A 41,686-nucleotide genomic window follows, 5' to 3' on the forward strand; every position below is an offset into this window, starting at 1 on the left:
ATCATGGTAACCCTCCCTTTTAACGACGGAAGCTTTCGCTTATCCCCGACGGATTATTTCGTGGTCTCAACACTTTTTGTTTTAGGCTTCTCTTCAAAGACAGGTAACTTTGGTAAAATCGCCTCAAGTTCTGGATGTGGACGAGGAATCACATGACAACTAACGAGTTCTCCAACCCGTTCAGCCGCCGATGCTCCGGCATCTACTGCTGCCTTTACTGCTCCAACATCTCCACGTACCATGACAGTCACTAACGCGCCTCCAACCTTTACCTTACCAATTAAGGTCACATTAGCGGCTTTAACCATGGCATCTGCCGCCTCTATCGCCCCGACGATTCCCCGGGTTTCAACCATTCCTAAGGCAACGAGATCTTCTCTTGTAGCCATTATGTTATCTCCTTTCACTCACTCTATTTAGCCCTTCTACTCTAGCTTCACACCCGACGCCTTCACATCAAGAATCTTTTTGATCAAACTCGCGAGATGAGCTCCAGCTTCCGCAGCGGGAGTCCCACCTTTATGAATATTGCTGATCACAGTCCGCTCGCTTTCAACCATACCTTGCCTCGGATTATATCCCATATAGGCACTCATGCTTTCAGCGGTTCCGAGACCCGGTCGCTCTCCGATGAGAATCACAGCAACTTCCGGTTTCAGTTCCTCACCGATCGTATCCATCACGGCAACCCGACCACCCCGAACGAAAATAGTCGTTCCTAGTTTCACACCCATGCCCTCGAGGCCCTGGGTTAAAGCTGGGAGGAGATTGGGGATGTTGGCTTCAACTGCTTTACTGGAGAGCCCATCAGAAACAATAATTTGAACCATGGCACCTTTTTGACACCCTTGACGAAGAATCTCTAAATTTTCGGCATCAAGTTTTCTTCCTAAGTCCGGTCGCGTGAGATATTCATCCTTCGACTGACATAGACTTTGGACAGAGACCATGCCATACTTAGCCGGAAAATCTTCCGGAACTTCACCAAGCACGGAGTCTTGTGCTATCGCATGATCTGCGCGAAAACGAAGTAACGTATCCGTCAGAGGACGGGGGCCGCAGCGCCAAACACCTATCCGAGCAGGTGTTGAGAGCTTCATCTCAGCATATAGCGCACTATTAGCGGGACTTGGAACTTGTAAATAGCGCTGCAAGTCGATTTCCGCTAAATCTGTAATCTGACATTCGTCCAAGATCGGTGCGGTTGCCTGAGAGCTGGCAGAAGGTTGACTCTTTCCCTTCCCCATATCTTTAAGCATCTGTTCCACGATCAGGCGAACATTGTCTTCTAAGCTCATTTTCTTATTCCCCCTTACCTCGTGAAAATGGTAGCATCACCGGCACGTGCTGTAAGCTTACCTTGAGCTAGTATCCCCATCGCTTCCGCCCAGGCTTCAAACTCAGGTAGCGGTCGAAGGTTAAACAGTTCTCTTAAGGTAGCAATGTCATGGAAGCTCGTCGTCTGATAGTTCAGCATGACATCATCGCCCATGGGAATCCCCATGAAATACGTGCAGCCTGCCGCTGCTAAGAGAGTCGCTAGATTCTCAATATCGTTTTGATCAGCCTTCATGTGGTTGGTGTAACAAGCATCGACCCCCATAGGCAACCCGGAAAGTTTCCCCATAAAATGGTCTTCGAGCCCTGCCCGCGTCACTTGACGTGTGTCATAGAGATATTCCGGTCCAATAAAACCAACAACAGTATTTACTAAAAAAGGATTATAGTGACGGGCTAAACCGTAACAACGCGCTTCCAGGGTCACTTGATCTGCACCATGGTGGGCCTCAGACGAAAGTTCCGAGCCTTGCCCAGTTTCAAAATACATGATATTAGGGCCTGTTGCCCGACCCTCTTTTAACCCGAGAGCATAAGCCTCGTCAAGAATGTCTTTACTAACTCCAAACGCCTCATTACCTGTTTGTGATCCAGCAATCGATTGGAATAACAGGTGAACGGGAGCCCCTTTTCTCAGGGCCTTAATTTGGGTGGAAATATGCGCTAGAACACAAATTTGGGTGGGTATCTTCCACTCCTCAACAAACTGATAAAGAGTCTCCAAGCTACGTATGGTTGCGGGCATCGAATCATCGACAGGATTGAGTCCAATCACTGCGTCTCCAACTCCATAGGACAACCCCTCGCGCAAACTAGCCAAAATCCCCTCAACTCCATCGGTCGGATGATTGGGTTGAAGACGGGAAGCTAGGCAGCCTGTTTTACCAATGGTTGTGTTACAGTGGGCAAGATTTTGTATTTTAGCAGCTCCTAAAATCAAGTCAAGATTGCTCATGAGCTTGGCAACAGCAGCGACCATTTCTGAAGTGAGCCCACGACTAATCCGCTGAAGGTTTGAGCCTGTGGTATCTGTTTTGAGAACATACTCTCGGAACTCTGCAACAGACCAGTTTTTGATCGAGTGATAGATCGGTTCATTGACATCGGCATCAATAATGCGCGATACTTCGTCATTCTCAAGCGGTACGACTGGGTTCAGACGTAAATCTTCCAAAGTCAGTTCCGACAAGACTCGTTTTGCTGCGATCCGCTCTGCGGCGTCTTCGGCCGCAATTCCGGCGAGAATATCTCCGGACTTGATCTCATTTGCTTTCGACAGAACCTCTTTTACATTTTTAAAGACAAAGGTTTGACCAAAAAGGCGTGTCTTTAGATTCACGATTTCACATCCCTTCTGTGGACAATTCTTAACGGGCGAATACCAAGGTTTTGACAATCACAGGCACAGCATCTTCATGCGGTAACGGTTTAGCAATGTCCAGAAAATCACCCAAAGCGAGCTCTATTCCATCCAAACAAATCAGTGGAACCGAAGGAAGAAGTCTCTGCAGTGTTTGTCCCAAGACTTTGGCAATATCTTGTTGCACGATGATCACTTTAGGCTCTCCTTTTATTATGGGAAGCTCACTAGCCAAAGCTTCGGCGAGAGTACAAATTGTTTTAAAATCAGTATTGGGCAACGCCGGGACAACTAAAGCAACCGTTCGGTATAGAGAATCATTATAATTCTCCGCCGGCTTAAGCCAAGAGAACATTCCCAAGGCCCCCACTTCCGGGTATACTGCCGGAACATTCCGCAAAGGGAGTGAATCCTTACTTATCGTTATGGTTGAACCCGATACATTCACCGTATGCGCTCCAGCACCAAGCACCGTTGCATGGATCGTCTCCGACCCCTCATGGACAGAAAACGATGAATGAATACGACTTTCCCTGAACGCTTCTGCCAAAAGAGGCCCGACATCCCCATGGATCCACCATTCCTTGATCCCTGGTAGATAAATATACTTGGCCACTCCTCCTGAAAAAACCACCCCGTTGAGCAAGATATCCGGTAGCGTATTGGTCATCACAAGGGGCCTGTCCTGGGCGAGTAGAGGTTCCTGAAAGATGACCCGTTCGACACATTCCACCATAGCCTTGAGGCACTTTCGGATCACGAGCACTTCGTCTTCGCTTGGCTCTAAGGAGCCGCTCGGATAACAGTGATTCATGACCGTCTGGCCCGGAGCGGAGATATAATTTAAGTGGTGTGTTAACGGATCAACTTCAAATAGTCGACCGCCAACATTGATACACGCCGTACCGATGCACTTGCCGCGATCAAAATAGGCAATATTCGTGGTTCCTCCGCCGATATCGATGTTGGCAATACATGCATGTAAGCGCTTGGAGAGCGCCTCGGCTCCCGATCCTTTACCGGCAATCACACTTTCGAGATCTGGTCCGGCCGTCGCCACAACAAAATCTCCGGCATAATCTGCCAAGGAATGGATGATTTCCGAGGCGTTCTCCTTTTTCGCAGTCTCCCCGGTAATAATTATGGCGCCGGTATCGATCTGCTCAGGCTTCACTCCCGCCTTCTCGTATTCTTTGGCAATGATCGCACGTAACGCCGCACCGTCAACGTGTTGTCGATCTTCAAACGGAGTAATATACACGTTTCCCATATACGTAATGCTTTTGTGGCTAATCTCTACTTTGGGTACTTGACTGCCAGGCATTACGTTGACCAAGGTAAGCTGCGAAATGACCAATTGCGTAGTCGTTGTTCCTACATCAATCCCCACACTGACTAATGCCATCTCTTTTGCCATGATGCTACCTTAGGTATCCAGTTCATCTAAAACGCCGAACTCTTCTTCAAATGGCCGAACATGCTTGTTTCCCCAAATAAAGTAGTACGCGATAGCGATGACATAAACAAGAGCCGCCCATTTCAAAGCTGGTACACTTGAAATAATGACACTTATAGTCAGAAAAATGCCTATCAGAAAGCTAATGACCGGGATTACTGGATACCATACTTTAAAGGGTCTTTTGAGATTGGGTTCTCTGGAGCGTAAGACAAACAGACTGATTAGGCTAAGCATATAAAGTGCAACCGAGCCGATAACTGCAATGGTAATCACGATTGCTGTCTGACCCGTGAGAACAACACCCAGTCCAACAAGTCCAGGAACTAACAAGGCCCAGACTGGAGTATGACGTTTAGGGTCGACATACGCGAGGAATTTAGGCAAATAACCAGTTCTAGCCATCGCATAGGTCTGCCGGGAATACCCTACTATAATTCCATGCAGGGAAGCTATTAAACCGAACAAACCTATGATATTAACCAACATGACAATCGTGCTATTTTCACCGAAAACTTGGGCTAAAGCAATGGGCAATGGAAAATCTACCGCTGAGACTAAGTTGTAATCGGCAATACCTGCCGTCAGGAAGAGGGTTAGGAAGCCCATGATCATCAAAGTTCCCATACCGCTCAGAAAACCTTTAGGGATATCCTTCTGCGGATTCACCATTTCCTCCGCAGCCATGGCTCCGCCTTCAATGGCGAGATAGAACCAGATGGCAAAAGGTACGGCTGCCATAACCCCTTTCATACCGAAAGGAAGAAGCGGTGCTGTCATAACACGAGCCATAGAAAAGTGAGGGGCTGCAGCAACCCAGTAAATAGCTAAACCAGCTAAGGCAATGACTGTGAACACTAGTTCTACCATTGCTGAAGTTTTCATTCCCAAGTAATTAATAAAGATAAAAAATAAGAAAGCGGCAACCGCTGCAGTTACTGTCGGGACGGACGGGATGAGAAAGTTAATATACCCACCGACAGCCAACGCAATGGCGGGAGGAGCAAACACAAATTCAATTAAACAGCTGATACCATTCATATACCCCCAAAAAGGTCCCATTGCTCTGCGTGCATAGGCAGAAGGCCCACCGGCATGGGGTATGGACGTTGCTAACTCTGAGTAGGATAAAATAAACGTGACATAAAAGATCGTAACTGGTATCAATGCCATGGCTAACCCCATAGGTCCACCTGCTCCGAACCCATAGCTCCAGCCAAAATAGTTACCCGAGATTACTAAGCCGACTGCGAGAGCCCATAAGTGAATTGGTTTTAATACTCTGGATAAATGTGGATCTTCACCGGTTCCGTGTTTAGTTTCAGTAGTCACACAAAAGCCTCCCCTTTATTTTTTTAGTGCATTCCTATCAGAGCTATAAACTACTGCCTCCTTTCCCCCCAAAAAAAGAAGGCCCTTTATCACATCCCGAAAATTTCGGGATGCAATAAAGGGCCTTCTTGCCCACTATTCCTTTGTGAAAACGGATGTCTCTTACTGGCAGAGACAAATCTGAATCTCTGTAATATTACTATTCGACATTCTCTTCATTATTCCTTTAAATTCAGATAATTATTTTCAATAAAATATATTGCTATAAACTATCAAAATGTTGCCCCATTCACTAGTCTGTTTGCCAGTTTTACGACCGTTATGCGAAGATCCATGGCCTGATGAATAAGCAATTGATGTGCTTCATAATCACTCACTCCCTCACGTTTGGCGAGAATAGCACGGGCTCGGGCAATCATTTTTTGACTTTGTAATTCATGCTGAGTGTTTTTCAATTTTGCCCGAACCTCTTGCATTTCTCTCCAACGCGCATAAGCAATTTGGATAGCTGGTAATAGATCCCGTTCTGTAATCGGTTTGACAAGATACCCGTACACACTGACTTTCTCTGCCCGGTTAATAAACTTCGGCTGGCTATAGGCCGTTAGCAATAAAACTGGTATGTTCATGGAATGTAAGATCTTTGCCGCTTCCAAACCATCTAAACCCGGCATCATCACGTCAATAATGGCTAAATCTGGAGCGAGAGATTTAGCTAGGTCAACGGCCTTCTCGCCATTGTTTGCTTCGCCGCAGACAATATGTCCAGCCCCTTGTAACATTTCTTTAATGTCCAGACGAATTAAGGCCTCATCGTCAGCAATCAAGATGGATAGTGAACTCATGACTGTTCCTCCGAATTATGTTTTGGAAAGCTAACCGTAACACATGTCATTCCTTCAATGCGTCCCATTTGGAACTCGCCGCCCAATTGTTCTCCGATTAAAGAATCTACAATTTGTAAACCCAATCGCCGTTGTTGCACTTGATCAAAGGGCACGAGTGGTTCCGGGCCGTTGTCCCTCACGGAAAGTTGTATTTTTTCCTTCGTCTCTGATATGGCCAAGGTGATTACGCCTTTTTCTAAGAAACGAACCCCATGTTTGAAACTGTTCGTCAATAGCTCATTTATAACCAGGGCCAATGGAACCGCTTGCGAACTTGGCAAGAGAAGTTGTTGTCCATCAACATGGGTCTCAATGCTTTGCTCTGGCAGCACGGAACTCTCTAACAAACCATTAAGAATACGCTGGCAGAGTTCCCACAAATCAATTGAATCGGAATTTTGACAGGAAAACACATCATGCACCATCGCGATAGATATGATTCGGTTTATGCTTGCCGTAAACTCCGCTTTTACAAGGTCTGAATTTGACCGTCGCACTTGAAGGCGAAGCAAAGCAGCTACATTTTGAAGATTATTCTTAACACGATGGTGGATCTCTCGAATAACGGTATTTTGCGCATGAAGTTCCTGCTCTTTTTTTCGAAGGTCTGTAATGTCTCGAAAGGATATAACACAGCCGCTTAATTCTCCGTAAGTGACCAAAGGATAAGCTTGAAAAAAATAATTTTTACCTAGAATACAGAATTCGACAGGGTCTTTAAGGATAATCAGAACCTCATCTAAGGTAGCACAATTGAACACTGACAGATGAAAATCATTTCCTGATGCTTCAAATCCATTAATATCTTGATATATCTGGGCAGCTTTTTTGTTGACATACGTTATTCTAGTATTTTTATTTAAAACAAACAGCCCGTTTCCAACCCAATCTTCAAACTGTGACCCAGTCGTTGACAAATACATCAAGGTGTTACTCAAACGTTCGGCCGTTTGAGTCAAAAGCTCCACTTGCTCTTCTTGACGTAATTCCTCGGATATATCCTTTTCCATGATCAGAGCACCAATCACATCATCCGAAGCGTTACGAATCGCGACAACGGTCTGCTCTATGGGAATCCCTTCTTGGCTAACGCCTCGCACGTTCCGACTAGTTTTTCCAGTTTGGAACGTGCGATAAACCGCAGGCTCGCTGGTGGCAAAGGCTAATTCTCCGACGACACTATGACCATACAATGATCGGTTTTTTGGGCAAGCCCACGCCAACACCACGGCATCCACTCCGTCTTTCGACAAAGCATCAATAAATATATCCGTTCCTGTTATTTCGGCAGTATAAGGAATCTGTAAAGCCAAGGTTTCTAATACCTCGATATCGACCTCGTTCAGATTCGTGTACTCAATGCATAACCTTTTAACGGTCTCGCAATTCATTCAAAGCCTCCACTCGAAGACGCAACGGACTAAATCCTTCCCCATTCACGATCGACGTTGAATAGAAGGGTTCTGTTATTCCCGCGTAGACCAAATAAGAAACCGCTTGTTCGAGATTGGCTTTTGGTAAATCCACTTTAGTTATAATTCCGATGATAGGTTTGTTAAACACCTTTGCAAATTTTGGCGGATAAAACGTGCGTGGTTTTGTAGCATCTTGAAGCGCCCAAATCTCTGAAACTTGATGACTCGTGTCTATTAAGACATGGTAAAATCGAGGTATTTCAAGATATTCCCCTGGACAATCAATAAAGATCTGGGAAAAATCCAACATTTGCGTTTTCCGATAGCTGACTTGCTCATTCATAAGCATCTGTTTCAAAGAAGTCTTACCCGCGCCAATCCCTCCGATAAGTAATATTTTACCCATTAGCTTCTCGTCACATCCGTTGGTGAGAATCCTAAGATGGTAACTAAAGTATTTACAGCAGCATGTAAGGCTGCTTCAACACTGGAAACATCTCCAGTAATCACTAAAGATCCTGTGAAACGATCTAAAAAACCCAGTTCAATGTCCCCCGCTTTACTGGCAGCATCAGCCGCAATAATAGCTGCCTCGCTTGGCGTTATAGTCATAATTCCTATTGCTCCCTTGGTCATTATGCCTAATCGTTCGTGAATATCCTCTTGAGGGTTCGGAATAATATGGGCCATAGTTACCTGTTTTCCCGGAACGTACTCTTGGATCATGCGCTGTTTTTCAATCAATGTAAATCGCCACCATCCTTATGTCCATCTATTTCCTAGTCATTTCGTCGAAAATTGTCAAAATCCTTCTTTATCTCAGAATATACGCTATTAGTATTTGTACTTATACTCACTTAACCCCTTGTTCTTTAAAGTGTTTTCTGAATAACGAGATCATCCAGATCTATCTCTTTGATCGTATAAATAAAACCCCTTACAGTTTTGTAAGAGGTTAAATACTATTTGCTTCCGTTATTTCAGGTTAAACTCAAGCTATCCTTCCAAACAGTTCTCAATGGTCTCAAACGCCGATTTAAAGTTTTCATTCCTAATTATTTGATCAATCATAATTTGTTTTTCATCGTTTGTGCACTCATAAAAGATTGGATTCAGATCCCATTCATTTTCTGTTGGATAGTGACGCAAATTGGCTCTAACTGTTTTCTCTGTTTCACCATCTTTGAAGACTAACGTTAATGCGTAATTGTTAAAGTTATATTCATTATCAAAACCTGATCCATTAACCGCAATATCGAAAATCTCCATTTTCTAATACCTCCTCTTTTAAGACCTCTATTTTTATTATGTTGTTTCAGTAACTTCTTTATTCCTGTTTTAGATTTTAAGTGGGATCTAAAACAGCTATATAATCCTGACAACGTAATCGTTCAACAAAACCGGAACCAATTGTTTGCCTGATTTGCCCCGAGAATCTCGTTTAACATTCTTCATCTCTATCTGGGTTACGTTTCCACTAACTTGAATGATGTTTAACACGTTTTCATATTTAACGTGGTAAATACCCATGATATAGCCAGTTCCTACTGGGTCTAGCTTAGCGATCGCAATTCCTTTTCCTGCCCGTCCTTGAGGTTTGTATTCTTCCAATGGAGTACGTTTTACGAAACCTCGCTCAGTTACCGTCACTAGATCCCCATAAGGGTCTTTTTCTGAGCTGGTCAGCAGCAGAGCATCAACAACCCGATCTTCTTTGCCTAAAGCTATCCCTTTGACCCCGCGTGATTTACGTCCCATTGGGTTAATTTCTGTTTCTTGGTAACGTATCGCTTGCCCTTGATGCGTGACGAGGAATACTTCCCTTTGGTTATTGCTCAGAAACACTTTGACAACAGCATCGTCCTCTTTAAGCCCCATGGTTTCTGAGGAGCGAGCGTTTACAAAATCGCTTGCAGGACTCCGCATGACCAAACCATTTTTCGTGACAATTAGAAAAAACGACGTATCTGTAGTGTCTTTGAGAGCAAGAATAGACACTACTTTTTCTTCCATAGACAAGGTTAATAAATTGGTTAGGGGTCCCCCTTTATCTTTAACCCCTGCCTCAGGAACATTTTTTGCCTTAATACTATAGAATTTTCCGGTATGAGTAAAAAAATAAAGCGTATCCTTATCCGTGCAAGAGATCTTCTCTGCTAAAGTATCTCCATCCTTGTAAGCACAGATTAAGGCATTCCCTTTGTTTTTCTTTGTTTGGATAGGCATCCTTTTGATAAATCCATTGCTTGTGAGCATAACTTCGATGAGACTCTCGGGTTCCTCAAAGGAACTCAGATCTAGCTGATCTCTCATTGCCTCTGGTAGAATGAGAGTCCGTCGATCGTCGCCGTACTTATCGGCAATTTCTTTGAGTTCCTTCTTGATAATATCATAAACCTTATTCACATCCGCCAAGATACTTTCTAACTCAGCAATGAGTTTTAAGGCTTCGGCATGTTCCTTCTTAATGCTATCCAGTTCAAAGTTGGTTAAGTGTTGCAACTTCATATCGAGAATGGCCTGTGCTTGAGTCTCGGAGAGCTCAAATCGGGTAATAAGTGCAGCCTTAGCTAAGGAAGGAGTCTTACTGGCCCGGATAAGGGCAATTACTTCATCTAGATTATTGATGGCGATAACTAATCCTTCAAGAATGTGGGCGTTTAAACGGGCTTTTTCTAAATCAAATTCCGTCCGTTTCGTGACCACGATTCTGCGATGGGTAATAAATGCCGCGTTGATCTCTTTTAGTCCAAGGACCTTCGGCGTACCTTCTGCCGTAATAACTAAGTTGATAATTCCAAAGGTATCTTCCAGCTGAGTATATTTATACAGAAGACGTAAGATTCTCAGCGGGTCGACATCTTTTCGACATTCAACGACAAGTCGGATTCCCTCCCGATCGGATTCATCCCTGACCTCGCTTATGCCCTCAATCTTATTTGAATCTGCCAGCGTTTCGATTTTAGCAGCCAGCGTTGATTTATTAACTTGATAAGGAATTTCGGTGATTACGATTAAACTTTTGCCATTTTTATTTTGTTCGATCATGGCTTTACCACGCATCGTCACTTTTCCGCGTCCGGTTTTATATGCATTGTCTATACCCTCTGTGCCGATAATCAAACCACCGGTGGGGAAGTCCGGCCCACTCACCTTTTCTCTCAGCTCATCCACCGAAATCCCCGGCTTATCGATTTGCAAGATCACGCCGGTTACGACTTCCCGTAAATTGTGAGGAGGCATATTAGACATCATTCCGACGGCAATTCCAGACCCTCCGTTGACTAAGAGGTTAGGGAAAGGGCTGGGGAGAACGACAGGTTCTTTCAGACGTTGATCATAGTTTGCTTTGAAAAGGACCGTCTTCTTCTCGATATCTTGAGTCATCAATTGAGATAGATGGGTCATTCTCATTTCCGTGTACCGCATAGCTGCCGCATTATCACCATCGATTGAACCGAAATTTCCCTGACCATCCACCATAGGGTATCTTGTTGACCAAGGTTGAGCCAAACGAACAGCTGCATCATAGATCGAAGAGTCACCGTGAGGATGGTATTTTCCCATGCAGTCCCCAACTAAGCGAGCTGACTTGCTGTACGGTTTATCGGTATGCATCCCTATTTCGTCCATTGAAAAAAGAATTCTGCGATGAACCGGCTTAAGCCCATCTCTAACATCGGGAACAGCCCTCTGCAAGATAACATGTTTGGAATAACCCAAGAACGATTCTGGCAAGACGTCTTCGAGTGGACGCTGATTGATGTTGTCTTCAGTTATACTCATCGGGTCTTATCTCTCCTTAATAACCTACATATCATCTTCCGTAAAGACAATGTTTTCCATCAGAAAATCTCGCCTTGGCTCTACTTGCTCACTCATGAGAATTCTAAGCTTACGCTCTGCTTCCAGAGTATCATCAATCGTCACTTGGATCATGCGCCGATTTACAGGATTCAAGGTTGTTTCCCAAAGCTGTTCCGGATTCATTTCGCCTAGTCCTTTATAACGTGAGATCTTGGCCGTCTTGCCTAAATCCTTAAGTTCTCTCTTCAATTCATGATCGTCGAAAGCGTAGCGTATTATCTTACCTCGCTCCTTCTCCACTTTGTACAAAGGAGATTGCGCGATATAAACCCTTCCACTCAGAATGAGTGGTTTCATGTATCTATAGAAAAACGTTAACAATAGACAGCGAATGTGTGCTCCGTCAATATCAGCATCCGTCATAATACAGACCCGGGAGTAGTTGCCCTTTTCCAAATCAAATTCTTTGCCGATACCCGAACCAACGGCCGTGATAATACTCCTGATCTCCTCATTTCCTAAGACCTTATCTATCTTAGCACGATAAGTGTTAATAACCTTGCCCCGCAAAGGAAGAATAGCCTGAAATCGCCGATCACGCCCCATTTTGGCCGAACCGCCTGCACTATCCCCTTCGACGAGGAAAAGTTCATTACGCGATTTATCCTTCCCACTACAGGCCGCAAGCTTACCGCTAAGTGCTTTAACCTCCGCATCACGTGCTTTCTTTTTAAGCTCCTTAGCCTTCTTCGCAGCAAGTCTTAACAGACAGGTTGTCAATGTTCGATTGATAACGTCCTTAGCTATGGAAGTGTTTTGCTCAAAAAATTGACCGATTCCTTCATTAGTTAGCGACTGAACAAGGCCCTCAACTTCCATATTAGAGAGTTTGGTCTTGGTTTGTCCTTCAAATTGGGGATCTTTAACCTTGAGTGATAGTACACACGTTAGGCCGTCTTTAAGGTCATCCCCGATAAGACTCTCATCTTTTTTGAAAAGATTGTTCTTACGTCCGTAATTATTAAAAGCTTTCGTTAAAGCCGTGCGAAAACCCGACTCATGAGTCCCCCCTTCATCCGTGGGGATATTGTTCACATAAGAGTGAAAAGATTCATCATCTCCGTCGTTATACTGAATGGCACACTCTACAATGACATCATCCTTTTCCCCTTTAAAATAGATTGGTTTCTTATGAACAGGCATAACATTAGATTCCTTAATTATGTGTTCAACAAAACCAATCACTCCATTTTTTGGAGCAAAGACTTCTGACTTTGTTTCTCCACGCAAGTCAGTAAGGACAATGGTTAGTCCCTCGTTGAGAAACGACAACTCCATTAAACGGCTTCTTAATGAATCATATTTGAAAACAGTCGTTTCTTTGAAGATTTGTGGATCGGGTTTGAAAATTACGGTTGTGCCAGTACCCGTTATTTTTTTCTTGACGACGTGCAGATCTGACTTGAGCTGACCTCCATTGACATACTCAACTCGATAAAGTTTTCCGCTTCGTTTTATGTCAACTGTTAGATAAACCGACAAGGCATTGACTACACTTGCTCCAACTCCATGCAATCCTCCAGAGGTTTTATAGGTATCCCCGCCAAATTTACCGCCTGCGTGCAACGTCTCAAAAGCTAAACGCACAGCCGCAATTTTCTTGACAGAATGTATGTCAACCGGAATCCCTCGCCCATTGTCCTCGATCGTTATCGATCCATCTATGTTAATAGCAACAGCGATTTGATTACAAAATCCGGCACCGACTTCATCAATTGCGTTATCGATGATTTCATAAACACAATGGTGAAGCCCTCTACTCCCGGTAGAACCGATATACATGCCAGGACGTTTGCGTACCGCCTCCAATCCTTCTAGGACCTGGATAGATTCTGCGTTATATTGCGTTTCTGACAAGACCAGTTCACTTCCTTAAAGATTCGCTATTTTTGATGGCTACCCACCGATAAGTACAATATCACCAGTTGAGCCACTTTGTCTAGGTTACTCGCTAATTTAAATAAAAACCGAGGCTTTTGCCCTCGGTCTTCTAACTGTTCTTAACTATTAAAAACAACCACTCTCATCATGGGAATAAGGTACATTTACAAGTAAATTTCCATAATCTAGAATAGGAAGAGAGGATTATTGGCATGGATAATATTTATTCGACTTTTTCTAATAGCATACGTCCCTTACCTGGGGCGAATTCTTGCGAACCTGTTTCTTGTGAATGTCGTTATCCTACAGAACCTTTAAATTTTGGCGTATCGATTTTTGCTCCCGTTAGTTCTGTACCGGGAAGCTCAACGTTTTTTTTCCTACAGCCCCTGCTAACAGGAAAAGTAGTTGCCTCCGTAGGCTTTCTTATCGCTTCCCAGATCTTCCTGTTTCTTGCTGACCGTCTTTTTGGTCTTGAATCAATGCCAATACAGAGAGGTCCTGTTATACCTCCAGATCAAACTGTGCGGATGTCGTTAAGGGATTTGCAGAATTTCTTAGCCTCTGTATCACGCGATATCCAGCCTTCAACCGGTACATCCGCTCCTTCGGCTGGCACATCTACTCCTTCAACCGGTACATCTACTCCTTCGAGAGAAGATGTTAGTACTGGTACTATTGAAACACCGGAGGCTCCCTTAATATTTGCTTTAGCCGTTTGGAGTGATTTTACTGATAAGCCCTATACTCCATCTGTCTTTCTTCTTATTCCTGTATTTACGTTTCCAGGCTTAAGAGGGGCTTTGCCGATGCTGATCTTAGAACTTTTAACAACTATTTTTATCAGGGCTGTGGTACCGCCGAAAACGACTGGTTCTCGACCATTGACTAATCCAGCTTCAAATAATAACTTACCGCCATTTCAATTTTCACCAGAGGATGTATTAAAATTATTGAAACGGTTCAATAAACACTTTGGAACATGACATCTGTTTCCATAGCTCTCCGCACATCTTTCAATTAAAGAGAATTTCAATCCCATGTGCTTTTGGACTAGCCTTTCCTAAAAGTTGGTATCCTATGGTTAACGGGTTACAAATTCAAGGAGCGGGGTGTTGCTTATGGAAGTCGGCGGTCTTTACAATATTCTAGCTGCTGTCATCGGAATATCCATAGTTACGACTGGTTGCCTAATTTCTTACCTATTTCAAAAAAAGCTATTTAATAAATATCGTGATACGGTTAGGAATGAAATGGACAAGGCACGCTCGGAACCTCCAGTACTCCCCAACAAAAAAGTATGACAACTCATCCACACAATCCTCGATCAAGCCGCTCCCCTCTTATTCAATACCAACGCAGTTGCAAATAGAAAGAGTTCAAGGCCAGTCTCAACGAAAGCAGCAACAATAGGAAAAGTATAGTGAAAAAAATTCGTCTGATTGAGGCTACTGGGAAAGGAGCCAATACAGAACACTAAGGATAGTAACGCCCCTGGATAAATAAGTGGCTGGTAAGTCTTCAGTCCAACTATTTGGGCGAGCCCCTGTCCAAATGCCCAAAGCAGGCTGGATGAAGCCACGATTCCCGAACCGACGAGGATCAGTAGCCAAACCATCTCAACTCTCTCCAGATAGTTACTGAAATTGATCATTTTGGCGAGCTGGAGCCCGGGTGAGTTCATGTATTGCGCGTCCTCAATCCCGAAGATGCCCACTGATAATGCAGTAACCAGACCCACTACCAATGCCCCCATACTGACAGCACTAAACTTTGCCAGAAAGCCGTTCTCTGGTCGGTTGCAAAGAGGGATATACATGGCCATTATAATACAAACACCGAAACTGGTAAGCATTAAGGGCGTACCAATCAGGAAAGGCGCTATACCTTCATCAAGCTGAGGTTTCAGCCGCTCCATGTGAACAGCAGGTAGAACCAAGCAGCAAACGGTAACAATACTGAAGAAAAACAGTGGCCCTAGAACTTCTGTCATTCTAGCAATTACTTCAAGCCCTTTACGACCGATGAAAGCGCTGACTAGGAAACTAGATACTAGGATAACATTGAAGGGAGTCATTGGCAGAAAGATGGTGTTAACTACCTGGCTTAAGCCCTGCAACATTAAGGAGCACACTAATAAGAAAAAGAGTGGGAATAGAATTCCGACCATCCTGCCCAGATACTTTCCCAGGATGGTGATGCTGTACTGTACGAAGTTTTCTCCAGGAAAGCGGATGCCCATATAAGCGTAGACTAGGGCCAGCATGACATCGAGAAACCAGGCGCTGACTACGGAGAGCCAGGCATCCCTCCCGGCCTGCATTATCAGCATACTCGGGATTTGCATAGCCGCAAGGGTGGTTATAATGATAAACAACATCCAAACGAACTGTTTGGTGTTGATAATTCCTTTCTCCGGCATCCAATCACCTTTCTTTATATTTACTTGAAAATAGCTTTACCTATTGGTTCCAGCAGTCGTTCCAGAAGCGATAGAGGAGACGGCAATCCAAGGTAGTTGCCCGCTGCCAGTAGGATGGTCATGCCGAGGAGAGTGCTCATAACGGCCAGCTCTTTCCACTGACCTTGTTTTCCGAGAGGTATCCCTTCCGCCAAACTAATGGCCAGGGCAGCAAAAACAATTAGAACGGTCATATGTTTATCCTCTTCCAAGACTCCCACTTCTATAAGTGGGTTCCACACTCTGCTTCCTTTGGGATCAGCGGCTTCGGCGATACTCATCCTACGCCGATAGGTATTCCTTTGGGATCAGCGGCTTCGGCGATACTCTCCACAGGAGACTATCGTCACAGGAGACTATCGTCACTGGAGGCTTTTTCAATCACCAAAATCTCGCTGTTCAGCTTTAGCTCAATAAGTTCACTACTCTGGCTCACTTCGCAGGGTGGGGTTGCTTATCGTTCCAGAACTCAAAATCTTGACCTTACAGAAAATCTGATAATCTACAGTAGGAAAAACATCATCCCAGTTATCCTTTATCTGCTTCCATTCGAGGGGATAATAGTTATGTAGATTTTCAGCAAAACCGACACAGTCAGACTTGAGCTCTTTCTGGGCTGTGTTAATGGTATGTTCAAGCTGAAGTTTCATCGCTTCCGCAGTCTGGAGTTCCAGTTGTGCTACCACCTTAGGATCGAGCACGTTTACTCCAGTTGCTCCGAGTTCATGGATTAAGACCTTAGTCGTACACTCAATATTCATCGTTATACCTTCTTCTGAGATATGTGGGGTAATGGTCGTTTGGCCATCCTCGATTTCAAACATGATATCTCCTTTGTCCCCGTTAGTCTGTGCCTGGGGAGCATAAGCCAATGTTATACTACTCCCTTTTGGAGAGTCCACAAGCCACTTATGGGCTCTTGTGTCATCTTCATTCAGCACACCCACCATTCTTAGATTTTTGAAAACGGCAGTCTTTCCTATGGTCAGGGTTTTAGGCTTCTCCTCGGTGTCCAGAGACCTGCCGACAACCTTTTCCAACTGGTTAGTAACCTGCTTGTCTATGTCTTCCAATTGGGCTAATGGGGTAAAGCTAACATGCGATTCTCCATTGAGTCGGGCAAAAAAATCATTAAAGTTCATGGGTACGACCCGACCCGCTTTTTTGAAATTTTGCAGAATATGATCTAATCCTCTGCCTGGCAACTGCTCTAAGGAAATGTCTTTCTCTATAATCTCCTTAGCTGTCTTGTCGGTGGTGAGTATCCAGTTGGTGCGGCGGGATTCCCTGGCGCGTTTTAAGTCGTCTAGGATTTCTCCTATACCCATTTCAGCCAAGTCCCTTCCCAAGACCGCCGTCTTACAGTGAGAAAGTACAACCCGTCTGGTAGACTGTTTGCCTATAGAGAGGATGGCCTCAGACAACGATTTACCCTCGCTATTCATTATAATGTAAGATTTCTCTCCCCCTTGTCCTCCAATCTGTTTACTACTCCCCTTCCCCTCAGGCTTCCCAATTTGCACGGTCAAGAGGACGTTTTTACTCCCCGGTATACGGTCAATCCCAAGTGCGAGAACCGTGGCAAGGCGATCTACTTCCTGATAATCCCAGCAGCCAGTTGTTAGTAAGGAGATACATACCAAAATCAAAGCCAGTTTACGCATAATTAACACCCTTATTGTTCATTTTCATCGGGCGGGGCTGGTTTAAGGAAGAATTTCTGCCTCTGTGTGTTGTTATTATTATTCTTTGCGATTAGACGAGGCCTTTCCCCCATAGCCCACCAAGGGAACCTCATCACTAAGTCTTTAGCATCTCTCAAGTTAAAAGGAGCGAGCGGAGCAAAGAAGGGTACCCCGAAAGAACGCAGGGATACAAGATGTGCCTGCATGACAAGTAAACCCAGTAGAATCCCGTAAAGACCCAAGGTAGACGCTAACAATATCATGCCGAACCGCAAAACCCGGATTGCCAAGGCAAAGCTGTAGGAAGGAATTCCAAAGGATGAAATACCAGTAAGGGCTACGATGATCACCGTAATAGGTGAAACCATGCTGGCTTGCACGGCCGCGTCCCCGATAACTAGTCCACCCACAATACTAACTGCTTGTCCCACCGGCTTTGGAAGCCTTATCCCGGCCTCCCGTAACGCCTCAAATGTCACTTCCATCATTAAGACCTCAATGACTGTAGGAAAAGGAGCCCCCTCGCGTGCGGCGGTGATACTGATCAACAGTGGAGTGGGAAGCAACTCTCGGTGAAAGGTAGTAATGGCAATGTATAGAGCGGGAAGAAGCAATGCCAAATTGAGGAAGAAAAAACGTACCAACCGAACTGATGTGGCATAAATAGAGCGGTCATAATAGTCCTCACTAGACTGCAGAAACTGAATCATCATAGTTGGTACTATTAAGACAAACGGAGTTCCATCCGTAAAGATAGCTACCTGACCCTGTAAAATTCCAGCAGCTACCTTGTCAGGCCGTTCGCTGTGATCAATCTGTGGAAAAAGCGTAAAAGCTTCATCTTCGATCATTTCTTCAATATAAGCGCTCTCCAGCACAGAGTCCACGTCGATCAAAGATATTCTTTTTTTTACCTCGTCGACCACCTTAGTGTTGGAAATTCCTTCTATGTAGGCGATATTCACCTCAGTCTTGGTGACCCGCCCCAAGACAAACTTCTCCAGTTTTAAGTTAGGAGTTTTGATTTTGCGCCGCAACAACGCGGTATTTGTACGCAAGCTTTCAGTAAACCCCTCCCGCGGGCCCCTGACCACCCCTTCAGTAACTGATTCAGAAATTGGTCGGCCCACAAAACCCTTGGTTCCTATTTGCAGGGCTCTGGCGGTTCCCTCCAGCAACAAGACAACACTTCCCGTTAGTATGGCATCAGTGACTTCCCCAATTGTAGAGATTTCTGTGATGTTGCCGATTTCCAGGAATTCGTTTTTAATCATTTCGAGATTATTAGACCTGGAAATTTCAAGATTTGAACACCGGATGTTCACTAAAGATTTCAAAATATTTTGGTTAACCGTTTGTTCATCGGTAATCCCGTTCACATACAGAAGCAGGACAGGTACTAGTTCCAGTCCTATCTTTAATTCTCGGTAAGTGAAATCAGTACAATTAGCAAACATGGTCTGTAGTGTATTCAGGTTTTCAGCCAAAGAATTGTTCAAAGGCGGGTTTTCCTGTTTAGCATCAGTCTCAGCCGCCAAGGGCTGGCTTAACTCAGGTTTCGGGGCTTTCTTTCTTTTGCGTGACCGAAAGAGCCGCATACCGCCTCACATCCTGTAAGTTTATTATGTAGACTAATTTGTATTATTTGCGCATCGTAGAGGTAATATGCACATCAGATTTGTCGCCAAAAGTTATGCTGCATTTGGAAAGCACTCAGCGTATGGGCTATGTTACTGCCACAAATTGTGAAGCTCCCCCCAGATCAAAAAACTATTTGTCGCGGATAACGGCGTGCATTACAACAGTCTGGGAGGGCAAAACCGCTCTTACAACCCTTGCTTTAGCGATAAGAACGGCCGAAAAAGGCCCAAAAATATTTTCACTAATCTGTCCACCCAATAAGGTCTACGCCACCGTGAAATAAGAGGGGTTTGAAGAAGTCAATTAATAAAGAAGCCTGCTTCCAATCACACGACTGAAAAACAGACTTCTTTATTAATTCAATGCATTACCCTTTTCGACAATTTAAATTAGATTCTAAAGGTGGGTTTACCGACCTTTTTCCATGGCTACTCGCCTTAATTTTTCCCGACCGTTCCTTGGGGGAACATACAATACAGAGCGACGCGACATGGTCAGCGAACCGCTTGGACAGGCAGAAGAACAAACTCCACAGCCGATACAGACATCATTATTCAAAATTGGTACCGATAGACCCTTTCCTTGATCCGTCATAGTGATTGCCTGAATTTGGCACTTATCAACACAAAGACCACAGCCTAGACAACTTTCCAACTCTAGTGATGGAATAAAATTACTGGGGTGCGTGGCGAAAACCTGCTGTTCATTGATACCACGGAGGACTTTACAGCAACAACCACAACAGTTGCAGATATAGGTTGGCTTATTCAGCACATTATCACACAGATGAACTAATCCAAGTTCTTGGGTCTGTTTAAGCACCTTCAGCAAGTCATCTACTGTGGCAGGTTTGCCCAGACCTTTGCGCACTATCCATTCTGCAGCACCACCGAGGGACATACAAACGTCTACTGGCGCATCGCAGGCTTTACCAAGGTGGGCTGCTTCGTGACGACAAGCACACATGGAAATTGCTCCACCACCGGATTGCTTAATAATTAACGATGCTTTCTCGTAATCGAGTACTTCCGTTTCTACAGCTACAGGGATAAGACTTTCATAAATCAGAGTCCGCATAATCTTAGTATTGATTCCGGCGACTTCATGCATGACTCCATCTCTGTGAAAGTAAGTTTCGAATAGCTCTGCTAACTCCTTTAAGGTTGTATGATCCCCTGTCCTCATGAAGGTATACTCAAAGAATCCTACTAACATCGGAGCTAACATATAATAGAAGGAATCTTTACGAGGAATGTCTAATACCAAACCTTTGTTAGACATTCCGTCGAGAATTATTTTTAATTCTTTTTCGTCGATACCTGTGATGTCGGCGATCTTATCCAAGGTCATTGGAAGCAAAGGGAATTTACTTCCCACAGTCGCTTCGCTTTCCGTATAGAGTCGGTGAAGAATAGCCATGAGGTCTTCATTTATTGGTGCGCCTTCTGGCATCTTGCTTAGGCGTTCAGCCAATGCCCGATATATCTCTTCTTTGGCATTTATTATATGTCCCACACTCATACTCCCTCTAATCATAGGATTGTATAATACACTATCGTACAATCCTATGATTAATAAAATCCTGTTTGAGGTCTCTAATCTCTACGTTCCATCCAAGCGTTTTTTGTCTCATTTCCTTTTGAATAGCTTTTGTTTCCCCTATGCCCTTGACGATCGTCTACCATGATCTTTTCCAAGGTCTCAATCATATCTCCAATCTGAAACTGTTAAACTAACTTTATTATTCCCAAGACTCCCATACATCCGGTTTATAGCCGACAGTCGCTTGTTTGCCATTGCGAACGATCGGCGTTTTATAAAGACTAGGGTTATTTAATAGCATCTCTTCTCTACCATCTGAAGAAATAACATGATCCATGTTTAATTTTTTATAATTCTTAGATTCACTATTAACTAGATTCTTTAATCCTACAGCAGCTTTCACACTTTGCAATTCTCCCTTGCTTAAGCCAAGGAGAGTTAAATCCACAAACTGGTATTTAATTTTTCTTTCTTTAAAATAGCGTTCTGCTTTTTTAGTATCAAAACATTTCTTAAAGCCGAAAATTTGAATATTCATCGCCCGTAAACTCCTTAAAAGAAACTATCTATTAAGATTATAGCAGTATTTAAGAGGTTAAAACAACTTAAAAGCCCGCAGAGACTGCGAGCTTTAACGATCCGGTGAACCAAAATTTAAATACCCTATCTTCATAAAAATGTACTAAAGCTCCACACCTTTTTGTTTGAGATTAGCCAGACATTCTTTACGATAAGCGTCATTGTGTTCTGGATAAATGGGATTCTTTACAGAAACCTCTGGCTCATCAGACAAAGTGGTTGGCCAAGGTGCCGTATTTCTTCCCCGATACTCTGGGCAGAACCATTGTTGATCGGGTTTATATCCCCTACGTTCCATTTCCATAAGAACAAGACAATGATAGTTAACAAGCCGTTTTGCACTATGTGAGAATACATAGTCGACTGTGGAATGTTTCCTGCCCCATCCTTTTCCTCGCAGCGCACAGCATTCTCTGTGTTGTCCAAGGATTTGGGCGCGCGGCAATAAGGTGAGGAGATCCTGATGCCATAGTCGCATGTTCTCCCTCTTTTCCCAGATAGTGTAAAACGATTGACTGAAGTTAAGCATCGAGGCTTTCCGCTCGCGCTTGAAATGGGAGTTTCATTCCTTAAGTTTACCCTCAAGATAAGGAATTAATAACTGATTAAAGAAGCCATTAATATTCCCGTTGCTATACTTAAACAAAATGAGAAAATACCGACCGCAACATTACCCTGAGGTATTTCACGACGAACTTTAATAGAAGGTGTTAATAATTCAAAGAGCCAATATACGATGATTAAGAAGACCGTCCCAGTCAGCGTCCAAACAGTCATATCCAGGAGGTCTACAGAGTGGTAAATGGCTGATGCCAAGAGAATAGCCACACCTAGAACCTTTCCTCCTAAATCAAACGCCACAGCTTTTGCAGCTGCGACCTTCTGCGGATTTTCCAGATCATCCCCCAATGCCATAATCTGAAATTCCTTGTAGGGTGTCGTGTATGTAAAGAGCGTCACCGCTATCAGCATCAAAGGAATAGTCAACCCTAAATATTTAAGAAAATTAATTAGATACATTTACCCTCTTCCCCCTCACTAGTTATTAAACCTATTGGCAAAAAACACGATAGATTTCCAGTGATGCGCTCACCAATACGGGCACATAACGCTGAAGCTTTGCCTCCGACCAGAAACGATCCCCATAGTAACCTTCCTTTATAAAGCCCGTTCATTGTATTGCTTTCGACTTCTTCCATCTCAACCCGTTTCTGATAAATCATCGGTTGATCCCAATATAAATCATCCTTATCTTTTTCGACAAGCTGGCCGTCAGCTTCATAAAGACTAACCGCCCCGCCCTCACGGCCGAAGATTGGCTTTGTTACAAACGACGATTTGTTAATAAAGCGGTTTTCCATATAAGTCGGAAGCATATAAGCCTCAATCCACTGATGTTCTTCAGTCGTATAAAACTCACCTGCTTCATGAAGATTCCAGATCAAGCTTTGAAGTGCCTTTGTTTGCGCTACAAACGCTGAGGGCGGATTGATCATTGCTAGTTTACCTCTAGCTACCAAATCAAGGACATGTGCCCCGGTCGGGTATTGATCTCTTTCATCACTATCTAAAGCAAGTTTCTCTAAGGCATGAAGACGATACCACACATCAATAGGTACGAGCTGCCCGTTGATCAGAGCACACAACCGATCTTCAGAAATTCTCAAGTCCTCGAGCGCTACAAACTGTGCCGCCAAACCAGACTGGTTCAATAAATACTTCACAGTGTCCCTGTCCTCATCATGCCATCCCAAGGCACTAAAAACTATTGAGTCCGTAGCGTAACCCTGTTTCTGATACGTCTCAATAATACGACCGAATGCTTCTCGAATCTGTTCATCCATCCCTTCATTCGGGCTTTGCATCCCAAAAAAACGACATGCTTTGGCATTGACAAAGAAAGCCTCTACGACGCTGGTCGGCGTATCTGCGTTAAACTCAATCATTTTAATCCCTTCGGTCGTCTGCACAAAATCAAAGCGACCAATCACCGTCACCATTTCGGGCTTAACAAGCGCTCGAACTGCAAGCAATGCTTCTTCGGGAATTCCTAACTCCAGCAATAGTGCATCATCCGCACTCTGTACTGCAAAAACAGTTTTTGCATAAATTCTTCCTAAGGCCTCAGTTGCAAAGGCAATTTCTTGACGAAATTGTGCTGATATTAGATGAATTCCTGCCAATCCGTACTCCGCTCCATCCATCCAATCCCAAGAAAAAATCGATCTCAGCGGACCGTACAGTTGTTCTCTAAGCATCTCATAAGACGGCTCAGCTGGCACTCGACCCACCTCCGCCAATCCCGCCATGAGAACCACTAGTTATTCCTGTCCCTCCCTTTGAGCTACTCCCTCCGGATGTGCTTGTCGAACCACTATGTCCCCAGGGCGAAACACCTGAAACTCCTGATTTGCTTCTAGTAGCACCTGAACCATCCATATCATCCATGTTCTGTGAACTCCCAGCAACTCCAGAGCCACTCGATGTAACACCAGGATATCGTACAGCTCCAGAGTTAGATCCAAATGAACGCCCACTAAAAAATCCAAACGGACCTAAAGGACCAAAGGGACCGAAAAAACCACTGAAGAATCCCTGATCCCGATCGTCCTGTAAAACGATTGGATTGCCATCTTTATCGTAAACAACTTTTTGTTCATCGGAACTACATGCTGAAACGCCTCCTATTACTAAGGCAGTTGAAAGAAATAGACTTACCATCTTAGAACTTTTATTCACCTTATTTCTCCTTCCCTGTAAATTAACTCGTCTTTTCTGCATATAGAACATACGTTCTTCTGTCTTCATCCACTTCTAATGACGTTTGCTCCCACTCTACACCCTCTAACGTCAAATAGTTGCACTGGCCAATAATGGCGAGGTCCGTTAAACTGCTCAATTCTAAGTTCTGTATAATAGGATATTCTTGGGCATCCTCTCGGTATTCTCTTATTTCCATCATAATAAAACCCTGCCCAACTGTTGAACGATGATCCACAGGAATCGGAATTTCATCGGTCGCCTTCTTCACATAGATGATATGGAGAGGCGGTTCAATGGCATTCGATGTTTTCTCATATACAATACCGTCTTTGATAAAGTAATCACATAGAAAACGAATCACTATTTCATCTTTTGGAATTGATTCATAATGATAAAGCGCAGGATAACCATTTTCCATGTCGAATAAACGATACTCAAGTTTGGCCATTACCTTTTATTCTCCTTTCATTACAAGAGGGAAACTTGCCAATTTATAAATCAACCCTGCGGTGGCACAGATCCAATCCATTAACATTGTAGTATATTTCCACTATTATTGGTGTCTTTCCTGCTACATTCTAGGAATATCTTTCATGAATATATAAAGGAGATGATTCACTGTTTTCTTGACCTAATATGTATAGAACGCCCGGTGCATGTTTAAGCATATACCGGGCGCCAATAAAATCTTTAGATTACTTTTAACAGAAACGAGTCGATTACAGTCAGATAGCACTTACTGAAACAGTGAAAACATGCGCTCAAAGAGGAGATATCATTTGAAAATGATCTTAGACCTCAGTGTCAGCCAAGTAATTATCAATAAAATCTTGAGGGAGTTTCTTAATTAGCAATACTGGTATTTCAGATTTGTTTAGTACATAATGCGCTACACTCCCAAAAATGAGTCCTTTTAAACTAGATAGCCCCCGCGAGCCCATAACTATTAATTCAAATAAATTTTTTGTTGCATAATCAAGAATCACATCTACTGTATCAGATATCTCGGAAATCTTGCTATTAGAATATAATTCCTGATGACTAACGCTGAGTCCATGCTCTAAAAATATTTCGTTGGTTTTATTAAGTATTTTATGATACTCACTTTTAGTCTCCGTATCGGATCCATCGAGCACGTGTTTCATCCATTCCGAGGTAGGACTAACTGGCCAAGTATTGATCCAACTATATTCAGTCTCCATCGAAACCTCATCACGTTCATGAACCTGCACAACTGTCAAATGCATATTGGGTATTATCTTTAGTAGCGTGGCAGTGTAAACAGCAGCAGAAAAAGCCTGATGTGATCCATCGGAATAAAGAAGGACCTTATACTTAAAATCAGTCATTACAATACCTCCTTCTAAGTTTGGATTAACGTGACTATAACATAAATTCAAAACCTACAACAGCTAAGGAAGAAACGTTTTCTCACCGTGATAATTTCTCTTACCGATATTCGAACGAAGTATCCAACTGTTACCTTGCAATTGATCACTCGGTAATTTTCGGTAAGTGGCAATGACCTTCAGCATCAACGGCTGAGCAGTAACGATCGATAAACTCTTGAGGAAGTTTCTTAATTAACAACACGGGTATTGTCGATTTACTGAGTACACTATGCGCCAAACTGCCGTGAATCAACCCTTTTAAACTAGTCAGACCTCGCGTTCCCATAATTATCAACCCAAATTCATGTCTTGATGCATAACCCAGAATCGCCTTAACGGTGTCTGGAATACTTGGGTTGGAGTAGATCACCTGTTGATTGACCTTGTGTCCTCTCTGTAAAAATATTTCTTTCGTTTTAGTAAGTATTTCAGAATATTGCCTTATCTTATCTGAATCAGCTTCGCCCATTAAGTGTTTCACCCAGTCCAAATCAGGGTTAGTCGGTCGAGTCTCCATTGTATCAGAGTTCTCCCAGACAGTGCCTTCTACACCTTCTTGTACATGCAAGACAGTTAATTGCATATTGGGTATACTGTAAAATAAGTTTGCTGCATAAACAGCTGCAGAAAAAGAATGCTGTGTACCATCTGAGTAAAGAAGCACCTTCAACATATTGGCATTATTCATTCAAACACCACCCTTTACTAATTCTTCTAATTTAACTCAATTATACCATGATTATTACTTCAAAAAACAGCGCTATTCTTGGTACAAATTGGTTCTTTTCACCAACCCTTTATTTTATGTTCGAAAAGTACGAAAGACAAGCTCCCTGCTTGCCTTCAATGTATATTTAATTTTATGAAGAACCGGTGTTCGCATCTATTGAAACAAAGCCTCCAAAATGTGGCTAATGCTTTCACTATAACTTTATACCATACTTTTGGAGACGATAAAGTAGAGTTGGACGGGAAATTCCCAAATATTTAGCCACCTTTGTTTGGTTATTATTATGCTTCTCTAATGCCTTGATGATTAGGTGTTTCTCCAACTCTCCCAAAGTGAAGCCACCCTCTGTTAGGTTTATAACAGGAGTTGAAGTTTCCTCTAAACTATTCAGTAATTCCTTGGGAAAATGTACCGGCTGAATTTCAGCACCCTGACAGACAATAAGCGCTCTTTCGATTGCGTTCTGCAGTTCCCGTATGTTACCGGGCCAGTTATAGTGGGTTAAGATCTTCATTGCCTCTGGAGATATTTTTTTGTAATGAGAAGGATCAAATTTTTCAAGGAAATGATTTACAAGAAGAGGAATATCTTCTTTCCGCGATCTAAGCGGCGGCATAACGATACGCATGACATTCAACCGATAATAAAGGTCTTCTCTGAAGGTTCCTTTAGAAATGGCCGAGGCAAGATCTATATTTGTGGTTGCGATGACCCGTACATCGACATGGATCGTGTCAGTTCCTCCGACTCTTTCAAAGCACCTTTCCTGTAGTACTCTCAGTAGCTTCACTTGCATATTGAGCGGCATTTCTCCAATCTCATCCAGAAGAATCGTACCTTGATCCGCAATTTCAAATCGGCCCTTTTTTTTACTGGCTGCTCCTGTAAAGGCCCCCTTTTCATGACCGAATAGCTCACTTTCCAACAGTTGTTCCGAAAGAGCCGCACAGTTTACCGCTACAAAGGGTTTATCAACTCGGTTGCTAGCTTTATGTATCTCCACAGCAGCTACTTCTTTACCAGTTCCGCTCTCACCAGTTATCAAAACAGTAGTACCAGTTTTTGCAACCTGTCGAATCAAGAGGGCAACTTCCTTTAAAGCCTCGCTTTGACCGACAATTTTTCCGTATTTCTTGCCGAGCTTCTGATGCAACAGATTAACCTGCTTTTTCGAATTAGACAAATGTAGGGCTTGCTTAACCAGAACCTTCAACTTATCGAGCTTAAAGGGTTTAGTAATATAATCCGTAGCCCCGATTTTCATGGCTTCGATTGCAGTGTCAATGGTACCGTGGGCGGTAATCATAATCACCGGAATACTAGGGTTTATTTTTTTTATCTCTTTTAACACCTCAATACCATCGATATCTGGCATCTTTAGATCTAATATGACTATTGATGGGTTGGTTTCTCGGGTCTGATCAATACCTTGCAAACCTCTTGTGGCCGTAACTACCTGGTAGCCTTCATGACTTAGTGCCCTATCGAGGGCCCAACACATTCTTTCCTCATCATCAATTACCAGAATTTTTGGTGTCAAGAAGATCACTCCTGTCGCTACATTGTGGAATTACAGGAAGATTAATAATAAATGTTGCCCCTTTGTCCAAGTCACTATCTACGTCTATCGTTCCACCATGTAATTTGATATTTTGATAGGATATCGATAGCCCCAAACCAGTACCAGTTTTTTTGGTCGTATAGAAGGGATCAAATATATTCGACGTTTCCTCTGCTGGAATGCCTTCTCCTGTATCCGAGAAAATGATTGTCACCGTATTGTCCGTTTCTTTCGTAATAATTTCCAGTTTGCCTCCGCAAGGCATTGATTCTGCTGCATTAACAATAATGTTGACAAAAACCTGTTTTAACTTTTCAGCATCAGCTATGATCTTAGCAATTTTATTATCCGGTTGGAAATCAACAACTACATTTTGCTTGCGTAACATGGCGGCTGAAAAAGAGAGGACTCCCTTGATTAATTTATTGACAGAGCATTCCTTCATTGACACTTTAGAGGGACGCCCAAAGTCAAGTAATTCTTGTATTTCTACTTCTTGGCGGTCCACTTGTTCGTCTATAGCCCTTGTAAATTCTTCGATGCCACTTACTTGAGAATATTCCTGTTTCATAAGTTCAACTAAGGTTTTGATAATACCAATGGGATTACGTAATTCATGAGCTACACCAGTTGCTAAACGACCGAGTGCTATAAGGTGCTCGGATTGCCGTAGTTGATCTTCCAACCGTTCCTTTTCTGCTAAGCCAACAGCCATCCGGTTGACGGCTCGGGCCACCTGACCCAGTTCACCTGACATTTCAGGCAAAAGTTGATGAATATCACTCTCCATGTTATGTAAGCCCTGCTTTAAACGATCGACCCCGCTGGTTAAATTTTTGATTATTATTAGTGTACCCATCATAACTAAGGCCAGAACGACAAGAGTGAAGTAACGCAGCAGTTTACCAAAGTAACTACTCTGGTAAAAGAAGGGATTGAGTCGCTCCTCTACCCACATAACTGCTATCACTTTCCCTTTTACTACAACAGGTGTAATGTACGCAACAACCTGATCATCCCAAGAGCCGGAAATTCGAAAGAGCGGTTCCTTACCCATCTCCGTTGCTATCAGACCAGGTTTAGTATTCGCTAATATGTCTTTCTCCCTCTGAGCTTCCTCTTCCTGTGAGAGGTTACGATAGTTATGCAGGAAACCTAGCACTGCAATCTTCTCAGTACTGGGAACATATAGACCGAAACGAATCCCTGAATTCGCTGGAACTAGAGGTTCTACAACCTGGGTAAACTCGTCATCAAGCATAGTCGGAGAGATATCTTCTGGCCCGCTCCATTGAGACTCTAAATTTCTCGAATATTCAATATTTGTACTTTTAACCAAGGCCTCCAGTCTCTGCTCTTTGTCTAAAAATACAACTTCATCCGTCCGTGAAGCGAAAAAGATGTCATACATCAATGCCACTAATGAGACAAGCATGATAATGGCAATGATAATTACAATCTGATTAATCAAACTGTTACCTTTGAAATAGTAAAATTTTCTTTTATTCTTCACCAAATCAGCCCCTATAATGGAAGAATCCCAAACTGAATTATATAATACATACAATTGAAGAAAAGATACATTACCAAGAAGGGCTCTAATACTTCATAAAAAAGAGTATGAAGATGATAAACAGTCTTAAAAGGTTAATAATAATTATTTCGAAGTGTAGCATTTGATACACCGCTTTTTATTATGATTGGATAAATGCTTGAATATAGTGGGTTTTAAGATTGGCACGTTGTTTGCAATATAACAATTATATCATACAAGCAAAGGAGGAAAGCTATCTTTTAGGTACCAATGGCCGTGGGGACAGAAATTAAATCATTAAAAGGTGGTATTTCAAATGATTGATCCTAATCCGTTAAAATTACCCAACTTAAAATTCGATAAATATTCACCTTTAGTTAATAGAATGGAGAAAGAATCCGGAGATAGATCCAATCCGATTTGGCTCTTAATTAACCCCAAGTATTCCTCTGTGCGTAACGATATTTGGGCTCCTATATTAGAGGAGATTCAGGACAAGGTATATCGTAAACTTCACACAAGAATTGATTCTAAAAAAATCTTCATTAAAAATACTGTTAGTGATATTGGAATAGTTCCTAATACCTCAAATCCGTGGGTGACGGAAGTAGCTGAAGCTGACGAAATTGTGATGTTAAGGGATAGTATCCATAAACATCAGCCTAAAATTCTAATTACTTTTGGTATCCTTACATGTGAGTATGTAAGGCGTGTCTTTGACATAAGACCTGAAAAAGAGCCTAAATATTGGAGTACTACTAACCTAGAAGATGAATTTGAACGCTCAATTGCGAACTTTGATATAAACCAAATTAATAGGATTCCCTTACCTCGTCGAGTAATCAAGAGTAGTAATTTCATCGAAGATTGCAATCTTGCTAGTTGGGAAGATAGTGAAAATTACTTTCGCGATATTGGAACAAAGATCGCCAATAGAATTATTGAAAACAAGGATCGCCTTAAAATATGGATTGAATAAGCGTATAGAGATATACTCCCCGTGAGGAAATGTAGTTATCCTTTGAAAAACAAATATAAAAACAAATATATCTGTGCCAAATTCAGCAAGCTAGTAAACAAGTTATAGACTTTTTTAAAAATAACACTTGAAAGAGCTCAATGGAATTCAGAATAGTAGAACTCTTGTTGTAATTTTTTATAATATTAAGTATAATATTTGGTATATAAATAACTCACTACCCCCCTAAAAACTGTGCATATTGAGGCGAAAAAGATGTACTCTAAGCACCAAACATACTAAAGCCCCGAAGAGTTAGGTTTTCTCTTCAGGGCCTATTTCCGTATACTGACCTTAAACTTACATGAACCTATTTTGCTTATTTCACCAGCTTTTTCTGAATCTTGGACATCTTGAAATTTTGTTAGACAAGCGTTATTCAATCCAAATATTGAGACTTTCCTTATTCTCAATAATCTTTTCAGCTATCTTTGTCCCAACATAATGAAAGTAATTTTGACCATAATAATTGTGGTCTTCTATGAACTTACCACTGGAAATTACTCTACGAAGTAAAGGAATTCGATTAGTCTTGTTGATATCGAAGTTCTCAATTGATCTTCCAAATTCATCTCCTAAGTTGGAAGTACCCCAATACTTTGGCCCTTTTTCAGGTTTGATCTCATAGACACGTCTCAAAAATTCAAAGGGAAATGCACCAAAAGAAATTAGAAGCTTTGGTTTATGTTCAAGAACAATTTCCCTGAACTCCTCTATCTCTTTAGCAACTTCTGCTCCCCACCAATTCAATGTGTTAGGAACTATTGCGCTATTGCTAACAGCATTCCTAATATAAATATTAGTAGTGTCGATTCTTGTATGAATTTCCCTATATACTTTGTCCTGTATCTCAGCTAAAGCTGGTGTCCAGATGTTGTGACGTACAGCAGGATGCTTTGGATTGACTACGAGCCAAATTGGGTTAGCTCTGTCTCCCGACTCTCTTTTGACCTTCTTATCTAAAGGTATATATTTATTAAGTGGTAAGCTGGACAAACGAATCCCACCTTTCAGTATTTATGGTTACTGCCAACAATCTACCAAAGATTGGCGCACCGTTAAGCATCCTAGTACGTTAAACTTCTGAATATAGCACCTCTGGCATAAGAATTGGTTAAAGTGTTTTTCCTTTTGGATAACCGCTCTACGTCTAGAACGAACTGGTGTTCTTGCCAGTAACACTGGCGCCACCGCTAAAATTCGAAACAGACTCTAATAGATTACATGCCATCGATTTTATTTTGTTATCCTTTTCACAATTCAGAACAGCTCTTGCTCTCTCTAAGGCATTAGTGGAAGAGGCAAAAATCTCATTCTCGGACATAAATATATTGTCAACGTCGATATCTGAAACAAGATTCGTCTTATTAAGCATTGACCTAAGATCTGACTTTACCCCACTGACAATCAGGACCCCACCTGCTTCTCTCACAGTCCTGATGAAAATTTTTAAAGCATTAAGTGATGTCAAATCAATAGTCGGAACATATTTCATCCTTAGGATAAAGACTTTAGCTTTATTCACCAGGCTATCAAGTCTTTCTTCAAGGTCGTATGCCGAGCCGAAATAAAGATTTCCTTCCAACTGTATAATTAGAACATCGACTTTTCCTTTGACAGATTCGATCTCCTGTTCAATAATTTGGGAATCTACTCCTTGTGTTGGAATAAGAATTTTTATAGGGACTTTGTTTGTATCTTTCAGGTACAGGATAATGGATAGTGCGATTCCTGTATAAATTGCATAATCAAGGTCCGGCATTAAAATTGTTGCTAAAAATGTTACGCACAAAGCAATGGAGTCGGATTTAAATTTGCCTACTTTCAATACCTTCTTGATTTCCTTTTTGTCGACTAGTCCGTATCCTGTAAGTATTAACACGCCGGCTAAACATGGATTGGGTATATACTTGGCAAACGGAGCAAAGAAGACAAGAACTAAAGCAACTGCCACACCTGACAGGATGCCAGCGATTCTAGTTACTGCTCCGTTGTGATAATTTATTGCGGAACGTGTAAAGGAACCAGATCCTGGAAAACACTGGAAAAATGATGACACGGCATTCGCTAAACCTTGTGCGACAAATTCCTGGTTAGCATCAATTTTTTGTCGCGAGGTGCTGGCAATGGTTTTTGAAATTGATATCGCTTCTACTAGTCCTATGATTGAAATCGCAATTGCTCCGCTGAAAACTTCCTTCATCGAAACAATATTGAACTGTACCATTTTGAAGGGAGGCAAAGAAGATGGAATATTGCCTGTAAGTTTAACGCCTTTCTGATCCAATGCAAAAATCACTATAAAGATAATTGGAATGATAATCCCGATTAATGCACCAGGCAAGTTTTTATTGATCCTTTTACAAATCAAGATCACTGCTATGGTCATTAAACCCAGTCCTAGTGCATACAAATTAGTTTGACTTAAATGAGTCATTACATAGTAAAATTTTTCAGTTGTTGGCATTTGAGCTGAATTTTTGATTGATATGCCCAGTAGTGTACTCAATTGTCCTAGGGCAATTAGCACACCAGCTCCAGCACTAAAACCTACAATTACAGTATGGGACACAAAATTTATCACTTTGCCCAGTTTAATGACTCCAAAGAAAATTTGTAGAGCGCCAACGATAAAAGTCATTAAAAAAAGCATTTGATAAGCATTTTCAAGTCCCATATAGTTTCTCATGCTGCCTGCTACTAGTAGAGCTATAGCATTAGTCGGTCCGGCGATTAGGTGCTTCGAGCTTCCAAATATCGACGCAACAATAGTTGATACTATAGCCGTGTATAGACCATAAACCGGGTTAACACCCGCGATCAGCGCATAAGCCATTGACTGTGGAATAGCTACTACTGCTACGGTCAATGCGGCTATCAAGTCTTTACTAAAATATTCCTTTTTATAGGTTCTAATAGTTCCAATTAAAGGTATATATTTGAATCGTGTTAAGTACAAACGAATCCCACCTTTCATCCAAATCGCAACAACCAGCAGAATTACCCCGGCGGCGATTAGCATACTTCAAGGCTTATCCTTGCAACAGTTTACTCATTAGTACACAGAGATATATTTGACCTGACTTTCACAACCATGCGATCAAATCTTTTCCGTAGTAATGCCTCGGCTTAATTTCTGAGGTCTTATTGATAGGCTGGGAGAACAAATTTCTTAAATTATCACCCAGCCCTTTTCACCAAACAGTGCTCTGGGGTGATGACATATTAATTAAGACTTTACATGAATTTCGTGATATAATAATATTGATATACCTTCTTAGCGGCCTTTAGAGGCTGCTTTTTTTATTGATAACTCCAAAGGGCTAAAAGTTCAAACATGTTCCTGTCCTCCTATATTTTGCTTTTGCTGCATGTAATCAACAAAAACAATTCCAAAGACTGCGATCATGACGATGATAGCGATGAAACCAATTACCATTCTTCTTCACTTCCTTTCCTCTCGTAAATTTTGATGATCACAAGTAAAGATTAGCATTGAGTTAATTTCGTGTCTATAGCAGATCAGTATACTCATAATCAATATGTTCTATGGATGATTGAATTAATATTACACTCTTATGTCGAAATCCTACGAATTTTGTATTTCTTCCCCTACTCTATAACGCCTTCTTCATTTCCACGACCTAAAAGGTGCACTAAATCAGAGAGTTTCTTACAATGACTCTCTAGCTTGTTACCTCTATAAAACAATAATTCACTTTACTTTATAGAGGGTATCCTATTGTATCCGCAAAGAGTGGGACACCTTATCTCGCGGTACATTTATTACCTGGATTTCCGGCATCAGGATATTTCCATACGCCTATCTACAGGAGTAAATGCATAATATATCTCAAGCACTTCCGGTTCTCAATTCCATTTTATTGGATGTCTTTAAATGAACACGATTCTTCGTTAGATTCATATAGGTACTAAGTTGTTAATATAGTTTTCCTATTGATACCTCAATTCGCTCGAGACTTAACAAACTGATCCGTTATTGTTATTTTTAATTTTATCGATATGAACTACTTTTTGTGTTGATACAAGTGCTTAATATTTTGCTTCAAAGCACATAATCTTTGCTCTTTATTTCCAGATGTTTTCAAAAAAGAACATGCTAAGGCCCCGAAGTGAAATATTTCTCTTCGGGGCCAATTTATAATTATCCTGAAAAACACAACCCTTTACTTCAGTTACAATTTAACGCAGCAGCACTCTCAGCGTTTGATCGTTACATTTCTTCTTCACGTTAGCAATCTCAGCAGTTCACAGTACAAATCTCCTATTGTTTATGGCCGCATATGCCTCGAACATGTAACAAATTGTTTGTGATAATTAATTCGAATATCCTTCATTGTTTAGGCACTTGATTGTTGTCCATATACCCCCTTGTGTATTATGCTAATAGTCTGAAACTAATTTGGTAAAGATAAGGATAACCCCAAAAGAATAATCAAGTTGCAAACAAGGAGTAATGATTTGAAAGCTGAACTGACCCCTATGATCACCAACTATTTAAGAACACTCGTTTGCTGGGCTAAAGATAAGCCTCCCAGTAGTAACTATCATTTAGTAATCGAGCATCTCGGACCCATTGTATTAGGAATAAAACCCTCTGAGTTATTAAACGTGTCTTTATATGACCAAAGGATTTGGGAAGAGTTTAAAACTCTTTTTTCCCAACAAGAGCAGCTTAGACTTCGAGAAATCAGACAAATAAACGGGCGTCAACAGGTCATTTTTTATCATAGAGCAACTTTGGACACTGTTTTGAGAGAAAAACACCATCAAGAATTCCTTAGAACCTTTAACTACCCTGAAATATATTCTCTAAATTGCTACCTTAATCATGTTCTTGGAAAGATTAAATCAAAGGCGTTCCCACACGAAATAGGTATTTTTCTTGGCTACCCTCTGAAAGACGTACTGGGCTTTATGAAACAGATTCCTTTAACATATGTAGGTACACATGGATGGCGAATTTATGGAGACATGCAAGTATCGGGGGAAATCTACGAGAAATACCAACAGGCACGAACTAGCCGAGTGATTTCAGATATCTAATATTATGATTAAGCACATTTTTCCTGGTTCATTAATTAAAAACATGTTCACTTAGTCACTCGCTTTGCTCAGAAGCCATGTTACGAGGTCAGCTAAGATTTTTTTATCATCAGGATCCTCTTCCAGCTGGTTTATCCGATTGACCAGATAATCGATCTGGAATGGACAATTTATCAACGCTGATGCGACTTTTTCTATTAGATGACTGTTCATAGCATCGGAATAAATTTTGGCTTCTTTAATTAAACCATTTTTGAGGGTCAGACCCAGGTCGATACCTCCCCAAGGGAATCGGGTTTCGTAGACTATATCGAAATTTGGTGTTTTTCCGTAGAGCCATTCCCATGAAGAATATCTTTCATAAAGATCCTGCAAATTATAGGTTGAATCGCTTACAGTGATTGGAGGTTCTGAATTTCCGCCATAAATTTCGAGAAAACTCTCGATTAAAGTTTCCTTCATTTTGGCTATTGTTATATCCGGTTGAAACATGCTCAGATTACCGACCCTGGATTGAACAGAATCGACTCCTTTTGAAGCAATTTTTTCCTTCGAAACTTGGAGATAGGTGGTAAGTTTGTGAATGTCTACATTGATTAGGATCGTACCGTGATGGTAAGCTTTTTCCTGCTCGAAATAAAATGCATTACCAGAAAATTTTCGACCTTCTACTGTTAAGTCATTCCGTCCGGAAAATTCGGCGTTAATATTGAGTTTTCTCACTCCCTCTAAAATGACCTTAAGTTGTTTGTGCAAATCATATTCGCCCCGGTGCATCACAAAGGTAAAATTAAGATTTCCCAGGTCGTGGAAAACCGCTCCCCCTCCAGACAAGCGACGTGCAATTTTCCCCCCATCCTGTGCTAATTGGCCACACCGACACTCTTTCCATGCGTTCTGATTTCTACCGATGACAACTGTATTTTGGTTTTGCCACAGATAAAGAATCACTTGATTTTTCTCGACATTTCTAAAAAGATACTCTTCCAATGCCAAATTATACCAAGGGTCAAATGAAGTTGAAAAAATTAGTTTTGTCTTAATCTCATGATTCGTCAAATTGCAACAATCCCCCACTTTTAAGATTTAGACCAAGATCAGAACACAATTATCTTTCTGCGTTACGAATGTTTATCTACTACCTATTTTGTGCGTCTTTCCAGCTATTTATAGGGGAGCATCCTTTTTGTTATCTAAGAGAATCAATTTGCATTCTAAGTTCTATTACAAATATTGAAGAGGTTGACCCAAAATAAGTTGGGTCAACCTCTTGCTTATTGGTTTACCAGTCTTTTTTGGGATGGGCTTAGGAATCGACTCAGCTACAGTAACTATCAATAAACTCTTGCGGGAGCTTCTTAACTAACAACACCGGTATAGGAGACCTGTTAAGTACATTATGTGCTAAACAACCAAAAACCAAGCCTTTTAAAGTAGTAAGCCCACGTGTACCCATAATTATTAATCTAAACGATCTTTTAGTTGCGTAATCAAGCAGTGCGTCGACAGTATCGGTTATACTTGGATTGCTGTATATCACATGATGACTAACGTCCGTTCCTCTTTCTTGAAAAATTTCATTAGTTTTGGTAAGTATTTCATGATAATGGTTTTTGGTAGTTAAATCAGATTCATCGGTCACTCGTTTAATCCATTCCGAGGTAGGGCTAACCGGCCAAGTGTCTATCCAATTATATTCTGTCCCTTCCGAACCTTCATCCCGTTCTTGTACTTGAACGACGGTTAAATGCATATTCGGCATATTCTTAAGTAAGGTGGCAGTGTAAACAGCAGCAGAAAAAGCCTGATGTGACCCATCGGAGTAGAGTAGTACATTAAACTCAAATTCATTCATCTCTAAAACCTCTTTCATTGCTATTAATAACATAAGTATAACATAGATGGAACATAATTTTCTATCAATAAAGCAAGGCATTAAGGATGCCCAAGAAATTCCTGGGATATCCTTAATGCCTCGCTATTAATTAATTCGTCTGTTCTAACTGTTATAATTATTCTAACATCGACTTTTTTATCCTGCAGAGATATTGAAAATGCCTGAAGCAGCTAAAACGATTACGATAATTTCTAAACTAACCATTGTAATATATGGTAAATCCTTTTTACGCATGTAAGCAACAAAGAGGGACAAATAACCTAATACCGAGACAATTCCTAGAAAGGCTAAACCAATCAGGTTTAAATAATCAGCATGACTAATCATTGACAACCAAGCCCAACCACTAGGTGCATGTGTAGCCAGCGCATACTCATGCACGCTCATCCCCCAATAAAGAGGCATATCTGAAGGACTGACAGTTGGATTATTGAAGCCACCCATGTAAAGCAGAAACGTAACTAACATTACAGCAATTCCAGTCCATGAACAAACTAACAAAATATTAGCATAAGTATTCTGTTCCGAACTTACTTCTACACTAGCTTGAACATTGTTTAATTGATTTATAGAACTTTTGGAATTACTACTTGGAACAGATGTTTGACTGTTCATAATTTTTACCCCCATCCTAATCCATCTAGTAACGATTTCAATCCAGCGAACAATAACATGAGTATAACAATATATCGGATAGATTTTGGTTTAGCAGTTCTTAATAACTTAACTCCGACTCGTGAACCCGCCATAATTCCCAAAACAGATGGAACTGTTATGATAGGAAGCACAGCACCTTGGTTCAAATAAATCCATGCCGCTGAAGTGTCAGTGATAGCCAATAGCGACATACTTGTTCCAACTGCAATTTTAAGTGGTGCGCCTAGGAGAAGGTTGAGTACTGGCACGTTAGCCCAGCCTGCACCGATCCCAAACATTCCGGCAATTATACCTATACCACAAAAAAGGATAAGTCCCTGGGGTAGTCTCCATACACTCCAAGTAACATCTTTACCGCTAGAAGTCTCAAAATAAGCTCCTCCGATATTTAAATAACGGGCTAATGCATCCGGATGACCAATTTTAGGGATTTCACTATTCTTAGAGAAAATAAATAGTATTGCTATCGAGGTAATTAAAAGGCCTAATAACGTTTTAAGAATACTTTGTGGTAAAGACAGTCCTAATAACGCACCTATTATACTAGATGCAGATGCAAGTAAAGCTAATGGAATAACCAATCGAAGACTTGCAAAATTCGATTTTAATAGTTTTGGTGCTGCAGACAACGAACATGCTAGAGCAACAAACAAACCTGACCCACGGATAAAATCCAAATTGAAAGGGAAGAAACTGCTGACGATTGGCACATAGAGAACGCTACCACCTACTCCAGCTAACGCAGCTACAATGCCGATGAGAAAAGTTGTTGCTAATAAAGCAAGGGGCCATACCCACCATGGTACGCCAGGTGTACCAGCTGCTTGCGCAACAGCAACATTGGTTGTTGTAAATAATGTACTGGCATGAGCAATGAGATTTTCGATCATGATTTTCGACCTCCTACGGTTAAACTAATAGTTGAGTTTTAAAGCTTTCAGAAACGACCAGTACCACAGTGATAATATTGACATTGAATCTTTTTACCCATCTACATCACTCCTTTATTTTCTTAAGTTCTTTTATTTAATAACATCATTTGATGAGTTGGGCGTTGTTTATTCAATCCAAATATTAAAACTATCCTTGTTCTCAATAAGTTTATCCGCTATCTTTGATCCAACATATTGAAAGTAATTTTCGCTGAAATCGTTGTAATCTTCGATAAATTTACCACTCGTAACTACTCGCCGAAGTAAAGGAATCTTATTAGTTTTATTTATGTCAAAGTTCTCAATCGATCTACCAAACTCATTCCCTAAGATAGCAGTACCCCAAGATTTGGGCCCTTTTTCTGGTTTGATCTCGTAGACACGTCTCATGAATTCATATGGAAATGCGCCAAAGGTAATAAGAATCTTCGGTTTATATTCAAAAACAATTTCCCTAAACAACTCTATTTCTTTAGAAACTTCGGCTCCCCACCAATTTAAGGTTTTAGGAACTATCGCACTATCTTTGACAGCATTCCTAATATAAATATTTCTAGAATCAATCCTTGTGTGGATTTCTCTATATACTTTATCCTGAATCTCAGCTAGAACAGGTGTCCAAATGTTGTGGCGAACAGCAGTATGTTTCGGATTAATTAGTAGCCAAATCGGGTAGGCTTTATCACCCGCCTCTCTCTTGTTCTTCTTGTCTTTAGACATATACTTATTACTCGCTAAGTTTGGCAAAGGAATTCCCCCCGTTTTCAGTAGTATTTATAGTGCTGCCAACAACCTGCAAAAATTAGGTCAACATCGGAGCATGCTAGTAAAGATTCTAACTAAATCGTGCTCTTTTGAAAGCTCAAGCTGAGGAAAGAATGAAATTTACTTTCGAGGTTACTTTTGAGCATCTTTTTTCGTAATACCTTTATGACTATATTCACAATTAAAGGGTAGCATTATGTTCGTAGTGTGTAAATAGTAAAACAATATGCTCGTAATGAATAAACATTATGGTTAACTTTGCTGATCTCTAATCAGATATGGCATAAACAAGCGGTATTTGTAATTCCTCGCAGCTCTGCCACCCCTTTTCCACCTCTATACAAGCGGCATTAATTTACAGGATGTTCACCTTTGAGTTTTAAACAAGAGCCTTCAAAATGGCCGGAATCGTGTCTTTCCGAGTAGCTTCGTTTTAAATTCAAAACAACTGTGAAATCATAGACTGACTTAAAGTGCTGTATGATATCTATAGCTAGCAACTCATTATAATTTTCAGATCATTAATTTAAATTCTTATGGCCCCTAAAATAATTTATTGCAATAACATGTTGTTGCCTGATTTTTTCCCAACTTCTTTCAATCTACATTACAACTACTATGAGTCATAATTAATTCCCTAGATTACTAATAAACCGCTTTCGTTGAACGAGCTAAGTTTAAATGTTATAAATTCTTCAAAATAAAAGTTTAAAAGTAAAGTCCCGAAGAGCTAAATTTCTCTCCGGAACTAATTTTTAGTCAATTCATTTATAAGTAATTTCATTCGCGATTCTTATCATACAAAAGCAGACAGCCAATAAAGAAAACTTGGCTGGCGCCAAACTTGGCGAAGGCGGCCGCCTTAGTTGCACTTATGCTTCCAGAAAGTATAGAACAAAAAGTTATACTTTCTGACTAGTACAAAAAAGGTTGAACCATTTAGCTCAACCTTTTATCAATTACTATTAAGAGAGCTTCTTAACTGCATAATTAACGGGACAAATAAATTATAGCGATATATAAATTGAAGTTCTATTTGATTAACAACACAGGTATTGTGGATTTTTTAAGTATGTTTTGTGCTAAACAACCAGAAATCAATCGTTTTAAGATATTAAGCCTCCGCGTACCAATAATGATAAATTCAAATGATTTTTTTGTTGCATAATCAAGAATTACATCGACCGTATCGGACATAGTCGTGTCTGAATATAATACTTGGTGATTAACGTTAAGCCCTCTTTCAAAAAATATTCCGTTAGTTTTATCAATAATCTCATCATAAACACTTTTGTCTGTCGAATTAGATTCATTTATCAAGCGTTTAAGCCAGTCCGCGATAGGGCTAACTGGCCAATTGTCCTTTTCCTCAATCCTTCTGCATTTTGCCCCTATCATTGAGCCCTCGCCATTTTCTTGTACTTGCACAACGGTTACCTTTAGATTAGGCAAATTCTTCACAAGGGCAGCAGTATAAATGGCAGCAGAAAAAGAGTGCTGTGACCCATCAGAGTAAAGAAGTACCTTAACCTTATTGGAATTAGTCATGTAAATACTCCCTTTCACAAGTACTTAGAGTATATGCGTGTTTTGTAGCAATCCTCTATTAATCTCAAACTAATCTTTTAACCAATGCTTTAGCATAACTAGATTAGCATTGTATTAAAATCATGTCTATAACAGAACAATATTTTCGTAATGAAATTACGCTATGGATAATCATAGGTATATCTTGTTTATAAACAGATCTTCTAATCTCTACAGCATTGTTACTATCTAAAACCAATGGTATTTAATACTTTGCTAATTTGAATTTAAGCAAAATAAGCTCCGAAGAAATATCTTTTCTCTTCGGAGCAGCTCATGAATAGTCCAACGCTCAGTTGTACCGTATTGACTTTCCAGAAGCTTAACTGGATATTATGAG

The 41,686-nt window shown here is 41.3% G+C and carries 40 protein-coding genes (1 of these 40 running past the window's edge); 4 read left to right on the top strand and 36 right to left on the bottom strand.

Annotated features, from left to right (window positions below; all coding sequences use genetic code 11):
* From eutL to DOT_RS11165, 13 genes are all read right to left on the bottom strand, one after another.
* On the bottom strand, positions 1-5 hold the 5' portion of the coding sequence (eutL, locus tag DOT_RS11105) for an ethanolamine utilization microcompartment protein EutL (RefSeq protein ID WP_009618350.1). It extends 643 nt beyond the left edge of the window; only the first 5 of its 648 coding nucleotides appear in the window; its start codon is at positions 3-5; the stop codon falls past the left edge of the window.
* Between the two features lie 48 nt (positions 6-53).
* Positions 54-389, bottom strand: coding sequence for a BMC domain-containing protein (locus DOT_RS11110; protein ID WP_009618351.1), 336 nt, complete (start codon positions 387-389; stop codon positions 54-56).
* A 36-nt stretch (positions 390-425) separates the two neighbouring features.
* Positions 426-1,298 (bottom strand): ethanolamine ammonia-lyase subunit EutC, encoded by an 873-nt coding sequence (eutC, locus tag DOT_RS11115; RefSeq protein WP_009618352.1) that lies wholly within the window; start codon positions 1,296-1,298, stop codon positions 426-428.
* A gap of 14 nt (positions 1,299-1,312) precedes the next feature.
* Positions 1,313-2,677, bottom strand: coding sequence for an ethanolamine ammonia-lyase subunit EutB (locus DOT_RS11120; protein WP_009618353.1), 1,365 nt, complete (start codon positions 2,675-2,677; stop codon positions 1,313-1,315).
* 28 nt (positions 2,678-2,705) lie between these two features.
* A complete protein-coding gene (locus tag DOT_RS11125; RefSeq protein WP_009618354.1) occupies positions 2,706-4,115 on the bottom strand; it encodes an ethanolamine ammonia-lyase reactivating factor EutA in 1,410 nt (469 codons plus the stop codon).
* A gap of 9 nt (positions 4,116-4,124) precedes the next feature.
* Positions 4,125-5,486, bottom strand: coding sequence for an ethanolamine permease (gene eat, locus DOT_RS11130; RefSeq protein WP_009618355.1), 1,362 nt, complete (start codon positions 5,484-5,486; stop codon positions 4,125-4,127).
* A gap of 272 nt (positions 5,487-5,758) precedes the next feature.
* Positions 5,759-6,331, bottom strand: a complete 573-nt coding sequence (locus DOT_RS11135; protein ID WP_009618356.1) for a response regulator — start codon at positions 6,329-6,331, stop codon at positions 5,759-5,761.
* Positions 6,328-7,764 carry a sensor histidine kinase gene (locus tag DOT_RS11140; protein ID WP_040411894.1) on the bottom strand — a complete coding sequence of 479 codons (1,437 nt, stop codon included), beginning with the start codon at positions 7,762-7,764 and terminating at the stop codon, positions 6,328-6,330. The genes DOT_RS11135 and DOT_RS11140 overlap by 4 nt, the downstream gene beginning before the upstream one ends.
* Positions 7,745-8,194: a EutP/PduV family microcompartment system protein gene (locus DOT_RS11145; RefSeq protein ID WP_009618361.1), complete on the bottom strand. Its 450-nt coding sequence runs from the start codon at positions 8,192-8,194 to the stop codon at positions 7,745-7,747. The genes DOT_RS11140 and DOT_RS11145 overlap by 20 nt, the downstream gene beginning before the upstream one ends.
* Positions 8,194-8,514 carry a BMC domain-containing protein gene (locus DOT_RS11150; protein WP_040411910.1) on the bottom strand — a complete coding sequence of 107 codons (321 nt, stop codon included), beginning with the start codon at positions 8,512-8,514 and terminating at the stop codon, positions 8,194-8,196. Before DOT_RS11150 ends, DOT_RS11145 begins: the two co-directional genes overlap by 1 nt.
* Positions 8,515-8,784: 270 nt before the next feature.
* Positions 8,785-9,057 carry a hypothetical protein gene (locus tag DOT_RS11155; protein ID WP_009618364.1) on the bottom strand — a complete coding sequence of 91 codons (273 nt, stop codon included), beginning with the start codon at positions 9,055-9,057 and terminating at the stop codon, positions 8,785-8,787.
* A gap of 96 nt (positions 9,058-9,153) precedes the next feature.
* Positions 9,154-11,574 (bottom strand): DNA gyrase subunit A, encoded by a 2,421-nt coding sequence (gene gyrA, locus DOT_RS11160; protein ID WP_009618366.1) that lies wholly within the window; start codon positions 11,572-11,574, stop codon positions 9,154-9,156.
* 24 nt (positions 11,575-11,598) lie between these two features.
* Entirely contained in the window at positions 11,599-13,512 is a 1,914-nt protein-coding gene (locus DOT_RS11165) for a DNA gyrase subunit B (protein ID WP_009618368.1), read from the bottom strand.
* A 236-nt stretch (positions 13,513-13,748) separates the two neighbouring features.
* Here DOT_RS11165 and DOT_RS11170 point away from each other — a divergent pair, with 236 nt between their 5' ends.
* Both DOT_RS11170 and DOT_RS11175 read left to right on the top strand, forming a co-directional pair.
* The gene (locus DOT_RS11170) at positions 13,749-14,522 is read left to right on the top strand and encodes a hypothetical protein (protein ID WP_009618370.1); all 774 of its coding nucleotides are present in this window, start codon (positions 13,749-13,751) and stop codon (positions 14,520-14,522) included.
* Between the two features lie 129 nt (positions 14,523-14,651).
* Positions 14,652-14,840 (top strand): hypothetical protein, encoded by a 189-nt coding sequence (locus DOT_RS11175; RefSeq protein ID WP_040411896.1) that lies wholly within the window; start codon positions 14,652-14,654, stop codon positions 14,838-14,840.
* Between the two features lie 23 nt (positions 14,841-14,863).
* Here the strand turns inward: DOT_RS11175 and DOT_RS11180 are convergent, their stop codons facing one another.
* The 15 genes from DOT_RS11180 to DOT_RS11250 all read right to left on the bottom strand — a co-directional run bounded on the left by DOT_RS11180 (position 14,864) and on the right by DOT_RS11250 (position 29,324).
* On the bottom strand, positions 14,864-15,958 hold the full coding sequence (locus DOT_RS11180) for an endospore germination permease (protein ID WP_009618374.1): 1,095 nt from the start codon (positions 15,956-15,958) through the stop codon (positions 14,864-14,866).
* Between the two features lie 20 nt (positions 15,959-15,978).
* A complete protein-coding gene (locus DOT_RS11185; protein ID WP_009618375.1) occupies positions 15,979-16,278 on the bottom strand; it encodes a hypothetical protein in 300 nt (99 codons plus the stop codon).
* A 141-nt stretch (positions 16,279-16,419) separates the two neighbouring features.
* Complete coding sequence (locus tag DOT_RS11190) at positions 16,420-17,661, bottom strand: Ger(x)C family spore germination protein (RefSeq protein ID WP_009618377.1); 1,242 nt, start codon at positions 17,659-17,661, stop codon at positions 16,420-16,422.
* Between the two features lie 11 nt (positions 17,662-17,672).
* Positions 17,673-19,280: a spore germination protein gene (locus tag DOT_RS11195; RefSeq protein WP_009618379.1), complete on the bottom strand. Its 1,608-nt coding sequence runs from the start codon at positions 19,278-19,280 to the stop codon at positions 17,673-17,675.
* A gap of 451 nt (positions 19,281-19,731) precedes the next feature.
* Positions 19,732-20,838 carry a 4Fe-4S dicluster domain-containing protein gene (locus DOT_RS11200; protein WP_009618383.1) on the bottom strand — a complete coding sequence of 369 codons (1,107 nt, stop codon included), beginning with the start codon at positions 20,836-20,838 and terminating at the stop codon, positions 19,732-19,734.
* Positions 20,839-21,064: 226 nt separating this feature from the next.
* A complete protein-coding gene (locus tag DOT_RS11205) occupies positions 21,065-21,403 on the bottom strand; it encodes an arsenate reductase family protein (RefSeq protein WP_009618387.1) in 339 nt (112 codons plus the stop codon).
* Positions 21,404-21,547: 144 nt separating this feature from the next.
* Complete coding sequence (locus DOT_RS11210) at positions 21,548-21,922, bottom strand: TIGR02328 family protein (RefSeq protein WP_009618389.1); 375 nt, start codon at positions 21,920-21,922, stop codon at positions 21,548-21,550.
* A gap of 116 nt (positions 21,923-22,038) precedes the next feature.
* Positions 22,039-22,464: a DUF350 domain-containing protein gene (locus tag DOT_RS11215; protein ID WP_009618391.1), complete on the bottom strand. Its 426-nt coding sequence runs from the start codon at positions 22,462-22,464 to the stop codon at positions 22,039-22,041.
* On the bottom strand, positions 22,455-23,726 hold the full coding sequence (locus DOT_RS11220; protein ID WP_009618393.1) for a glutathionylspermidine synthase family protein: 1,272 nt from the start codon (positions 23,724-23,726) through the stop codon (positions 22,455-22,457). The genes DOT_RS11215 and DOT_RS11220 overlap by 10 nt, the downstream gene beginning before the upstream one ends.
* Complete coding sequence (locus DOT_RS11225; protein ID WP_040411897.1) at positions 23,716-24,183, bottom strand: hypothetical protein; 468 nt, start codon at positions 24,181-24,183, stop codon at positions 23,716-23,718. The genes DOT_RS11220 and DOT_RS11225 overlap by 11 nt, the downstream gene beginning before the upstream one ends.
* A gap of 22 nt (positions 24,184-24,205) precedes the next feature.
* On the bottom strand, positions 24,206-24,655 hold the full coding sequence (locus tag DOT_RS11230; protein WP_009618397.1) for a hypothetical protein: 450 nt from the start codon (positions 24,653-24,655) through the stop codon (positions 24,206-24,208).
* A 343-nt stretch (positions 24,656-24,998) separates the two neighbouring features.
* The gene (locus tag DOT_RS11235) at positions 24,999-25,556 is read right to left on the bottom strand and encodes a universal stress protein (RefSeq protein WP_009618398.1); all 558 of its coding nucleotides are present in this window, start codon (positions 25,554-25,556) and stop codon (positions 24,999-25,001) included.
* Between the two features lie 145 nt (positions 25,557-25,701).
* Positions 25,702-26,286 (bottom strand): universal stress protein, encoded by a 585-nt coding sequence (locus DOT_RS11240; protein ID WP_009618400.1) that lies wholly within the window; start codon positions 26,284-26,286, stop codon positions 25,702-25,704.
* Positions 26,287-26,521: 235 nt separating this feature from the next.
* The gene (locus DOT_RS11245; protein ID WP_009618401.1) at positions 26,522-27,868 is read right to left on the bottom strand and encodes a sigma-54 dependent transcriptional regulator; all 1,347 of its coding nucleotides are present in this window, start codon (positions 27,866-27,868) and stop codon (positions 26,522-26,524) included.
* Positions 27,843-29,324, bottom strand: a complete 1,482-nt coding sequence (locus DOT_RS11250) for an ATP-binding protein (protein ID WP_085930981.1) — start codon at positions 29,322-29,324, stop codon at positions 27,843-27,845. Before DOT_RS11250 ends, DOT_RS11245 begins: the two co-directional genes overlap by 26 nt.
* A gap of 415 nt (positions 29,325-29,739) precedes the next feature.
* Here DOT_RS11250 and DOT_RS11255 point away from each other — a divergent pair, with 415 nt between their 5' ends.
* A complete protein-coding gene (locus DOT_RS11255) occupies positions 29,740-30,402 on the top strand; it encodes a hypothetical protein (protein WP_009618403.1) in 663 nt (220 codons plus the stop codon).
* A 414-nt stretch (positions 30,403-30,816) separates the two neighbouring features.
* On the opposite strand, the gene DOT_RS11260 is transcribed toward DOT_RS11255, so the two are convergent.
* Both DOT_RS11260 and DOT_RS11265 read right to left on the bottom strand, forming a co-directional pair.
* Positions 30,817-31,437 carry a hypothetical protein gene (locus DOT_RS11260; protein ID WP_009618405.1) on the bottom strand — a complete coding sequence of 207 codons (621 nt, stop codon included), beginning with the start codon at positions 31,435-31,437 and terminating at the stop codon, positions 30,817-30,819.
* 154 nt (positions 31,438-31,591) lie between these two features.
* On the bottom strand, positions 31,592-33,418 hold the full coding sequence (locus DOT_RS11265; RefSeq protein WP_139024192.1) for a SulP family inorganic anion transporter: 1,827 nt from the start codon (positions 33,416-33,418) through the stop codon (positions 31,592-31,594).
* Positions 33,419-34,923: 1,505 nt separating this feature from the next.
* On the opposite strand from DOT_RS11265, the gene DOT_RS11270 reads away from it, so the two are divergent.
* Positions 34,924-35,508 (top strand): DUF3793 family protein, encoded by a 585-nt coding sequence (locus tag DOT_RS11270; protein WP_009618409.1) that lies wholly within the window; start codon positions 34,924-34,926, stop codon positions 35,506-35,508.
* A 51-nt stretch (positions 35,509-35,559) separates the two neighbouring features.
* On the opposite strand, the gene DOT_RS11275 is transcribed toward DOT_RS11270, so the two are convergent.
* The 6 genes from DOT_RS11275 to DOT_RS11300 form a co-directional block, all read right to left on the bottom strand.
* Positions 35,560-36,567 (bottom strand): lipoate--protein ligase, encoded by a 1,008-nt coding sequence (locus DOT_RS11275; RefSeq protein ID WP_009618411.1) that lies wholly within the window; start codon positions 36,565-36,567, stop codon positions 35,560-35,562.
* A 259-nt stretch (positions 36,568-36,826) separates the two neighbouring features.
* Complete coding sequence (locus DOT_RS11280; RefSeq protein ID WP_009618417.1) at positions 36,827-37,363, bottom strand: universal stress protein; 537 nt, start codon at positions 37,361-37,363, stop codon at positions 36,827-36,829.
* A 177-nt stretch (positions 37,364-37,540) separates the two neighbouring features.
* Entirely contained in the window at positions 37,541-38,020 is a 480-nt protein-coding gene (locus tag DOT_RS11285; RefSeq protein ID WP_009618419.1) for a hypothetical protein, read from the bottom strand.
* A gap of 5 nt (positions 38,021-38,025) precedes the next feature.
* The gene (locus tag DOT_RS11290; protein WP_009618421.1) at positions 38,026-38,952 is read right to left on the bottom strand and encodes a sulfite exporter TauE/SafE family protein; all 927 of its coding nucleotides are present in this window, start codon (positions 38,950-38,952) and stop codon (positions 38,026-38,028) included.
* A 168-nt stretch (positions 38,953-39,120) separates the two neighbouring features.
* Complete coding sequence (locus DOT_RS11295; protein ID WP_242833820.1) at positions 39,121-39,714, bottom strand: hypothetical protein; 594 nt, start codon at positions 39,712-39,714, stop codon at positions 39,121-39,123.
* 1,077 nt (positions 39,715-40,791) lie between these two features.
* On the bottom strand, positions 40,792-41,307 hold the full coding sequence (locus DOT_RS11300) for a universal stress protein (protein ID WP_009618424.1): 516 nt from the start codon (positions 41,305-41,307) through the stop codon (positions 40,792-40,794).
* Between the last annotated feature and the right edge of the window lie 379 nt (positions 41,308-41,686).

It is taken from the genome of Desulfosporosinus sp. OT (assembly GCF_000224515.1).
Classification (GTDB): Bacteria; Bacillota; Desulfitobacteriia; order Desulfitobacteriales; family Desulfitobacteriaceae; genus Desulfosporosinus.

Coding starts and splice junctions, on each gene's coding strand:
- DOT_RS11110 (WP_009618351.1), bottom strand. CDS start 389: ATGGCTACAAGAGAAGATCTCGTTGCCTTAGGAATGGTTGAAACCCGG.
- eutC (WP_009618352.1), bottom strand. CDS start 1,298: ATGAGCTTAGAAGACAATGTTCGCCTGATCGTGGAACAGATGCTTAAA.
- DOT_RS11125 (WP_009618354.1), bottom strand. CDS start 4,115: ATGGCAAAAGAGATGGCATTAGTCAGTGTGGGGATTGATGTAGGAACA.
- DOT_RS11135 (WP_009618356.1), bottom strand. CDS start 6,331: ATGAGTTCACTATCCATCTTGATTGCTGACGATGAGGCCTTAATTCGT.
- DOT_RS11140 (WP_040411894.1), bottom strand. CDS start 7,764: ATGAATTGCGAGACCGTTAAAAGGTTATGCATTGAGTACACGAATCTG.
- DOT_RS11145 (WP_009618361.1), bottom strand. CDS start 8,194: ATGGGTAAAATATTACTTATCGGAGGGATTGGCGCGGGTAAGACTTCT.
- DOT_RS11150 (WP_040411910.1), bottom strand. CDS start 8,514: ATGATCCAAGAGTACGTTCCGGGAAAACAGGTAACTATGGCCCATATT.
- DOT_RS11155 (WP_009618364.1), bottom strand. CDS start 9,057: ATGGAGATTTTCGATATTGCGGTTAATGGATCAGGTTTTGATAATGAA.
- gyrA (WP_009618366.1), bottom strand. CDS start 11,574: ATGAGTATAACTGAAGACAACATCAATCAGCGTCCACTCGAAGACGTC.
- DOT_RS11170 (WP_009618370.1), top strand. CDS start 13,749: ATGGATAATATTTATTCGACTTTTTCTAATAGCATACGTCCCTTACCT.
- DOT_RS11180 (WP_009618374.1), bottom strand. CDS start 15,958: ATGCCGGAGAAAGGAATTATCAACACCAAACAGTTCGTTTGGATGTTG.
- DOT_RS11185 (WP_009618375.1), bottom strand. CDS start 16,278: ATGAGTATCGCCGAAGCCGCTGATCCCAAAGGAAGCAGAGTGTGGAAC.
- DOT_RS11190 (WP_009618377.1), bottom strand. CDS start 17,661: ATGCGTAAACTGGCTTTGATTTTGGTATGTATCTCCTTACTAACAACT.
- DOT_RS11195 (WP_009618379.1), bottom strand. CDS start 19,280: ATGCGGCTCTTTCGGTCACGCAAAAGAAAGAAAGCCCCGAAACCTGAG.
- DOT_RS11205 (WP_009618387.1), bottom strand. CDS start 21,403: ATGAATATTCAAATTTTCGGCTTTAAGAAATGTTTTGATACTAAAAAA.
- DOT_RS11210 (WP_009618389.1), bottom strand. CDS start 21,922: ATGCGACTATGGCATCAGGATCTCCTCACCTTATTGCCGCGCGCCCAA.
- DOT_RS11215 (WP_009618391.1), bottom strand. CDS start 22,464: ATGTATCTAATTAATTTTCTTAAATATTTAGGGTTGACTATTCCTTTG.
- DOT_RS11230 (WP_009618397.1), bottom strand. CDS start 24,655: ATGGCCAAACTTGAGTATCGTTTATTCGACATGGAAAATGGTTATCCT.
- DOT_RS11235 (WP_009618398.1), bottom strand. CDS start 25,556: ATGACTGATTTTAAGTATAAGGTCCTTCTTTATTCCGATGGATCACAT.
- DOT_RS11240 (WP_009618400.1), bottom strand. CDS start 26,286: ATGAATAATGCCAATATGTTGAAGGTGCTTCTTTACTCAGATGGTACA.
- DOT_RS11250 (WP_085930981.1), bottom strand. CDS start 29,324: ATGCTTGTCTCATTAGTGGCATTGATGTATGACATCTTTTTCGCTTCA.
- DOT_RS11255 (WP_009618403.1), top strand. CDS start 29,740: ATGATTGATCCTAATCCGTTAAAATTACCCAACTTAAAATTCGATAAA.
- DOT_RS11265 (WP_139024192.1), bottom strand. CDS start 33,418: ATGAAAGGTGGGATTCGTTTGTACTTAACACGATTCAAATATATACCT.
- DOT_RS11280 (WP_009618417.1), bottom strand. CDS start 37,363: ATGAATGAATTTGAGTTTAATGTACTACTCTACTCCGATGGGTCACAT.
- DOT_RS11285 (WP_009618419.1), bottom strand. CDS start 38,020: ATGAACAGTCAAACATCTGTTCCAAGTAGTAATTCCAAAAGTTCTATA.
- DOT_RS11290 (WP_009618421.1), bottom strand. CDS start 38,952: ATGATCGAAAATCTCATTGCTCATGCCAGTACATTATTTACAACAACC.
- DOT_RS11295 (WP_242833820.1), bottom strand. CDS start 39,714: ATGTCTAAAGACAAGAAGAACAAGAGAGAGGCGGGTGATAAAGCCTAC.
- DOT_RS11300 (WP_009618424.1), bottom strand. CDS start 41,307: ATGACTAATTCCAATAAGGTTAAGGTACTTCTTTACTCTGATGGGTCA.